This is a genomic window from Serratia sp. NA_13, from assembly GCF_052691735.1.
On sequence record NZ_JBQZFV010000018.1, the window covers coordinates 1 to 57504 of the forward strand.

The 57504-nt window shown below is 55.7% G+C and carries 52 protein-coding genes (1 of these 52 only partly in view); 26 read left to right on the forward strand and 26 right to left on the reverse strand.

All coding sequences use genetic code 11. The annotated features are described in order from the left end of the window. Positions 1 to 86 precede the first annotated feature (86 nt). Entirely contained in the window at positions 87 to 2534 is a 2448-nt protein-coding gene (gene glgP, locus ACUTSU_RS19860; RefSeq protein ID WP_445654633.1) for a glycogen phosphorylase, read from the forward strand. A gap of 43 nt (positions 2535 to 2577) precedes the next feature. On the opposite strand, the gene glpD is transcribed toward glgP, so the two are convergent. The 6 genes from glpD to ulaG form a co-directional block, all read right to left on the reverse strand. Next, the gene (gene glpD / locus ACUTSU_RS19865) at positions 2578 to 4086 is read right to left on the reverse strand and encodes a glycerol-3-phosphate dehydrogenase (RefSeq protein ID WP_445652806.1); all 1509 of its coding nucleotides are present in this window, start codon (positions 4084 to 4086) and stop codon (positions 2578 to 2580) included. A 266-nt stretch (positions 4087 to 4352) separates the two neighbouring features. Then, complete coding sequence (locus ACUTSU_RS19870; RefSeq protein ID WP_020837378.1) at positions 4353 to 5111, reverse strand: DeoR/GlpR family transcriptional regulator; 759 nt, start codon at positions 5109 to 5111, stop codon at positions 4353 to 4355. 161 nt (positions 5112 to 5272) lie between these two features. Beyond that, a complete protein-coding gene (gene glpG, locus ACUTSU_RS19875; protein ID WP_445652805.1) occupies positions 5273 to 6109 on the reverse strand; it encodes a rhomboid family intramembrane serine protease GlpG in 837 nt (278 codons plus the stop codon). A 168-nt stretch (positions 6110 to 6277) separates the two neighbouring features. Next, entirely contained in the window at positions 6278 to 6604 is a 327-nt protein-coding gene (glpE, locus tag ACUTSU_RS19880) for a thiosulfate sulfurtransferase GlpE (protein WP_445652804.1), read from the reverse strand. An 83-nt stretch (positions 6605 to 6687) separates the two neighbouring features. After that, positions 6688 to 7443, reverse strand: coding sequence for an HTH-type transcriptional regulator UlaR (gene ulaR, locus ACUTSU_RS19885; RefSeq protein ID WP_445652803.1), 756 nt, complete (start codon positions 7441 to 7443; stop codon positions 6688 to 6690). Positions 7444 to 7562: 119 nt separating this feature from the next. Next, on the reverse strand, positions 7563 to 8627 hold the full coding sequence (gene ulaG / locus ACUTSU_RS19890; RefSeq protein ID WP_217331882.1) for an L-ascorbate 6-phosphate lactonase: 1065 nt from the start codon (positions 8625 to 8627) through the stop codon (positions 7563 to 7565). Positions 8628 to 9031: 404 nt separating this feature from the next. Between ulaG and ulaA the strand changes: the two genes are divergently transcribed. From ulaA to ACUTSU_RS19920, 6 genes are read left to right on the forward strand one after another with little or no spacing between them, the layout of a single operon-like run. Beyond that, positions 9032 to 10429 carry a PTS ascorbate transporter subunit IIC gene (gene ulaA / locus ACUTSU_RS19895; RefSeq protein ID WP_445652802.1) on the forward strand — a complete coding sequence of 466 codons (1398 nt, stop codon included), beginning with the start codon at positions 9032 to 9034 and terminating at the stop codon, positions 10427 to 10429. A 12-nt stretch (positions 10430 to 10441) separates the two neighbouring features. Continuing rightward, positions 10442 to 10750, forward strand: coding sequence for a PTS ascorbate transporter subunit IIB (gene ulaB, locus ACUTSU_RS19900; RefSeq protein WP_445652801.1), 309 nt, complete (start codon positions 10442 to 10444; stop codon positions 10748 to 10750). A gap of 10 nt (positions 10751 to 10760) precedes the next feature. Continuing rightward, positions 10761 to 11234: a PTS ascorbate transporter subunit IIA gene (gene ulaC / locus ACUTSU_RS19905; RefSeq protein WP_445654634.1), complete on the forward strand. Its 474-nt coding sequence runs from the start codon at positions 10761 to 10763 to the stop codon at positions 11232 to 11234. A gap of 13 nt (positions 11235 to 11247) precedes the next feature. Then, on the forward strand, positions 11248 to 11904 hold the full coding sequence (locus ACUTSU_RS19910) for a 3-keto-L-gulonate-6-phosphate decarboxylase UlaD (RefSeq protein ID WP_445652812.1): 657 nt from the start codon (positions 11248 to 11250) through the stop codon (positions 11902 to 11904). A gap of 9 nt (positions 11905 to 11913) precedes the next feature. Beyond that, a complete protein-coding gene (locus ACUTSU_RS19915) occupies positions 11914 to 12768 on the forward strand; it encodes an L-ribulose-5-phosphate 3-epimerase (RefSeq protein ID WP_445652811.1) in 855 nt (284 codons plus the stop codon). Between the two features lie 4 nt (positions 12769 to 12772). Continuing rightward, the gene (locus ACUTSU_RS19920) at positions 12773 to 13459 is read left to right on the forward strand and encodes an L-ribulose-5-phosphate 4-epimerase (RefSeq protein WP_445652810.1); all 687 of its coding nucleotides are present in this window, start codon (positions 12773 to 12775) and stop codon (positions 13457 to 13459) included. Between the two features lie 18 nt (positions 13460 to 13477). Here the strand turns inward: ACUTSU_RS19920 and malT are convergent, their stop codons facing one another. Further along, on the reverse strand, positions 13478 to 16192 hold the full coding sequence (gene malT, locus ACUTSU_RS19925) for an HTH-type transcriptional regulator MalT (protein WP_445654635.1): 2715 nt from the start codon (positions 16190 to 16192) through the stop codon (positions 13478 to 13480). A gap of 543 nt (positions 16193 to 16735) precedes the next feature. Between malT and malP the strand changes: the two genes are divergently transcribed. Both malP and malQ read left to right on the forward strand, forming a co-directional pair. Continuing rightward, on the forward strand, positions 16736 to 19141 hold the full coding sequence (malP, locus tag ACUTSU_RS19930) for a maltodextrin phosphorylase (protein WP_445652798.1): 2406 nt from the start codon (positions 16736 to 16738) through the stop codon (positions 19139 to 19141). Positions 19142 to 19150: 9 nt separating this feature from the next. Next, entirely contained in the window at positions 19151 to 21241 is a 2091-nt protein-coding gene (malQ, locus tag ACUTSU_RS19935) for a 4-alpha-glucanotransferase (RefSeq protein WP_445652797.1), read from the forward strand. 82 nt (positions 21242 to 21323) lie between these two features. Here malQ and nfuA read toward each other — a convergent pair whose 3' ends face one another. Together nfuA and gntX are read right to left on the reverse strand one after the other, a co-directional pair. Next, the gene (gene nfuA, locus ACUTSU_RS19940; RefSeq protein WP_261432458.1) at positions 21324 to 21899 is read right to left on the reverse strand and encodes a Fe-S biogenesis protein NfuA; all 576 of its coding nucleotides are present in this window, start codon (positions 21897 to 21899) and stop codon (positions 21324 to 21326) included. Between the two features lie 333 nt (positions 21900 to 22232). Beyond that, a complete protein-coding gene (gene gntX, locus ACUTSU_RS19945) occupies positions 22233 to 22916 on the reverse strand; it encodes a DNA utilization protein GntX (RefSeq protein ID WP_445652796.1) in 684 nt (227 codons plus the stop codon). Positions 22917 to 22958: 42 nt separating this feature from the next. Between gntX and bioH the strand changes: the two genes are divergently transcribed. Further along, positions 22959 to 23753: a pimeloyl-ACP methyl ester esterase BioH gene (gene bioH, locus ACUTSU_RS19950; protein WP_445652795.1), complete on the forward strand. Its 795-nt coding sequence runs from the start codon at positions 22959 to 22961 to the stop codon at positions 23751 to 23753. 246 nt (positions 23754 to 23999) lie between these two features. Continuing rightward, complete coding sequence (locus ACUTSU_RS19955; protein WP_445652794.1) at positions 24000 to 24284, forward strand: YdgH/BhsA/McbA-like domain containing protein; 285 nt, start codon at positions 24000 to 24002, stop codon at positions 24282 to 24284. Positions 24285 to 24331: 47 nt separating this feature from the next. On the opposite strand, the gene ACUTSU_RS19960 is transcribed toward ACUTSU_RS19955, so the two are convergent. From ACUTSU_RS19960 to ACUTSU_RS19985, 6 genes are all read right to left on the reverse strand, one after another. Continuing rightward, positions 24332 to 24571 carry a FeoC-like transcriptional regulator gene (locus ACUTSU_RS19960; protein WP_445652809.1) on the reverse strand — a complete coding sequence of 80 codons (240 nt, stop codon included), beginning with the start codon at positions 24569 to 24571 and terminating at the stop codon, positions 24332 to 24334. After that, complete coding sequence (gene feoB, locus ACUTSU_RS19965) at positions 24571 to 26886, reverse strand: Fe(2+) transporter permease subunit FeoB (RefSeq protein ID WP_445652793.1); 2316 nt, start codon at positions 26884 to 26886, stop codon at positions 24571 to 24573. The genes ACUTSU_RS19960 and feoB overlap by 1 nt, the downstream gene beginning before the upstream one ends. Positions 26887 to 26957: 71 nt before the next feature. After that, positions 26958 to 27182, reverse strand: a complete 225-nt coding sequence (gene feoA, locus ACUTSU_RS19970; RefSeq protein ID WP_445652792.1) for a ferrous iron transporter A — start codon at positions 27180 to 27182, stop codon at positions 26958 to 26960. Positions 27183 to 27815: 633 nt separating this feature from the next. After that, entirely contained in the window at positions 27816 to 30149 is a 2334-nt protein-coding gene (locus ACUTSU_RS19975) for a Tex family protein (protein WP_445654636.1), read from the reverse strand. Positions 30150 to 30306: 157 nt separating this feature from the next. After that, complete coding sequence (greB, locus tag ACUTSU_RS19980; RefSeq protein ID WP_445652790.1) at positions 30307 to 30780, reverse strand: transcription elongation factor GreB; 474 nt, start codon at positions 30778 to 30780, stop codon at positions 30307 to 30309. Between the two features lie 211 nt (positions 30781 to 30991). Then, positions 30992 to 31183: a fumarylacetoacetate hydrolase family protein gene (locus ACUTSU_RS19985; RefSeq protein ID WP_445654658.1), complete on the reverse strand. Its 192-nt coding sequence runs from the start codon at positions 31181 to 31183 to the stop codon at positions 30992 to 30994. Positions 31184 to 31531: 348 nt separating this feature from the next. On the opposite strand from ACUTSU_RS19985, the gene ompR reads away from it, so the two are divergent. Together ompR and envZ are read left to right on the forward strand one after the other, a co-directional pair. After that, positions 31532 to 32251 carry an osmolarity response regulator transcription factor OmpR gene (gene ompR, locus ACUTSU_RS19990; protein WP_004709363.1) on the forward strand — a complete coding sequence of 240 codons (720 nt, stop codon included), beginning with the start codon at positions 31532 to 31534 and terminating at the stop codon, positions 32249 to 32251. Continuing rightward, positions 32248 to 33627, forward strand: coding sequence for a two-component system sensor histidine kinase EnvZ (gene envZ / locus ACUTSU_RS19995; protein ID WP_012147296.1), 1380 nt, complete (start codon positions 32248 to 32250; stop codon positions 33625 to 33627). The genes ompR and envZ overlap by 4 nt, the downstream gene beginning before the upstream one ends. 16 nt (positions 33628 to 33643) lie before the next feature. On the opposite strand, the gene ACUTSU_RS20000 is transcribed toward envZ, so the two are convergent. The 7 genes from ACUTSU_RS20000 to ACUTSU_RS20030 all read right to left on the reverse strand — a co-directional run bounded on the left by ACUTSU_RS20000 (position 33644) and on the right by ACUTSU_RS20030 (position 40540). Further along, positions 33644 to 34123, reverse strand: a complete 480-nt coding sequence (locus ACUTSU_RS20000; protein WP_445654637.1) for a type II toxin-antitoxin system VapC family toxin — start codon at positions 34121 to 34123, stop codon at positions 33644 to 33646. Beyond that, on the reverse strand, positions 34120 to 34383 hold the full coding sequence (locus ACUTSU_RS20005; RefSeq protein ID WP_445654638.1) for a FitA-like ribbon-helix-helix domain-containing protein: 264 nt from the start codon (positions 34381 to 34383) through the stop codon (positions 34120 to 34122). Before ACUTSU_RS20005 ends, ACUTSU_RS20000 begins: the two co-directional genes overlap by 4 nt. 123 nt (positions 34384 to 34506) lie before the next feature. Beyond that, positions 34507 to 36126 carry a phosphoenolpyruvate carboxykinase (ATP) gene (gene pckA / locus ACUTSU_RS20010; protein ID WP_445652787.1) on the reverse strand — a complete coding sequence of 540 codons (1620 nt, stop codon included), beginning with the start codon at positions 36124 to 36126 and terminating at the stop codon, positions 34507 to 34509. Between the two features lie 196 nt (positions 36127 to 36322). Then, positions 36323 to 37201, reverse strand: a complete 879-nt coding sequence (hslO, locus tag ACUTSU_RS20015; protein WP_174355134.1) for an Hsp33 family molecular chaperone HslO — start codon at positions 37199 to 37201, stop codon at positions 36323 to 36325. Between the two features lie 25 nt (positions 37202 to 37226). After that, entirely contained in the window at positions 37227 to 37634 is a 408-nt protein-coding gene (gene hslR / locus ACUTSU_RS20020; RefSeq protein ID WP_261093344.1) for a ribosome-associated heat shock protein Hsp15, read from the reverse strand. Continuing rightward, entirely contained in the window at positions 37634 to 38311 is a 678-nt protein-coding gene (gene yrfG, locus ACUTSU_RS20025) for a GMP/IMP nucleotidase (protein WP_261097114.1), read from the reverse strand. The genes hslR and yrfG overlap by 1 nt, the downstream gene beginning before the upstream one ends. Positions 38312 to 38407: 96 nt before the next feature. Then, entirely contained in the window at positions 38408 to 40540 is a 2133-nt protein-coding gene (locus ACUTSU_RS20030; RefSeq protein WP_445654639.1) for an intracellular growth attenuator family protein, read from the reverse strand. A 464-nt stretch (positions 40541 to 41004) separates the two neighbouring features. On the opposite strand from ACUTSU_RS20030, the gene nudE reads away from it, so the two are divergent. Continuing rightward, on the forward strand, positions 41005 to 41559 hold the full coding sequence (nudE, locus tag ACUTSU_RS20035; RefSeq protein WP_012147288.1) for an ADP compounds hydrolase NudE: 555 nt from the start codon (positions 41005 to 41007) through the stop codon (positions 41557 to 41559). Positions 41560 to 41612: 53 nt separating this feature from the next. On the opposite strand, the gene mrcA is transcribed toward nudE, so the two are convergent. Then, positions 41613 to 44171: a peptidoglycan glycosyltransferase/peptidoglycan DD-transpeptidase MrcA gene (gene mrcA / locus ACUTSU_RS20040; protein ID WP_445654640.1), complete on the reverse strand. Its 2559-nt coding sequence runs from the start codon at positions 44169 to 44171 to the stop codon at positions 41613 to 41615. Positions 44172 to 44293: 122 nt separating this feature from the next. Between mrcA and pilM the strand changes: the two genes are divergently transcribed. The 12 genes from pilM (at position 44294) to trpS (ending at position 54694) form a co-directional block, all read left to right on the forward strand. Then, positions 44294 to 45136, forward strand: coding sequence for a type IV pilus biogenesis protein PilM (gene pilM, locus ACUTSU_RS20045; RefSeq protein ID WP_445654641.1), 843 nt, complete (start codon positions 44294 to 44296; stop codon positions 45134 to 45136). Then, positions 45136 to 45672 carry a PilN domain-containing protein gene (locus ACUTSU_RS20050; RefSeq protein WP_445652783.1) on the forward strand — a complete coding sequence of 179 codons (537 nt, stop codon included), beginning with the start codon at positions 45136 to 45138 and terminating at the stop codon, positions 45670 to 45672. Before pilM ends, ACUTSU_RS20050 begins: the two co-directional genes overlap by 1 nt. Further along, positions 45665 to 46192: a hypothetical protein gene (locus ACUTSU_RS20055; RefSeq protein WP_445654642.1), complete on the forward strand. Its 528-nt coding sequence runs from the start codon at positions 45665 to 45667 to the stop codon at positions 46190 to 46192. Before ACUTSU_RS20050 ends, ACUTSU_RS20055 begins: the two co-directional genes overlap by 8 nt. Next, complete coding sequence (locus ACUTSU_RS20060) at positions 46185 to 46547, forward strand: hypothetical protein (RefSeq protein ID WP_445654643.1); 363 nt, start codon at positions 46185 to 46187, stop codon at positions 46545 to 46547. The genes ACUTSU_RS20055 and ACUTSU_RS20060 overlap by 8 nt, the downstream gene beginning before the upstream one ends. Beyond that, positions 46544 to 47785: a DNA uptake porin HofQ gene (gene hofQ / locus ACUTSU_RS20065; protein ID WP_445654644.1), complete on the forward strand. Its 1242-nt coding sequence runs from the start codon at positions 46544 to 46546 to the stop codon at positions 47783 to 47785. Before ACUTSU_RS20060 ends, hofQ begins: the two co-directional genes overlap by 4 nt. Before the next feature lie 350 nt (positions 47786 to 48135). After that, on the forward strand, positions 48136 to 48657 hold the full coding sequence (gene aroK, locus ACUTSU_RS20070) for a shikimate kinase AroK (protein ID WP_004391482.1): 522 nt from the start codon (positions 48136 to 48138) through the stop codon (positions 48655 to 48657). Between the two features lie 91 nt (positions 48658 to 48748). After that, positions 48749 to 49849 carry a 3-dehydroquinate synthase gene (gene aroB / locus ACUTSU_RS20075; protein WP_445654645.1) on the forward strand — a complete coding sequence of 367 codons (1101 nt, stop codon included), beginning with the start codon at positions 48749 to 48751 and terminating at the stop codon, positions 49847 to 49849. A gap of 155 nt (positions 49850 to 50004) precedes the next feature. After that, the gene (locus ACUTSU_RS20080) at positions 50005 to 51021 is read left to right on the forward strand and encodes an SPOR domain-containing protein (RefSeq protein ID WP_445654646.1); all 1017 of its coding nucleotides are present in this window, start codon (positions 50005 to 50007) and stop codon (positions 51019 to 51021) included. A gap of 254 nt (positions 51022 to 51275) precedes the next feature. Then, positions 51276 to 52088, forward strand: coding sequence for an adenine-specific DNA-methyltransferase (gene dam / locus ACUTSU_RS20085; RefSeq protein WP_445652777.1), 813 nt, complete (start codon positions 51276 to 51278; stop codon positions 52086 to 52088). Positions 52089 to 52318: 230 nt separating this feature from the next. Next, on the forward strand, positions 52319 to 52996 hold the full coding sequence (rpe, locus tag ACUTSU_RS20090; protein WP_012147278.1) for a ribulose-phosphate 3-epimerase: 678 nt from the start codon (positions 52319 to 52321) through the stop codon (positions 52994 to 52996). Then, positions 52989 to 53687, forward strand: coding sequence for a phosphoglycolate phosphatase (locus ACUTSU_RS20095; protein ID WP_445654647.1), 699 nt, complete (start codon positions 52989 to 52991; stop codon positions 53685 to 53687). The genes rpe and ACUTSU_RS20095 overlap by 8 nt, the downstream gene beginning before the upstream one ends. 2 nt (positions 53688 to 53689) lie before the next feature. Then, positions 53690 to 54694: a tryptophan--tRNA ligase gene (gene trpS, locus ACUTSU_RS20100; protein ID WP_445654648.1), complete on the forward strand. Its 1005-nt coding sequence runs from the start codon at positions 53690 to 53692 to the stop codon at positions 54692 to 54694. Positions 54695 to 54904: 210 nt separating this feature from the next. Here trpS and cysG read toward each other — a convergent pair whose 3' ends face one another. The 3 genes in view from cysG to nirD are tightly spaced (at most 49 nt apart) and all read right to left on the reverse strand, a layout consistent with a single transcriptional unit that may run on beyond the window. After that, positions 54905 to 56308, reverse strand: coding sequence for a siroheme synthase CysG (cysG, locus tag ACUTSU_RS20105; RefSeq protein WP_445654649.1), 1404 nt, complete (start codon positions 56306 to 56308; stop codon positions 54905 to 54907). A 49-nt stretch (positions 56309 to 56357) separates the two neighbouring features. After that, a complete protein-coding gene (nirC, locus tag ACUTSU_RS20110) occupies positions 56358 to 57158 on the reverse strand; it encodes a nitrite transporter NirC (RefSeq protein ID WP_445652848.1) in 801 nt (266 codons plus the stop codon). A 30-nt stretch (positions 57159 to 57188) separates the two neighbouring features. Then, positions 57189 to 57504, reverse strand: the 3' portion of a protein-coding gene (gene nirD / locus ACUTSU_RS20115) for a nitrite reductase small subunit NirD (protein WP_445652849.1). Its footprint extends 11 nt past the window's final position; 316 of the gene's 327 nt are visible here — the last part of the coding sequence; its start codon lies beyond the right edge, outside the window — the gene reads right to left on this strand; the stop codon is at positions 57189 to 57191.

Here is a 57504-nt window from a genome sequence, read left to right on the forward strand (position 1 = left end):
AAGGACCATGGATGGGCCTTGTAAGCAGGTAACAACGCTGCGGCTTGAAAGGCGACGGGCAGCCACGAACTTGGGATCGAAAAGCTATGACTTCACCGATTAGTTACACCTCACCCACGGTCAGTGTTGAAGCGCTGAAACACTCCATCGCCTATAAATTGATGTTTATTGTCGGCAAGGATCCGGCGATTGCCAACCAGCATGACTGGCTGAATGCCGTGTTGTTTGCGGTTCGCGACCGTATGGTGGAACGCTGGTTGCGTTCTAACCGTGCGCAACTTTCACAGGATGTGCGTCAGGTGTATTACCTGTCGATGGAGTTCCTGATCGGCCGCACGCTGTCCAACGCCCTGCTGTCGATGGGAATTTATCAGGATATTGACGACGCATTGAATGAGATGGGGATGAGTCTGGGTGAGCTGCTGGAGGAAGAGAACGATCCTGGCCTCGGCAACGGTGGCCTGGGGCGGCTGGCGGCCTGTTTCCTTGACTCGCTGGCGACGCTGGCGCTGCCGGGACGTGGCTACGGCATTCGTTATGAATATGGCATGTTCAAACAAAATATCGTCAACGGCCAGCAGATGGAATCCCCGGACTACTGGCTGGAATATGGCAACCCGTGGGAATTCCCACGTCACAATACTCGCTATAAGGTGCGTTTTGGCGGCCGCATTCAACAGGAAGGCGCCAAGGCACGTTGGGTAGAAACCGAAGAGATTATTGCCGCCGCTTACGATCAGGTGATCCCCGGTTTTGATACCGATGCGACTAACACGCTGCGGTTGTGGAGTGCCCAGGCCAGTAATGAAATCAACCTGGGTAAATTCAACCAGGGGGATTACTTCGCGGCCGTTGAGGATAAAAACCACTCGGAGAACGTCTCACGCGTGCTGTACCCGGATGATTCCACCTATTCCGGACGTGAACTTCGCCTGCGACAGGAGTATTTCCTGGTGTCGGCCACGGTGCAGGATATCCTCAACCGCCACTGGACGATGCATAAAAGCTTCGACAACCTGGCAGACAAGATTGCCATTCACCTGAATGACACCCACCCGGTACTGTCGATCCCGGAACTGATGCACCGGTTAATCGACGAGCATAAATTCAGTTGGCTGGATGCCTGGGCCGTGGTGGAAAAGGTGTTCTCCTATACCAACCACACGCTGATGAGCGAAGCGCTGGAAACCTGGCCGCTGGATATGATTGGCCGGATCCTACCGCGTCACCTGCAACTGATTTTCGAGATTAACGATCACTTCCTCAAACACGTACAGGAAGTCGCACCGGGTGACAATGACCTGCTGGCGCGAGTGTCGATCATTGATGAAACCAATGGCCGTCGGGTGCGTATGGCCTGGTTGGCGGTGGTGGCCAGCCACAAGGTTAACGGCGTTTCCGCACTGCATTCCGAGCTGATGGTGCAATCACTGTTTGCCGATTTCGCCCATATCTTCCCCGATCGTTTCTGCAACAAAACCAACGGTGTTACGCCACGCCGCTGGCTGGGGCTGGCTAACCGTCCGTTATCCGCCGTACTTGATGACAGTATCGGCCAGACCTGGCGCACCGATCTCAGCCAACTGAGCGAGATAAAGGCCAATGTCGACTACCCGAGCTTCCTGCAGGCAGTGCAGGCCGCCAAACGGCAGAACAAGGAGCGACTGGCTACCTACATCGCCAAAACGCTGAATGTGGTGGTCAACCCGGACGCGCTGTTCGACGTACAGATCAAGCGTATCCACGAATACAAACGGCAGTTGCTCAACGTACTGCACGTGATCACCTTGTATAACCGTCTGCTGCAGGATCCGGAAGCCGAGCGGGTGCCGCGGGTGGTGATCTTTGCCGGCAAGGCGGCTTCGGCCTATTACGCCGCCAAGCAGATCATCCGCTTGATCAACGATGTCGCCAAGGTGATCAACAACGATCCGCGCGTGCATACGCAGTTGAAAGTGGTGTTTATCCCGAACTATGGTGTCAGTCTGGCGCAGATGATCATTCCGGCGGCGGATCTTTCCGAGCAAATCTCACTGGCGGGCACCGAGGCGTCCGGCACCAGTAATATGAAGTTTGCTCTTAACGGCGCGCTGACTATCGGCACGCTGGACGGAGCTAACGTAGAGATGCTGGAACACGTGGGGGAGGAGAACATCTTTATCTTCGGCAATACCGCCGAGCAGGTAGAAGAACTGCGACGCAACGGTTACAACCCGCATCTTTACTATGAGCAGGATCCAGAGTTGCATCAGGCGCTGACTCAGATCGCTACAGGTGCTTTCAGCCCTGAGGAGCCAAAGCGCTACAGTAACCTGTTTGATTCACTGGTTAATCTGGGCGATCACTATCAACTGCTGGCCGATTACCGCAGCTATGTGGATACGCAGGACAAGGTGGATGAGGTGTATCGTAATCAGGATGACTGGACGCGGCGGGCAATATTGAATATCGCCAACATGGGCTACTTCTCTTCCGACCGTACCATTCAGGAGTATGCGGACGAAATCTGGCACATCAAACCTATCAAGCTGTAAATACAAAAGGGCCGGATTTCCGGCCCTTTTAACGTTTAGCGGTTTACGATGCCAGAGACAGCGTTTTCACTTTCGCGTGTTCTGCCAGCCAGGCTTTTACCCGTGCCTGCTGTGCTTCGTCCAGCCACATACCCAGCTTGGTACGGCGCCAGATAGCGTCATCAAGTTCCACCACCCATTCTTTGTCGATCAGGTAGCGCAACTCGGCTTCATGCAGGCCATGACCGAAATCTTCGCCCAGGTCGCTGAGGCTATTGGCATTGGCCAGGATCAGCTCGCTGTGGCTGCCGTAGGTGCGGGCAAAGCGGCGTGCCAGGGATTCCGGCAACCAGCTGTGCTCACGGCGCAGTTTTGCGGCGTAGCTGTCGCGATCGCCACCGATATCCCCCCCTGGAAGCGAACCGTTTTTGGTCCACGCCGGGCCACAGCCAGGGTAGTAGTGCGCCAGTTTTTCCATCGCATGCTCAGCCAGCTTGCGGTAGGTCGTCAGTTTGCCGCCGAATACGGACAGCAACGGTGCTTTACCCTGCTCGTCATGCACGTCCAGCGTGTAATCCCGGGTCACCGCCTGCGGCGAGTCTGACTCGTCGTCGCACAGCGGACGCACGCCAGAGTATGTCCAGACGATATCGTCACGGCCCAACTGCTTCTTGAAGTGGTCGTTATACACTTTAAGCAGATAGTTGATTTCGTTATCGTCGATCTTCACGTCTTTCGGATCGCCGTGATACTCCACGTCGGTGGTGCCGATGATTGAGAATTCGTCATTCCATGGGATCACGAAGACTATACGGTGGTCTTCGTTTTGCAGAATATAAGACTGTGGCTGCTCGTGTACGCGCGGCACCACGATGTGGCTGCCTTTGATCAGACGGATGCCATAAGGGGATTTCAGCTTCAGACCATCGTCGAAGAAGTGCTTCACCCATGGGCCGGTGGCGTTCACCAGGCCCTTGGCGCGCCAGGTAAAGGTTTTGCCACTGTCGACGTCGACAGCTTCCACAATCCACAGGCCGTTTTCACGCCATGCGCGGGTCACTTTGGTGCGGGTGCGCACTTCGCCACCGCGCTTTTCCACTTCCTGGGCGTTCAATACCACCAGGCGAGCATCGTCAACCCAGCAGTCAGAATATTCGAAACCGCGCTTCAATTCAGGCTTCAGCACCGATTCTGGTCCAAAGCGCAAACCCTTGCTGCCTGGCAGACTGGTGCGTTTACCCAAGTGATCGTACAGGAACAGGCCAATACGGATCATCCAGGCTGGGCGCAGGTGCGGCTGATGCGGCAGACGAAAACGCATTGGGAAGGCAATATGCGGTGCCAGTCGCAGCAGTACTTCACGTTCGGCCAGCGCTTCGCTCACCAAACGGAATTCGTAGTGTTCCAGGTAGCGCAGGCCGCCGTGGATCAGTTTGGAACTGGCGGAAGACGTAGCACAGGCCAAGTCTTGCGCTTCCAGTAGCAGAACGGACAGCCCGCGCCCGGCAGCATCGGCCGCGATGCCGGCACCGTTGATGCCGCCACCGATAACGATCAAGTCTTTGGTTTCCACGTCAACTTCCTCCAGATGTTCGAAATAGCTCTTTCATGTTCGTTTTCGCTCATGATTGTAATCAAAAACCAACAAACAAGCCAAGACTTAACCAAACAAAAACATTTAGGCGTGATAGAGGTAACAGTTTGGTGATAGTAGGTATACAAAAAGAAGGGTTATTTAGAGATGGAATGACCGGGGCCAGCAGGCTGAACCCCGGAGAAAACGGCAGGAATAACGGAGGTAAAAAGCGGTACCGCAGGGTTAAACGGGATGGAAAGGGCTTAGCACAGTTCGAGCTGTACGTCGTACTGCTCGATGATTTTCATCACGCTTGGCGGTGGCAGTTGGTCGGTAAACAGATAGTCGATCAGGTTCATGTTACCGAGGTTGACCATCGCGTTACGGCCGAACTTGGAATGGTCGGTCACCAGCATGACGCAGCGCGAGTTTTCGATAATTGCGCGTTTGGTGCGCACTTCGTGATAGTCGAATTCGAGCAGCGAGCCGTCCATATCGATGCCGCTGATACCGAGAATGCCGTAATCGAGACGGAACTGGGAGATAAAGTCCAGCGTGGCCTCGCCCATGATGCCGCCATCGCGGGTGCGGACTTCGCCACCGGCCAGGATCAGACGGAAATCTTCCTTGGCAGTCAGCAGGGTGGCGACGTTCAGGTTATTGGTCACCACGCGTAGGTTCTTGTGGTTCATCAGTGCATGAGCGACCGCTTCCGGCGTGGTGCCGATGTCGATAAACAGCGTGGCACCGTCCGGGATTTGGCTGGCGACGCGTTGGGCAATACGCGCTTTCTGTTCCGACCACATCACTTTACGATCGTTGTAGGCGGCATTGACCGAACTGGAAGGCAAGGCTGCCCCACCGTGGTGGCGTTGGATTTTGTTCTGATCGGCCAGGTCATTTAAATCACGGCGAATCGTTTGCGGGCTGACGTCAAAATGTTCGACCAGTTCTTCCGTGCTGACATACCCCTGCAGGCGCACCAGCTCGATAATTGCGTCATGACGCTGTGTTTGCTTCACGGTAATCCCCTATACCCTAAATAATTCGAGCCGTATCGCGGCGGTAAGTCCGTGAATCCCCAAGAGCATAGCGAACTATGTGACTGGGGTGAATGGACGCAACCAACAAAGATGCAGCTTGAAGTATGACGGTTATAAAACGCCTGGCTTGTACCTGGCTGTTATTGTTCGTTGTGCGCGCGATGACGCGTGTCCCAAAATGCCATCAATAACCCTAACACTAAACCGGCTACGTGTGCCGCGTTAGCGATCGACATTCCTAAAATATCGAAATATCCGGCCACCAGCCACAGAACCGAAAACACCATCAGGCCGCGTGGCAGCATCAGACCGCGTTCCGGTGCACGTTCGCCGCTAAGCCAACAGTAACCCATCAGCGCATAGACTACGCCGGACAGGCCACCGAACAAGGCACCGCTGAACAGCGATTGCGCCCAACCGCTGAAAAAGGCCGAGACCACCGCCAGCACGAACAGCTTGCCGGCACCGAGGCGTTTTTCCATCGGGCCGCCGAGATACCACCACCACATCAGGTTAAAGGTGATGTGCAGCAGCGAGAAATGCAGGAAAGCATGGCTGACCCAGCGCCACAGTTGCAGGTACTGGCTGCTGTTTTGCGGCCAGGAGAGCCAGTACATCACCGTGTCGTCACCCAGCGCCTGCATCAGGATATATACCGCAATGCACAACACCATCACGCCGAGCGTCAGCGGCCCGGCTTTGCTGCGCAGGATTTGCAGATAGGAGAAGCCCTGATAGTGCAGGTCGGCTGCGGTGTTGCCGGCCTGCCAACTGGCGGCGCGATAGCGACTGTTAAGCGGGTCGATCAGGAACTGCTGCAGTTCGTGCTGCACCTGCTCCAGATGGCTGTCGTCCGCCAGCCAGATTTCCGCCGCCTCGCCGGTATTGTGCACCCTAAGCTCAATGCCCTGTGTCGTCATGTAGTCGACAAAGGCCTGCGCCAGGCGGGGATTGGATACGGCGATTACTCTAACCATGGCTTTTCCGTCTAAGTGAATGATTTTAGCCGTCGGTTTACCCCGATGGCGTTGACGGCCGATTATACCGTCGAAATCCTGAGCGCAGGCAGCAGATCTGCGAAAAACCCGCAAAAACACTCACTAAAAGCGCGAAAAAGGAACCCGCCGCAGACGGCGGGGGAAGGATTATGAGGAGGTTTCAACGTCCTGAGGATATTGGCGTGCCCAGGCCTCGAAGCCGCCGTCAATGCTGTACACCGCGTCAAACCCCTGATGCAGCAGATATTGCGCCGCGCTGCGGCTGCTGTTGCCGTGGTAGCACATCACCATCACCGGCCGCTCAAAGTCATTCTGCTGCATAAAAGTCTGCAGGCTGGCGTTGGTAAGGTGAAAAGCGCCTGGCGTGTGCCCGGCTTCAAAACTCTGTGGATCGCGGATATCGACCAGGGCAGCACTGCCGTCTTTCCAACGGCTGTATGCCTGCTCAACGTTGATCGCTTCAAACTGTTCCATGACTGCCGACTGCCTCGTAATTAGTAATGTCGCTATTGTAACCAACTCCGAGGCAATTAAGACCAGAGCGACGTTGTGGGTTTTTAGACCAACTGGACTTCAACGCCCTGCAGGCGAAGCTGTTCTACGATAGCAGGGGCGGCTTCGCGGCCGGTAATCACCATGTCGATTTGCTCGGTACGGCTGAACAGCATGCCTGCACGTTGACCAATTTTACTGCTATCGACCAGCACCACCAGTTTACCGACATAGTTCAGCATCTTCTGCTCGGCCATGGCGGTTAACATATCTGTTTTGTACAGGCCGTCGGCGGTGAGGCCAATGCCGCTGGTGAACATCCAGTGGCCGGCATACAGCGAAGCGTCGCCGTCCTGCGGTGCCAGGGTGATTGATTGGGTTTTATTGTACTGCCCACCCATGATCACTACGCTGTCATGCTCTTGCTCGATCAAATAGTTGGCTAATGGCAGGTAGTTGGTGATGACTTGCACGTCTTTACCGCACATCTCGCGTCCCAGCAGGAAAGCGGTCGAGCCACAGTTAATCACTACGCTTTCGCCCGGCTGGCACAGCTGCGCTGCCGCTTTGGCAATACGCATTTTTTCGTCCAGATGCTGGGCCTGGTGGATATTGAGTGGCGTCCATGCTGCGCGAGGGGTACTGGTGGCTTCTGCGCCATTGCGAACCTTACGCAGTTTACCGATTTCATTCAGTTTGTTGATATCGCGGCGCGCGGTGGCGGGGGATATTTCAAATGCCGTAATCACGTCCGCTACGGAGATCTGCCCCTTATGCTGTAAGAGATCGAGAATGGCATTATGGCGTTGGGACTCAGTCATGCAGGCTCCATCAGGGAGTGGGGACACTTTTTTTGATTATATGCGCACCTTCTGACGATTTGAATCATTGCTGTTCAAAAGTGCGCATAGGTATGACATCAAAATGCCCCATAGCCTGGTTACAGGAAGGATTTGAAAGGCAAATCGGGTTCAAGGGTAAAGCAGTCGTCAAAACCGCGTGGGTAGTGGTACTCCAGATTATCCTTGTCCAGCGGCCAGGTAAATTTGCCGCCAACCTGCCAGATAAAAGGCTTGAATCCGTATTGGAGCCGATCCTTTTTCATTTCCCAAAGCATGCGGATTTCCTGCGGGTCCGCCTGGAAATTAGACCATATGTCGTGATGGAACGGGATCACCAGTTTGGCGTTCAATGATTCCGCCATGCGCAGAATGTCGGCGCTGGTCATTTTGTCGGTGACGCCACGCGGGTTCTCGCCGTAGGAACCCAGCGCCACGTCGATCTGATGATCATTACCGTGTTTGGCGTAGTAGTTGGAATAGTGCGAGTCACCGCTGTGGTACAAGTTGCCGCCCGGTGTTTTGAACAGATAATTTACCGCTCGCTCGTTCATGCCGTCCGGCAGCACGCCTGCGGCTTTTTGTTCCACCGGCAGCGTGATCAATGCTGTGCGGTCAAAAGCATCCAGCGCGTGGATTTCCACATCTTTGATTTTGATTACGTCCCCCGGTTTTACCGTGATGCAGCGTTCGCGTGGTACCCCCCAGCCGATCCAGATGTCCACGCAGCTTTGCGGCCCGATAAAAGGCACCGAAGCCGCGCAGTTCTGCATCACGGCGGCGGCGACGTTCACGTCGATGTGATCGTTGTGATCGTGGGTGGCCAGGACGGCATCAATGTCCTTGATCGCAAAAGGATCGAGCACAAAGGGGGTGGTGCGCAGGTTGGGTTGTAATTTTTTCACCCCGGCCATGCGTTGCATCTGGTGGCCGTTCTTCATCAGTGGGTTGCTGTGGCTTTGTTTGCCGGTACCGCACCAGAAATCAACGCACAGGTTTGCGCTTCCTTCCGATTTCAGCCAGATGCCGGTGCATCCCAGCCACCACATGGCGAAAGTGCCTGGCGCGACCTGCTCGCGTTCAATTTCTTCATTCAACCAGGTTCCCCATTCAGGGAAGGTGTTCAGTATCCAGGATTCGCGCGTAATCGTTGCGACTTTGCTCATGGTTAACCCCTCATCATTTGCGGTTCATTGTTTTAAATAATCACATATAATCATTTTAAGATTTAATGTGATCGATTTTGACTGAATCTAGCACCGTTTTTTTATGCTGGCAATGCAGTAAGGCGTTTGGCTTGTCACCGGGTTATCTGCGGGACATGGATTTAAAATGCGTAAAAGGTAATTTAATTCAATGGGTAATCAACGGAGTGAATCTTAGGGTGTTGAATCAACATAGAATTATTTTATATCTTGCGAGGTTGTTCACAAATAATCATTTATAATCTTTTTGTGATTCTTGGTGATTGGTATGGTGAGGATGTTCCTGCGTGACTGCGACGCCTGGCTTGGTGCTGGTGGCGTCCGCCAATGCGCAATAAGCATGCAAACGCTACCAGGAGAGCCAGATGGACACCCTCTACACCATTTTCACCGTTTTTTTTAATCAGGTGATGACTAACGCCCCCTTGTTGCTGGGGTTAGTCACGCTGCTTGGCTATGTGCTGTTGCGTAAAAGCGCAGCGGTGATCATCAAAGGCACCATCAAGACGATTATCGGCTTTATGTTGCTGCAAGCCGGTTCCGGTATTTTGACCAGCACCTTCAAACCGGTGGTGGCGAAGTTATCGGAGGTGTACGGCATCAACGGGGCGATTTCTGATACCTACGCCTCAATGATGGCCACCATTGAGCGTATGGGTGACGCCTACAGCTGGGTTGGCTATGCAGTGCTGCTGGCGCTGGCGCTCAATACCCTCTATGTACTGCTGCGGCGTATTACCGGTATCCGCACCATCATGCTCACCGGTCATATCATGTTTCAACAGGTTGGGCTGTTAGCCGTATTTTTCTACATCCTGGGCTATGGGATGTGGACCACCGTATTGTGCAGTGCACTGCTGGCCTCGCTGTATTGGGGGATAACCTCCAACATGATGTTCAAGCCGACTCAGGCAGTAACCGAAAACAGTGGCTTTTCTATTGGCCACCAACAGCAGTTCGCCTCATGGGTGGCCTATAAAATCGCCCCTTATCTGGGCAAAAAAGAAGACAGCGTGGAAGCATTGAAACTGCCGGGCTGGTTGAATATTTTCCACGACAATATCGTTTCCACCGCCATCGTCATGACGCTGTTCTTCGGCATCATTCTCTGCTCATTTGGCCTGGATACGCTGCAGGCCATGGCCGGGAAAACGCACTGGACGATTTACATTCTGCAAACCGGGCTGATGTTTGCGGTGGCGATTTTCATCATTGTTCAGGGCGTGCGCATGTTTGTGGCCGAGCTGACTGAAGCTTTCAATGGTATTTCTCAACGGCTGATCCCCGGCGCGGTGCTGGCGATTGACTGCGCCGCCATTTACAGCTTTGCACCAAATGCCGTGGTTTGGGGCTTTATGTGGGGCACCATTGGCCAGTTGATTGCGGTGGCGGTGCTGCTGGTGCTCGGTTCTTCCATCATGATCATTCCCGGTTTTATTCCGATGTTTTTCTCTAACGCCACTATCGGCGTGTTTGCCAATCATTTCGGCGGCTGGCGTGCCGCCATGAAAATCTGCCTGGTGATGGGCATGATTGAGATCTTCGGCTGCGTCTGGGCCGTCAAGCTGACCGGGCTGAGCGCCTGGATGGGGATGGCGGACTGGTCGATTCTGGCACCGCCATTGATGCAGGGCCTGAGCCTGGGCCTGTGGTTTATGGGGGTGGTGATTGTGATTGCACTGCTTTACATGTTCTTCGCCGGGCGCGCCCTGCGCGCGGAAGAAGATGCGGAAAAACAGCTGGCTGAAACGGCCTCACAGTAACGGGAGAGCACCATGACAGTACGAATTTTGGCGGTATGCGGCTGCGGACAAGGCAGCTCGATGATCATGAAAATGAAAGTCGGTCAATTCCTTACCCAGCAGGGCGTAAAGCATACGGTGAACAGCTGTGCGGTCGGGGAGTACAAATCCGAACTGGGCGGCGCTGACATCATTGTCGCGTCGACCCATGTGGCGGATGAGATTGTCGTCAGTGGCAACAAGTATGTGGTCGGCGTGCGCAATATGCTTTCTGCGACCGACTTTGGCCCCAAGTTGATGGAAGTGATTGGGGCGCATTTCCCCAAAGACCTGAGCCAGTGAGGGAACGACCATGAAACTGAGTGACTCACTGGCACAGAACAAATCAGTCCTGCTGCAGGCAGAAGCCACCGATTGGCGGCAGGCGGTGAAATTGGGCGTTGATCTGTTGGTCGCCGCCGAGGTGGTGGAACCCCGCTATTTCAACGCCATCTTGGCCGGCGTTGAACGACACGGCCCCTATTTTGTATTGGCTCCGGGGCTGGCGATGCCGCACGGTCGTCCGGAAGAAGGGGTACTGAAAACCGGTTTTGCTTTGGTCACGTTGAAAACGCCAGTGTGCTTTGGCGATGAGGATAACGACCCGATCGATATCTTGATCACCCTGGCTGCGGTGGACAGCCGTACGCATCAGGAAGTTGGCATTCTGCAGGTGGTAAACCTGTTTGAAGACGAAGCCAATTTTGATCGCTTGCGCGCCTGCCGCACGGTGGCTGAGGTACTGGATTTAATCAATCAAACGTCCGCGGCTGCGGCAACGCATTAATCAGGAGAGCATGATGACCCAACATTTACCTATGCTGCAGGTGGCGCTGGATAACCAGTCAATGGACGATGCCTATCGTACGACACGGTTGATCGCCGACGAAGTCGACATCATTGAAGTGGGCACCATTTTGTGCGTGGCTGAAGGGGTGCGTGCAGTGCGCGACCTGAAAGCCTTGTACCCGGATCGGATCGTATTGGCGGACGCTAAAATCGCCGATGCGGGTCAGATCCTGGCACGCATGTGTTTTGAGGCCAATGCTGACTGGATCACCGTGATTTGTTGCGCCGATATCAATACCACCAAAGGTGCGCTGGCCGTGGCGAAAGAGTTCGATGGCGACGTGCAGATCGAACTGACCGGCTTTTGGACCTGGGAACAAGCGTTGGAGTGGCGTCAGGCGGGCGTGCAGCAGGTGGTTTATCACCGTAGCCGCGATGCACAGGCTGCCGGTGTGGCCTGGAGCGATGAAGATATCGCCGCTATTCGGCGCCTTGCCGATATGGGGTTCAAGGTTACCGTCACCGGTGGGCTTGCGTTGAGCGATCTGCCGCTGTTCCAGGGCATTCCCATTCATGTGTTCATCGCCGGGCGCAGTATTCGCGATGCTGCGGATCCGGTGGCAGCGGCACGTGAGTTCAAGCGCGCTATTGCTCAACTGTGGGGGTAAATTATGGCTATGTTGCAAAAGGTCGTCCCGTTGGGCATCTACGAAAAGGCGCTGCCGCCGGGAGAGGACTGGCTGACGCGTCTGCAACTGGCGGGTGAACTGGGATTTGATTTCGTAGAGATGTCGATAGATGAGAGCGACAGCCGTCAGGCAAGGCTGGACTGGAGCAGCGAGCAGCGCCTGGCGCTGGTTCAAGCCGTTGCGACCAGCGGCGTACGCGTGCCTTCACTGTGCCTGAGCGCCCACCGTCGGTTTCCTTTAGGCAGCGAGGATGATGAGGTGCGCAACCAGGGGCTGCAGATTATGCAAAAGGCCATCCGGCTGGCGCAGGATCTCGGCATCCGGGTGATTCAATTGGCGGGTTATGACGTTTACTACCAGCAGGCCAATGACAACACGCGCGAGAGGTTTCGCGACGGTTTGAAACAGGCGGTGGAAATGGCCAGTCGTGCCCAGGTGACGCTGGCGATGGAAATTATGGATTACCCGTTGATGAACTCGATCAGCAAGGCGCTGGGCTATGCCCATTACCTGAATAACCCGTGGTTTCAGCTGTATCCGGATATTGGCAACCTGTCGGCCTGGGACAACGACGTGCAGATGGAACTGGTTGCCGGTCGCGGGCATATCGTGGCGGTCCATGTAAAGGATACCCGTCCGGGCGAGTTTAAAAACGTGGCCTTTGGCGAAGGGGTGGTCGATTTTGAAGGTTGTTTTAGTACCTTATTGCACAGTGGCTACCACGGACCCTATCTGATTGAGATGTGGAGCGAAACTGCGACCGACCCGTTACAGGAGGTGAGGGCGGCGAAAGCTTGGGTGACTGAACGTATGGCAAGGGCCGGGTTGGCTATAGGAGCTTAGTATGCTGGAACAACTGAAACAGCGGGTCTATGCCGCGAATATGGCCCTGCCTGCGTACGGGCTGGTGACTTACACCTGGGGCAACGTCAGCGGTATTGATCGTGAACGGGGGCTGGTGGTGATCAAGCCGAGCGGCGTACCTTATGAAAATATGCAGGCCACCGATATGGTGGTGGTGAATATGCAAGGAGAAGTGGTGGCGGGGCGTTTGCGGCCTTCTTCCGACACCCCCACACATTTGGCGCTGTATCGGGAATATGCACAAATTGGCGGCATTGTGCATACCCATTCCACTCACGCTACCGCCTGGGCGCAGGCCGGTAAGTCGATACCGGCGCTTGGCACTACCCATGCCGATTATTTTGCCGGGGATATTGCCTGCACGCGTGGACTGACCGCGGAAGAAGTCGCCGGAGAATACGAGTTGAATACCGGGAAGGTGATAATAGAAACCCTGGGGTGCCGTCAGGCGCTCGACACGCCAGGCATTATCGTGTTCCAGCACGGCCCATTCAACTGGGGCCTCACGCCGGATGAGGCGGTGCATAATGCGGTGGTGCTGGAGGAGGTGGCGAAAATGGCCTGGATCAGCTACGGCATAAATCCTGATATTAGCCGCATTGATGACCATCTGCTGGCAAAACATTATAGCCGCAAACACGGAGTGGCCGCCTATTACGGCCAAGGATAGCTCTGGGTTAAAACGTTATCAGGCACCATACCCCATCATCTTCAGCAGCTGTTGTGCCTGCTGTACCGCTTCCTGGCGGTGGGCCACGCCCAACTTCTGGTACAGGTTACGAATATGGGTTTTGATGGTGGTGGCGGCCACCGCCAGTTCGCCGGCGATCTGGTCGTTGCTGTAGCCGGAATAAATCAGCCCCAGCACCTGCCATTCACGCTGTGTCAGCGGACTGGTGCGGATCAGTTCTGGCACCTGTGGATGAGTTAGCAGCTTATCGACGAAGTTCTCGTCAAAATGCGCAAACTTATGCCGATGATGCTGGTTGATATCGCGCAGAATACGTTGGGCACGGTGGTTTTCCAGCTCCGGCAGCGTATTGAGCTGGATCAATTGGCGTAGCTGCTGTGCCATCGCTTCACCTTCAATAACGAAGTGACTGATAAATCCGGTGCGGCTGGCCAGTGACAACGCCTCCATCAGCACCTTTTGAGCGTCGCTTTTGCGTTCCATCTGCCAGTAAAGTTGATTGCTGAGCAGCAGGTTACGGTTCAGATCGCTGACCAGTCGCAGGCGTCGGGCGTTTTCGTTGAGTTCATCCAACACCACCTCGGCTTCTTCATACTGGCCCAGCATGATTTGTACCCGGGCAATGTTGCGCCACTGGCCCTGCATAAAGTGGTTGTCCGCCATGCCGGGCTTTTCAGTCTGGCGCAGCCATTGGGCCGCGGCGGCAGTATCGCCGGTCATCTGCCAGAGGATCACTCGCGGTTTGTCGGCGTTGGTCAGCCAGTCGCTATGGTAATGGGTACCGTGCAGCAGCACTTCGCAACGTTGCATGTGCGCATTGGCGTTATCCAGATCGCCACGAGCCAGAGAACACTTGGCCAGCATGGCGATGCATTGCAACTGTTGCTGGGGCTGGTAGTTGGCCAGGATTTTCAGACCTTCGCGAGCCGCATCTTCCGCTTCGTCCAGCCGTGACCATGACCACAGGATTTGTGAACGGATGCGCAGCAGGAACTCATGCATCGGCAATTGTTCCAGATGCTGTTCACGTACCAGTTCAAACGCCTTGTCCTGAGTCTCAAAGGCGGCCTGCAGGAAACCCTGAGCGATCAGAATCTCGCTCTGCTGCAACAGTGCCCACAGCGCATAGTGGTAAGCCTGATGGCGCCGCGCCATCTGCTCGGTTTGCTGCATCATCGGCAGTGCACGTGCCAGTTCGCCCTTGCAGTGATGGACTTCGCCGGTCACCGAGGTGGCAACGATACGGCTGTAATAACTGGAAAGTGGCAGGAACTTCAGCGCCTCGGTAGCCAGGCGTTCGGCTTCTTCCGGCTTACCGGCGTTGATCGCTACCTGGGCGCGTAGGGCGTCAAATTCGGCCTCTAAGGTGCGATCGACCTCAATTTTTTGCTCGCGCATTGCCTGTTCGGCGCGTTCCAGCAGGGTGTTCACTTCGCTGTAGCGGTGTTGGCTCTGCGCCAACCAGGCTTGCAGCAGCGCCAGCTTGGGATTTTGGATCAGCCGTTCATATGGCAGCGCATTCAAACACTCTTCCAGCAAGGCCAATTCGCTGTGATGAAACAGCGACCAGGCATGCTGCAGCAGAATGTCGCGCAGCATACTGACGTCGGTGGCGGCCAGCGCGTGGTGAATGGCCTCTGCCGGGTAACCCAGCGCCAGCCAGCCTTCGGCGGCGGCACGGTGCAAGCCGGGCAGCTCCAGTGCCAGTTCCCATTGGCAGCGTTGACGCAGGAAGGTGGCGAACAGCGGATGGAAGCAGAACCATTCACCGCTGTCGTCCATGCGGTGGATAAATAACCCCTGACGTTCGAGTTCTTCCAGCCGTTGCTGGCCGTTGTCTTCGCCGGTCAGACGCACGATCAGCGCATCATTCATGGAGCGCAGCACCGAACAGCGCAGCAGGAAGGCGCGCGCCTCAGCGTCGACGTGATCCAGCACTTCGTCCACCAAATAATCCGACAGGTGACTGGCGTTCAGCCCGGCCAGGCGTTTGGCGGACTGTTGGGCGGAGGAGGTGGACTGCCGGGCGGACAGCGCGATCAGCTGCAGCGCAGTGGCCCAACCTTCGACTTCATCGCACAGGCGGCTGCTGTCTTGCGATTCCATTGGTGCCACCAGGCGGCAGTCGAAGAACTGTTTGGCTTCCTGATGGGTAAAGGCCAGTTGTTGCGTGCCCATTTCCAGCAGTTGGTCGCGCACGCGCAAATTGGCAATACCCAGCGGTGGCAGGGTGCGGGACAGCAGGATCAGCGTCAGGTTTTCCGGCTGGTGGCGCAGGAAAAAGCGCATGGCTTCATGAATGACATCGTTGGTGATCAGGTGGTAGTCATCAATCACCAGATACAGCGGTTGGTGCCATTCGGAAAGTTCGATAAACAATTGGGCAAACAGTGCCGACAGGCTGGCGTACTGATGTTTTTGGCTCAGCGCCTCGCTCTTCACGCAGTGACCGCCGCTGGCGAGTTGCAGGGCGGCGATCAGATAGCTGGCGAAACGCTCTGGCTGGTTGTCGCTTTCATCCAGCGAGTACCAGCCCAAATCTGATTTTCCGGCCGCCCATTGGGCGACCAATGTCGTTTTTCCGTATCCCGCAGGGCAATTGACCAATGTCAGGCGATAGTTGGCCGTGCTGGCGAGTTTGGCCAACAGGCGATCGCGGATCACGGTATTTTGCAGCCGTACCGGACGGCTCAGTTTTGATGGGATCAGCATAGTATTCCAGAGTGAAAAGCGCGGTTCCCGCCGCCGTAGGCCTGCCCGATGGCGTTTTTTTCATCGCGACGCCTGCCGGGATCGGAGTGAGGTTAATTATTTTATGGCTCGTAATTAATCCCCCTCCTAAGTTCTGACAACGTTAAACGTATTGCAACAAGGTTCAGCATTGGCTTGGAGTTAAATTGCTATTGATCACACTTTTTTACGTTTGCAGGCAAATCCCTGTGGAGTCGCGGTGTGGTGGTGCGGTTTGGTGACACAGAGGCAGAAAAGCATTTCCGGCTGTGTGCAACACTATAGCCGCTGCAATATCTATGCTAACGTCCTTGAACAATTTTTCACCTTTTCTCGGTGCTCGCTGCCTTCGTCGGTGGGCTTTTTTGCATGATGCAAGGGAGTCAAAAAGTGCCTGAGATCACAATTTTAGCTACGCCCCAATCCTCCTCCCCAGCTAATCCCCAGGCGGGATGATGCCTTCACTGTTTCTCCCCGGCACGATAACGGTAATTTGACCCACTTACTGGATAGAGAGTTTTCCTTATGTCACAGCCTACGCTTAAAAAGGATGCTTTTCTGGCGGCACTGAACCGTCAGTGGCAACAGTTTGGCCTCAGTTCTGCACAACAGATGACCCAGCACCAATGGTGGGAAGCGGTCAGCCGCGCACTGGCCGAGCAGCTTGCTGCACAACCGGCTCCGCGTAAAAGCAATAAGTCGTTGCGCCATGTGAACTACATTTCGATGGAGTTTCTGATTGGCCGCCTGACGGCTAACAACTTGATTAACCTGGGCTGGTACGACACCGTCGAGCAGGCATTGGCGGAACAGGATATCAAGCTGGCGGATCTTCTGGAGCAGGAAACCGATCCGGCGTTGGGTAATGGCGGGCTGGGGCGCCTGGCGGCCTGTTTCCTGGACTCGATGGCAACGGTGGAGCAGCCAGCCACCGGCTACGGGCTGAATTATCAGTATGGGCTTTTCCGTCAGTCATTTAGCGGTGGCCAGCAGCAAGAAGCCCCGGACAACTGGCAGCGCGAAAGCTACCCGTGGTTCCGCCACAATGCGGCGCTGTCGGTGGATGTGGGCATCGGTGGGAAACTGGAGAGACTGGCCGATGGCCGCGAACTGTGGCGCCCTGAGTTTACCCTGCGCGGTGAAGCCTGGGATCTGCCGGTGTTGGGCTTCCGTAATGGTGTGACCCAGCCGCTGCGCCTGTGGCAGGCCACCCATCAGCATCCGTTTGATCTGAGCGATTTCAACGACGGCAAATTCCTGCAGGCGGAGAAACAGGGCGTGGAAGCGGCCAAGCTGACCAAGGTGCTGTACCCGAATGACAACCACCAGGCGGGTAAGCGCCTGCGCCTGATGCAGCAATACTTCCAGTGTGCCTGTTCGGTGGCCGATATTCTGCGTAAGCACCATTTGGCGGGCCGCAAGATTGAAGAGCTGCCGAAGTACGAAGTGATCCAGCTCAATGATACCCACCCGACCATCGCCATTCCGGAAATGCTGCGCCTTCTGCTCGATGAGCATCAGCTGGACTGGGATGCCGCCTGGGCGATTACCAGCAAAACTTTCGCCTACACCAACCATACCCTGATGCCGGAAGCGCTGGAGTGCTGGGATGAGAAGCTGGTACGCAGCCTGCTGCCGCGTCATTTCTCCATCATCAAGCAGATCAATGCCAACTTCAAAAAACTGGTGGGTAAACACTGGCCGGGCGACGATGCGGTGTGGGCCAAGCTGGCGGTGCACCATGATAAACAGGTGCGCATGGCTAACCTGTGCGTGGTCAGCGGTTTTGCAGTCAACGGCGTGGCCCAGTTGCACTCCGATCTGGTGGTGAAAGACCTTTTCCCGGAATATCACCAGCTGTGGCCAAACAAATTCCATAACGTCACCAACGGCATTACGCCACGCCGCTGGCTGAAGCAGTGTAACCCGGCGCTGTCAGGGCTGATTGATGAAACGCTGAAGATGGAGTGGGCGAACGACCTTGATGCCCTGAAAGGGCTGGAGAAATACGCCGATGATGCGGCGTTCCGCCAGCGTTATCAGCAAATCAAACGTGATAACAAAGTCGTATTGGCCAACTATGTACACGACGTGATGGGGTTGACGCTCAATCCGGACGCGATTTTCGACGTACAAATCAAACGCCTGCACGAATACAAACGCCAACATTTGAACCTGCTGCACATTCTGTCGCTGTATCGTCAACTGCGCGATAATCCGCAACTCGATATCGTGCCGCGGGTGTTCCTGTTCGGTGCCAAAGCGGCACCGGGCTACTACCTGGCGAAAAACATCATTTACGCGATCAATCAGGCGGCTGAAAAGATCAACAACGATCCACTGGTGAAGGATCGTCTGAAAGTGGCGTTTATTCCTGACTACCGCGTGTCTGTTGCTGAGCTGATGATCCCGGCGGCAGATATTTCCGAGCAGATTTCCACTGCAGGTAAAGAAGCCTCCGGCACCGGCAACATGAAGCTGGCATTGAACGGTGCGCTGACCGTCGGCACCCTGGATGGCGCTAACGTGGAAATCGCCGAGCAGGTGGGTGAAGACAATATCTTTATCTTTGGTAACACCGTGGATCAGGTGAAGGCGTTGCTGGCAAAAGGCTATGATCCGCTCAGCTATCGCAAGAAAGACAAGCACCTGAAGGCGATCCTGGACGAGCTGGCGAGCGGTGCATTTAGCCACGGCGACAAGCATGCTTTCGACATGATGCTGCACAGCCTGCTGGAAGGCGGCGACCCTTATTTGGTGCTGGCGGACTTTGCTTCTTATTGCAAAGCTCAACAGCAGGTAGATGAACTCTATCGTGACCGTGATGAGTGGACGCGTCGTACTATTCTTAACACCGCGCGTGTCGGTATGTTCAGTTCGGATCGTTCGATTCGTGACTACCAGCAGCGTATCTGGCAAGCCAAGCGTTAAGGAGAACGAATGGAGCACAAGGTCATCGATCAGGCGGCAGCTCAGGCGGGTATCGCTGCCGATTATATTAATGCCCACGGTCAACAGCAGGCGATCGCTGAGGACACCAAGCGCCGACTGCTGGACGCCATGGGGCGCAGTACGACCCCATTGGAGGCCGCAGTGCTGCCGCTACCGGCGGTGAAGGTGTTCTATCAGGGGGCACCGGTGGCATTGCCGCTGGCAGGTAGCGGCGAGTATCTGTGGACGCTGCAGCGCGAAGACGGTGGCCAGCGACAGGGACGTGCCAGCGCGCGTAAAACTTTTACCCTGCCGGGCGAGTTACCGCCGGGCTATCACCAACTGACGTTGAAGCAGGACGCGCAGCAGTGGCATTGCCGGCTGATCGTGGCACCGAGACGCTGCTTTGAACCGGATGCCTTACTGACCGGAAAGAAGCTGTGGGGCGCTTGCGTCCAGCTTTATACCCTGCGTTCAGACCGTAACTGGGGCATCGGTGACTTTGGCGATCTGCGCCAGATGGTAGAGCAGGTCGGTGAACGGGGCGGTGCTTTTGTTGGACTGAACCCGATCCACGCGCTGTATCCGGCCAATCCGGAAAGCGCCAGCCCGTACAGCCCGTCATCGCGCCGCTGGCTGAACGTGATTTATATCGATGTTAATGCGGTGGAAGATTTCCAGCTCAACGACGCCGCACAGCAATGGTGGTTGAAACCGACCACGCAAAAAAAACTGGCCGCAGCGCGTAGCACTGAACAGGTGGATTACAGCACGGTGACGCAGCTGAAGCTGGCGGCGCTGCAGCTGGCATTCCCGCAGTTCCAGGCGCGTAAAGCGGGTGACGAGCAGCGTCAGGCATTTGAGCAGTTTGTTCTCGAAGGCGGTGACAGCCTGTATCAACAGGCGGCTTTTGATGCGCTGCATGCCCATCTGGCAGCCATTGACAGCAGCCTGTGGGGCTGGCCGGCCTGGCCGGAACAATATCAACAGGGCGACAGTGCTGCGGTGCAGCAATTTTGTCAGCAACAGCAGGATCAGGTGCAGTTTTACCTGTGGCTGCAGTGGCTGGCCGCCAGCCAGTTCGCTGATTGTTTCCGCCTGAGCCAGCAACAGCAGATGCCAATTGGCCTGTATCGCGATTTGGCAGTCGGCGTGGCGGAAGGGGGCTCGGAAACCTGGTGCGAGCCGGATCTTTATTGTCTGAAAGCCTCGGTGGGCGCACCGCCGGACATTCTGGGGCCGCTCGGGCAAAACTGGGGTCTGCCACCGATGGACCCGCATGTGATGGCGGCGCGCGGCTATCAGCCGTTTATCGATCTGCTGCGCGCCAATATGACCAGCTGCGGCGCGCTGCGCATTGATCATGTAATGGCGTTGCTGCGTCTGTGGTGGATCCCCTACGGTGAAACCGCGGTTCACGGTGCCTATGTGAAATACCCGGTGGACGATCTGCTGGCGGTGCTGGCACTGGAAAGCCAACGTCACCGCTGCATGGTGATTGGCGAAGACCTCGGGACCGTGCCGGTTGAGATTGTCGGTAAACTGCGCGACAGCGGGGTTTATTCCTATAAGGTGCTGTACTTCGAACGTGACGGTGAGAACCACTTCCGCGCACCGCAGGCCTATCCGGTGCAGGCTATGGCGACCATCACCACGCACGATCTGCCGACGCTGCGCGGTTATTGGCAAAGTGGTGACCTGCAGTTGGGTAACCAACTGGGGCTGTATCCGGACGCCGAGATCCTCAAAGGGCTGTTCGCCGATCGCGAACGTGCCAAACAGGGGTTGCTGGATGGGCTGCACCACTATGGTTGTGTACCGCAGAAGGTAGGAAAAAAGGCGGCGTTGTTACAGATGAGCCCGTTGCTTAACCGGGGCTTACAGCGTTATGTCGCCGACAGTGCCAGCGCCTTGCTGGGTCTGCAGCCGGAAGACTGGCTGGACATGGCGGCTCCGGTCAATATTCCCGGTACCAGCAGTCAGTACCCTAACTGGCGGCGCAAACTGACCCAAACGCTGGAGGAGATGTTTGCCGATCAACAGGTTGACCGGTTACTGAAGGATTTGGACAAGCGGCGGCGTAAGGTATCGGTAGGATAATTGAGGTGAAAATACCGGATTGGGTAAACCGAATCCGGTATTTTTTTATCCGCTGTGGGACATCTGGCCCTGGAACAGGGGATTAATAATAGGAGTGCTCGCCGCGCTGGTGCTCGGTCAAATCGCGTACGCCTTTCAGTTCAGGGAACTTCTGCAGCAGCTCTTTCTCGATGCCTTCCTTCAGGGTTACATCGACCATGGAACAACCGTTACAGCCGCCACCAAACTGCAGGATCGCCAAGCTGTCATCAGTGATTTCCATCAGCGTCACACGGCCGCCGTGGCCTGCCAGCTGTGGGTTGATCTGTGACTGCAATACGTATTCAACGCGCTCCATCAGGGGGGCATTGTCGTCCACTTTGCGCATTTTGGCGTTTGGCGCTTTCAGCGTCAGCTGCGAGCCCAGTTGGTCGGTGACGAAGTCGATTTCGGCATCAATCAGATAAGGCTTGCTCAGTTCGTCGATATAGGCGGACAGCTTTTCGAACTTCAGCTCGGTGTCTGTCGCTTCAACCGCGTCCGGCGGGCAATAAGAGACACCGCATTCGGCTGTAGGCGTACCCGGGTTGATCACGAATACGCGGATTTGGGTGCCTTCCTCTTGATTTGCCAGCAGTTTGGCAAAGTGTTCCTGTGCAGTATCTGTTATACGAATCATGGCATTAGCTCGTTAGTTCAAATAGTTGACTTCTATACCAGGCTGCGCCCCGCCATTGAACGTGAGCACCGCTGGCGGTCATTTGGACGCGCAGCAAGGCGCGAGTCGTGAGGTTTGGTGGGCCAAATAAGCGGCTCGTAACACAGGTGCGCGTTCAAATGGCCCCAGCCCTTCGGGTCGCGCCCCAAAAGCCCGTACTCTGTGTTGTCGGGCTTGAACGTAGGCCCACTATGCCCTGCCCCCTCCGCCTTGATTACGGACTTTTGGGTCTGCGACGGTGCCACGGTCAATGGCGGGACACAGCCTTATTATAATACGCCCATTGCTGTGGCACTACAACGTGCGGCAAACGCACCAGATCTGTATTGATGCCACCCCCTGCTGCTGCAACAACCTGGCAATTTCCGCCACCGTACTGCCCGTCGTTACCACATCGTCCAACAGAGCGACGTGTCGGCCCTCGAGGGACTCATGGCAACGAAATGCTCCGCGCAGATTACGCCGACGCATGCGGGCCGGCAACCCTTGTTGCGGAGCGGTTTTGCGTACCCGGCTCAGGGCTGCGGGGCGGTAGTTGCAGCCCAGCCAGTAAGCCAGTGGCCGTGCCAGCAGGCTGCTCTGGTTATAACCGCGTCGCCAGCAACGTTTTGCCTGCAAGGGTACCGCTAAAATCACATCGGGTCTGTTCAAATGCTGCTCTCGATGCGCCTGCTGCCAGTTTAGCAAAATTAGCCGTGCCAGCAGCGGCGCCAGCTCCGGAGTGTGCTGAAATTTGAATTTTTTGATTAGCTGACGTAATGGGGCCTGATAATCGCTGACGAACACCAGTGCCTGCCAAGGGGGCGGTTGCTGCAGACAGCGGCCACAGGGCAAAACGGTATCGCCGGCGGGCAGGCCGCAGCGGGGGCAGCATAAGGGTTTGGCCGGCAGGTGGCGCAGGCAATAGCTGCAGATGCCATGATGGCTGAGGCGTAATGGCTGTCGGCATAGCCAACAGCGGCTGTAGATTGATAGCATAGCCGTCCTCCCTGACGGATGAGAATGAAAGGACAATAACCGATGACAGCGTTGTACTGGCAAACAATAGGTGAAGGCGATCGCGATCTTGTGCTGCTGCACGGCTGGGGGCTGAACGCGGAAGTGTGGAGTTGCATGCTTGAGCGGTTGACGCCGCATTTTCGCCTGCATCTGGTCGATCTGCCGGGCTATGGCCGCAGCCAGGGGTTTGCTGCCATGTCGCTCGAGCAAATGGCGGAAATTGTGTTGGACGCCGCGCCGGCGCAGGCCTGGTGGTTGGGTTGGTCACTTGGTGGGCTGGTGGCCAGCCAGATTGCGTTGATGCAGCCGCAACGGGTGCATGGGTTGATCACCGTGGCTTCTTCGCCATGCTTTGCGGCACAGGATGACTGGCCAGGGATCCGCCCGGAAGTGCTGAGCGGTTTTCAGCATCAGCTGAGTCAGGATTTTCAGCGTACCGTAGAGCGTTTTTTGGCATTACAGACGCTGGGCACGGAAAGCGCACGACAGGACGCCCGTCTGCTGAAATCGGTGGTGCTTAACCAGCCGACGCCGAGTGTTGAAGTCCTGAACGGCGGTCTTGAAATATTGCGGACTGCCGACCTCCGCCAGCCGTTGGCGCAGCTGTCGCTACCCTTGTTGCGGGTTTACGGTTATCTGGACGGATTAGTGCCGCGCAAGGTCGCTGAATTGCTCGACGTCATTTGGCCACACTCACCATCAATCATCATTGCGAAAGCAGCCCACGCGCCATTTATTTCTCAGCCTGTTGAATTCGCTGAAATTATCTGCACCTTTGTGGCCGAAAGTGGGATCCGCCGCGAAAACGCACAATAAAGCGTTAAAAAATAGCCGCTTAGTGGATAAAAAATAAACCTGTCCGATACTTAGGGAGGTAACTGCGTTGGCTGGGAAATGAAAAAACCGTTCATGGTTTTTTTACTTTGGCGTTTCGTCTCTGGGAAAACGGCTCTCGTCAGGGAAAGCAGCGAGGTCAGAAAATGTCACGGCAGCTGGTGTTATGACGCATTTACCCTGGACAGTTATTCATAATAAATAAACTATCCATTGAGAGGTATTGTAATGAAATCTTTGAAAATGATTATTGCCGCGTTAGTTGTAGGTTCAGTGTCTTTCAGCACCATGGCAGCTACCCTGCTGACCAAGGAAGATCTGGACAAGAATCCGGGTAAATACGAGAAAGTAGGGACAGTAACCACCACCGCACAGACCACGTCGCCAATGGACGCAAAAGAAGAGCTGTCCAAACTGGCCGATGAAAAAGGCGGCCAATACTACGTTATTCTGGCAGGCCGTGAACACGGCAAGTTCAGTGCTATTGCTGACGTGTATAAAGACAAAAAATAACTATTGATTCAAAAAGGGGCGCGCCTGTGCTGTGCCCCGATCCTTGCTTACGACTTCAAACGATAGGCCACCGTACTGCACTTCTTGCCCTCAGGGCAGCTTTTGCAACTGCCGCTCAGGCAGGCGTCGTTATCCTGCTCAATTCGCTCCACTTTCCCCATCGCGATTAAACGTTCCAGCATTGCCTGCACTAACGGCAGCGGAGCCGCCAACTGACGGCTGAGTTGAAGCGCCTGCACGCTGCCGTGCAGTGCCATTGCATCGCGGACCTGCAACAGGCCGGCCATCAGTGACACTTGCCCTTGGCACCCTGACAGCAGGCCGCAGGTGTGGCGTTGCCCAGACGCACCGTTACCCGACTGCGCGCCCGACGCAGGCCGAACAGGATCAACAGATTGAACAGCACCACGATGGTTATCGCCGTCAGGCTGTACTGTGGGTGCTGGCTGAAGGTGGCGACCTGATAAAACAACGTGGCCAACGAGTAAGCGACATTCAGCCCCCAGAGAATGGAGAAGGTCATCCAGCCACGGCTGGATTCACGGGCGATAGCCCCCATGACCGAGACGCAGGGGACGTACAGCAACACGAAAATCAGGTAGCTGTAGGCGGAAACCCCGGAACCGAATTTACTACTCATTACGCCCATCGAACCGACGTCCATTTCCCCGTCGCCCTTGCTGGCCTCAATCGGGTTGGACAGGACGCTCAGGCTGAAGGTGTCTTTCAAGCCCTGCCAGGTAGTGTCCAGGGCACCGCCCAGTTCGTCCAGCAGGTTAAAGTTGGCGGCGTCAAACTCGGTGTTATTGATGTGTTCGGCGGTGTACAGCGTGTTCAGCGTGCCGACCACCACTTCTTTCGCCATGGCCCCGGTGACCAGGCCGACGGTGGCCTGCCAGTTATCATTGTGTACGCCCATCGGCTGCAGCAGCGGTGTCAGCACCTTGGATACCGATGCCAGCGCGGAGTCATTGATGTTATCCACCGGCTTGCCGCTGAACGAAAAACTGTTCAGGCCGCCAATGAAGATGCTGGCAATCACGATCACTTTACCGGCACGCAGGACGAAGCCTTTCAGTCGCTGCCAGGTTTGCAGCAGCAGGCTTTTCAGGTGCGGCACGTGGTAGACCGGCAACTCCATAACGAAGGGGGAGGCTTCGCCGCGCATGATGGTGTACTTCAACACCAGCCCGGTGAGGATCGCCACGACAATGCCGAGCATATACAGGGAAAACACCACGCCAGCTCCATCCTGGCCGAAGAAGGCGGCGGCAAAGACGGCAAAGATTGCCAGCCGTGCACCGCAGGACATGAATGGCGCCATCATGATGGTAATCAGGCGTTCGCGCTGAGCATCCAGCGTGCGTGCACCCATGATCGAAGGCACGTTACAGCCGAAGCCGACAATCAGCGGCACAAAAGATTTACCCGGCAGTCCGAGTGCCTGCATCAGGCGATCCATCACGAAGGCCGCTCGCGCCATATAGCCGGAGTCTTCAAGAAATGACAGGAATAGATACATCATGCCGATTTGTGGCACCAGCGGCAGCACGGTGTTGATACCGCCACCTACCCCTTGAGCCAGGAAAATGGTCAGCCATTCCGGGAAGTGCAGGTTAAAGCCCAGCCATTGAATGCCCTGGATAAAAATGGCCGCAGAGCCAATATCGAAAATCGGCTGCAGTGCGCCGCCTATGTTGATCGCCAGCAGGAACATCAGATACATCACCACCAGGAAGATTGGTACTCCCAGCCAACGATTGAGGATCACTTTATCCAATGCTTCGGTCAGGCGGTTTGGCATCGCCTGCTGAGAATTACTGACGGCGTCACACAGGGTGGCAATCGACTGATAGCGCGCATCGGCGATCACCAGTGCCGGGTCTTCCTGATGCTGCTGTTGCAGTGTCTCTTTGGCTGCCGGTAGCAGAGCCGCTGCCGGGCCAGCCAAAGTATGGCTGTAGATATCGCCCTCCAGCATCTGCAGTGCCAGCCAGCGACGCTGTTCGCTCGGCAGGTTTTGCGGCATCGCATCGCTCAACGTGGTCATTTCTTTCAGCAGCACCGGCGGGTAGAGCACCAGCGCTTTCAATTCGTTGAACTGATGATTGTCGATCATCTGCTTTAGTACGCCAATACCGTCGGCCTTGGTGGAGACCAGCGGTACCACCGGGCAGCCGAGGCGTGCGGACAGTGCAGCAGTATCAATATCGATTTTCTGGCTTCTGGCGATATCCAGCATGTTCAGCGCAACGATGCAGGGAATGCCCAGTTCCAATAGTTGCAGCGTCAGGTACAGATTGCGCTCCAGATTGGAAGCGTCAACCACGTTGATCAACAGGTCTGCATCGCCGCTCAGGATGTAGTGGCAGGCGATCTGTTCGTCGAGTGAGGTTTGCTCCGAGATGGTGGTCAGGGAGTAGGTGCCGGGCAGATCGACCAGTTTGACCTGGGATTGTGGCGTGGTGAACAGGCCTTCTTTACGTTCTACCGTCACCCCCGCCCAGTTACCAACCCGCTGGCGCGCGCCGGTAAGCTGATTAAACAGCGTCGTCTTGCCGGAGTTAGGATTTCCTATTAAGCCAATAGTGAGTTTTTTCATAATTTTGCGTGATATCAGTCAAGGGAAATTGGGCCAGGCAATGTGCGTGGTCAAAGCAAGGCGGCTCAGCGTCAGGATTGGCCGTCGAGCAGGATCAGGGCCAGATCTTTCCTGCGCAGCACCAGGCTGACGCGGCGAGTTTTAATTTCTATGGGATCGCCCAGCGGCGCTACGCGCACTACTTCAAACGATGAACCCGGCAGTATGCCGAGTGATAAAAGTTTCTGGCGGTAGGCTGGGCCAATGTCATTGGCGAAGCCGGCGATCTTATACGATCGTTTAGGCAGAAGATGCATGTAACCTTCCCTGAGCCCAGCTTATTGGGCTGATGGTGATAAAGAACGTTCCAAAGGAAGCGTCGTGGTAAACATGACGCGCCGGCGACGTTTTCAATCCATGAAGTAATGTAGTGAACACGCAAAATAATAATAGTGAGAATCATTATCGCATTCAATACAAAAAATAGGGGTATTGGCAACCAAAGGTTGTGGCGATCACATTTAACGATCGAGATTGCCTGATGGGGCTACTTTTATCACCCAGCCTGGCCAAGTGTAAATGAGAATGATTGGTTAAATCAGTTACATTATTGTAGTATTTTTTTCCAGATTGAAAAAATTAGCGAAAAACTCAATAGTCATGATCCGGAAGTGTCACTATTGGTATTTATTTGGCAACATCTCAGTGGCTAAATACGAGCGGTAACTATTTGTGTTTCTCTGAGAAATACCAAAATGAGAACATGATGTTAATAACGGTGTTAATCGATGGCTATTTTCAGGCCTGAAACATCGGGCCATTATGGCTGTTGGCAAGATTGGAGAAATATGCAGGTTTATTGAGGCGGGTCAAATAATCGCGGGGATAGTTCGGCAAGAAAGGGCGGAGTTTACTCCGCCCTGCATCCCATTGGCCTGGCCAGGGCCTGATTAAGATTTTTTGCCGAATGCCGCTGCCAGCGCATCGCCCATGGCGCTGTTACCCGCCGAGGTGTTGTTGTTGCCGCGTGGTTTGGCCTTATTGGCCGGTGCCCGGTTTGCGTTGTCTCTTGCCGGGGCGGCGTTACCGCCGCGGCGTGGTGAACCTTCCCCCGGTTGCTCGTCCAGACGCATGCTCAGCGCGATGCGTTTGCGCTGCAGGTCAACTTCCATCACCTTCACTTTGACGATGTCGCCGGCTTTCACTACGGTGTGCGGATCTTCGACAAACTTGTCCGCCAGCGAGGAGATATGCACCAGACCGTCCTGATGCACGCCGATATCGACAAAGGCCCCGAAGTTGGTGACGTTGGTCACTGAACCTTCCAGGATCATCCCCGGCTGCAGGTCGCTCAGGGTTTCGACGCCTTCGGCAAAGGTAGCTGTTTTGAATTCCGGACGCGGATCGCGGCCTGGTTTCTCCAGCTCTTTCAGGATGTCGGTCACCGTCGGTACGCCGAACTTGTCGTCGGTAAAATCGCCGGCCTTCAGGCTGCGTACGGCTGATGGGTTACCCATCAGATCCTGCAATGCCTGGCGGGTGGCGGCCAGAATACGTTCGACTACCGGGTAGGTTTCCGGGTGAACGGTCGAAGCGTCCAGCGGATTGTCACCGTGGTTGATACGCAGGAAGCCAGCACACTGCTCAAAGGCTTTTGGCCCCAGGCGACTGACTTTCAACAGCTGCTCACGGTTGCTGAAACGGCCGTTCTCATCACGCCAGGTGACGATGTTCTGCGCCATCATGCGCGTCAGGCCGGCTACGCGGGTCAGCAGCGGCACCGAGGCGGTGTTCAGATCGACCCCAACGGCGTTTACGCAGTCTTCAACCACCGAATCGAGCTTTTTCGCCAGTTGGCTTTGGCTGACATCGTGCTGGTACTGGCCAACACCGATGGATTTTGGATCGATTTTTACCAGCTCGGCCAGCGGGTCCTGCAGGCGGCGGGCGATGGAGACGGCACCACGCAGCGAGACGTCGAGATTCGGGAACTCCAGCGCCGCCAGTTCGGAGGCGGAATATACCGAGGCACCGGCTTCGCTGACGATCACTTTCTGTGCTTTGACTTCGCTGAACTGCTGTTGCAAATCAAGGTAAAAACGCTCGGTTTCACGCGACGCGGTACCGTTGCCGATGGCAACCAGTTCCACCTTATGTTTGATGCACAGTGCCGCGACGATGGCCGCGGCTTTGGCGGCCTGACCGGTGTGCGGATAGACGGTGTCGGTGGCGACCAGCTTGCCGGTGGCATCCACCACCGCCACTTTCACCCCGGTACGCAAGCCCGGATCCAGCCCCATGGTTGCACGCATGCCGGCCGGTGCGGCCATCAGCAGATCGTGCATGTTACGGGCGAAGACGTTGATCGCTTCGTCTTCTGCACGTTCGCGCAGGGTACTCATCAGTTCGGTTTCCAGATGCAGCAGCACCTTGATACGCCAGGTCCAGTTGACCACCGCTTTGCGCCAGGTATCTGCTGGGGCGTTATTCAGACGCAGGTTGAGATGGCTGATGATGATCTGTTCCGCCTGGCTTTCGCGCGGGGCTTCTTCAAACTGTGGGTCGGCGTTGAGCGCCAGTTGCAGCACGCCTTCGTTGCGGCCACGGAACATCGCCAGAGCACGGTGTGAAGGTACATGAGCAATAGGCTCATGGTGATCGAAATAGTCACGGAATTTGGCACCTTCTTCTTCTTTGCCTTCCACCACTTTGGATACCAGATGGGCGTTTTTCCACAGGTAGTCACGTACCTTGGCCAGCAAGGCAGCGTCTTCGGCGAAGCGCTCCATCAGGATGTAACGCGCACCGTCGAGGGCGGCTTTAACGTCCGCCACGCCTTTGTCGGCGTCAACGTAGCCTTCGGCCAACTGTTCAGGTTGCTGCTGAGGATCCTGCCACAGGGTGTCCGCCAAAGGCTCCAGACCGGCTTCAATCGCGATCTGCCCACGGGTGCGGCGCTTGGGTTTGTACGGCAGGTAGAGGTCTTCGAGTTCGGTTTTGCTTTGCGTGGCGGTGATCGCCTCCGCCAGCTGTTCGGTCAGTTTGCCCTGCTCGTCGATCGATTTTAGGATGGTCTGACGGCGGTCTTCCAGTTCACGCAGATAACCCAGGCGGGTTTCCAGCTGGCGCAGTTGGGTATCGTCCAAACCCCCGGTGACTTCCTTACGATAGCGTGCAATAAAGGGCACGGTATTACCTTCATCCAGCAGACGGATGGCGGAGTCAACTTGCTCCGGCCGGGCCTGAAGTTCTGTTGCAATAATGCGGCTCAGTGGGTCATTCATAGGTCTGGTATCTGTTGAGAATGGTTAGTAAACAGGGGAACAGTTATACGGATTGCTCGTGGAAAATGCCAGTGAAGCGGGCCGCCTCTCGGCAGCAATGACGCGTAAAGCGGCCTGTACCGCGGCGGTGGGCGGCCGCTCGGAAAAAACTGAAATCTTATTTAACGTACTCGATCTCATTCACATACCACAGCGCCTCGCCTGCCGGGGTGTTGACGGTGGCGGCATCTCCCACTTCTTTTTTCAGCAGCGCGCGGGCCATCGGTGAATCGATGGAGATGTAGTCCCGGCGGCCAAAAATCTCGTCATAGCCGACGATGCGAAAGCGTTTGATCTCGCCATCTTCGTTTTCCACCACTACCCAGGCACCAAAGAAGACTTTACCTTCCTGCTGCGGCGAGTGGTCGACGACCTTCAACTGTTCGAGGCACTTGGTCAGGTAACGCACCCGGCGATCGATTTCCCGCAACCGTTTTTTGTTGTACTGATAGTCGGCATTTTCGCTTCTGTCACCCAGGCTGGCCGCCCAGGTCACTTTTTTGGTGACCTCTGGCCGATCTTCACGCCAGAGGTAGTCCAGCTCTTTTTTCAGTTTTTCGTACCCTTCACGGGTGATAAGCGGAGTTCTCATGCAACCTTGTTACCGTGGCAATAGTGGAACCTATAGCGCGAAGTGTACGACAGATACGGGGCCAGAGGCATCGAAAATAGAACCAGTCAGGGGACGCTGTCGACGATCGTGACCGACATCTCACCGATGCGCTCGATACTGACGTCGATGCGAGCGCCTGCCTGTATCGCGGAGACCCCTGCGGTGTACCGGTATAAATCATGTCCCCCGGCTACAGGGTAAACATCGCCGAGGCATAGGCGATCAGGCGCTGTACGTTATAAATCAGGTGACGAGTGTTGGAGTGCTGCCGGAGCTGACCGTTGACCCGAATGCTGAGATCCAGCGCGTTCGGGTCGCCGATTTTATCGGGGGGAAATACGTGGGTTATTCCAATGCGATGACGACAAAAGTACCGATGAATGTCCGGGAGAACATTAGGTGCATTGTTACTGGCGGCTTAGAGTGAGGGTAGACTCGCCGGCACCAGGGCTAATCAGGTTATAAAGACGTTATTAATTTGAGGGCCAGTCCCCTGCAGTTCACGATGATGATGTCATTCTTGCGGGAGGGCTGAGTGGGCTTTTTACGGCGAAACGAGACAATAATGTGTGGATTAATTAGTCTGCTGTATGAAAGATATTGATAATTCGGTAAAAGAATAAGCTTTGTAACAATTTAGTCTAGAATATATACCAATAATTGCTGTCCGAATTGGCATGGTTTTTTAACAATATTCACGTCAGGCAATACAGCCTTTGGGAGTAATACAATGCAAGAGAATCATAAGATTCTGGTCGTCGATGATGACATGCGCTTGCGCGCGCTTTTAGAGCGTTATTTAACCGAACAGGGTTTTCAGGTTCGCAGCGTTGCCAACGCTGAGCAAATGGATCGCTTGCTGACACGTGAATCCTTCCACCTGATGGTGCTGGACCTGATGTTGCCGGGCGAGGACGGGCTTTCTATCTGCCGCCGTCTGCGCAGCCAAAGTAACCCTATGCCGATCATTATGGTGACCGCCAAAGGTGAAGAAGTCGACCGTATCGTTGGCCTGGAAATCGGTGCTGACGATTACATCCCAAAACCCTTCAACCCGCGTGAACTGCTGGCCCGTATCCGTGCGGTATTGCGCCGTCAGGCCAATGAACTGCCGGGCGCCCCTTCGCAAGAAGAAGCGGTGATTGCCTTTGGCAAATTCAAACTGAACCTGGGTACCCGCGAAATGTTCCGTGAAGACGAGCCTATGCCATTGACCAGCGGCGAGTTCGCGGTACTGAAGGCGTTAGTGAGCCATCCGCGTGAACCGCTGTCGCGTGACAAGTTGATGAACCTGGCCCGCGGCCGTGAATACAGCGCCATGGAACGCTCCATCGACGTGCAGATTTCTCGTCTGCGCCGTATGGTTGAGGAAGATCCTGCGCATCCACGTTATATCCAGACCGTTTGGGGTCTTGGCTACGTCTTCGTTCCGGACGGCAGCAAGGCATGAGACGATTACGCTTTTCACCGCGTAGCTCGTTTGCCCGAACCCTGCTATTGATCGTCACCTTGCTGTTCGTCAGCCTGGTGACGACCTATCTGGTGGTGCTGAACTTCGCCATCCTGCCCAGTTTGCAGCAGTTCAACAAGGTATTGGCCTACGAAGTTCGTATGCTGATGACCGATAAGCTGCAGCTGGAGGATGGGACTTTGCTGGAGGTGCCTCCGGCGTTCCGTCGTGAAATCTATCGCGAACTGGGGATTTCTCTCTACACCAATTCGGCGGCGGAGGAGAGCGGTCTGCGCTGGGCGCAGCACTATCAATTCCTCAGCCAGCAAATGGCTCAGCAGCTCGGCGGGCCAACCGACGTCCGGGTAGAGGTGAACAAAAATTCACCGGTGGTGTGGCTGAAAACCTGGCTGCAGCCGGATATCTGGGTGCGCGTTCCGCTGACCGAAATTCACCAGGGCGATTTCTCGCCGCTGTTCCGTTATACCCTGGCAATTATGCTGCTGGCGATAGGCGGTGCCTGGCTGTTTATTCGTATTCAAAACCGTCCGCTGGTGGAGCTGGAGCATGCCGCTCTGCAGGTGGGCAAAGGTATTATTCCGCCGCCGTTGCGTGAGTACGGCGCATCTGAGGTGCGTTCGGTAACTCGGGCCTTTAATCAGATGGCGTCGGGCGTTAAACAACTGGCGGATGACCGCACACTGCTGATGGCTGGGGTCAGCCATGACCTGCGCACACCGCTGACGCGCATCCGTCTGGCAACCGAGATGATGAGTGCCGAAGACGGCTACCTGGCGGAGTCGATCAATAAAGATATTGAAGAGTGCAACGCCATCATTGAGCAGTTTATTGATTATCTGCGCACCGGCCAGGAGATGCAGACCGAGTTAAGCGATCTGAATGGCATTCTGGGTGAAGTGGTCGCGGCCGAGAGCGGCTATGAGCGGGTTATCGAAACCGCCATGGCGCCAGGTGAGCTGATGATGAATGTGCATCCTCTATCGATCAAGCGTGCGGCGGCGAATATGGTGGTCAATGCGGCGCGTTACGGCAACGGCTGGATCAAGGTCAGTAGTGGTCGTGAACTGCAGCGCGGCTGGTTCCAGGTGGAGGACGATGGCCCGGGCATTAAACCGGAAGAGTTGAAACATCTGCTGCAGCCGTTCGTCCGTGGTGACAGCGCACGTAGCACCAGTGGGACCGGACTTGGCCTGGCTATTGTACAACGTATTATCGATGGCCATCACGGCGCTCTGGATATCGGCACCAGCGAACGCGGCGGGTTGTTGATCAGGGCTTATATTCCGTTACCGATGGAAAAGAAAGAGTCGGCCAACGGCCATCAGGCAGTGAAAGACAGCGCCAAACTCCCCTGACAGTGAAGCTGCCCTGTCAGGGTTTTCTGCTCATCACGTAATATTCCGCCGCTTCTTCATGCAGACGCCGACCGGTGCTGGCTTGCCAGGGGTCGATTAATTCAATTCCGCAATGGATAAAGTCTTTGGTATTACGCGTGGCCAGGGCGGCACCGTAATGCAGGCAGGTAGCGGCGATCTGGGTGTCTGGGAAACTGACGCCGATGCCTTGGCGGCGGTTGGCACCCATTAACTCCGCATGTTTCAGAGCGCAGCCAGTGTCAAAGGGTAAAATCCTGTCCAGAAACTCTTCCTGCAGCATTACGCCGAGATTCGACTGTAACTCAAACTGATTTTTGCCATAGGGCATGCAGGTTATGCCAGTATATAGCTCAGCTACCACGACAGCGCTCAGATAGAATTGATACGTATCTTGTTGATCCAGCCACCTTAAAACATGGTAATGAGGTGCCGGGCGCAGTAACTCTGAAACTACATTGGTATCGAGAATGATCATACCTGGTCATCATCGTCATCAAAGGTGACAATGCGCACGGGTGTTTTATCACGCGGTGGGATTTCCAGTTCAACTCCGCCCAACTCGGCAAAGTGTTGATGTATGCGAGTGCCTAAACCATAGCGCGGCGGTTTTTTCACCAACGCCTGTTTCAAAATCATACGAGCTTCCTCCTCCATGGAATGGCCATTTTTCGCTGCCGAAACGCGCAGCAACTCTTTTACTTCGTCGTCCAGATTTCTGACGGTTATGCTAGCCATTGAAACCTCCTTTGCTATCAATGATTGCAGTGCTTATTATCCCTTTGCGTTGGTTAAATAACAACCGATAAAAATAAAAAAAGGCGTGGGATCCACGCCTTAGCTGAAGCTGAAAAGAAGGTATTACAGTTTTGGTCCGGCGCTGACCAGCGCGGCACCTGCCGGAGTATCCGTGTATTTGTCAAAGTTGGTGACAAAACGCTCGGCCAGGTCCTGTGCCTTCTCTTGCCATTGTTCAAGGCTGGCGTAAGTGGCGCGTGGATCCAGGATATCCGGGTTAACGCCCGGCAGTGAGGTTGGCATCGCCAAGTCGAAGATAGGCAGAGTAATGGTTTCTGCCTTATCGATTTCACCACTGAGGATCGCGTCGATAATGCCGCGGGTATCCTTGATCGAGATACGTTTGCCGGTGCCGTTCCAGCCAGTGTTCACCAGATAAGCCTGCGCGCCGGCAGCCTGCATGCGTTTCACCAGCACTTCAGCGTACTGCGTTGGGTGCAGCGACAGGAAGGCTGCGCCGAAGCAGGCGGAGAAGGTTGGGGTAGGTTCGGTCACGCCGCGCTCGGTACCGGCCAGTTTGGCGGTAAAGCCAGACAGGAAGTGGTACTGGGTCTGGTTAGCGGTCAGGCGAGATACCGGCGGCAGTACGCCGAAGGCGTCTGCGGTCAGGAAGATCACCTTGGTGGCGTGACCCGCTTTGGAAACCGGCTTCACGATATTCTGGATGTGATAGATCGGGTAGGAAACGCGGGTGTTCTCGGTTTTCGAACCATCATTGAAATCTATGGTGCCATCAGCCAGAACGACGACGTTTTCTAGCAGCGCATCGCGTTTGATGGCGTGATAGATATCCGGCTCCGCTTCTTCAGATAGCTTGATGGTTTTGGCGTAGCAACCGCCTTCGAAGTTAAATACGCCATCGTCATCCCAGCCGTGCTCGTCATCGCCAATCAGCTGGCGTTTCGGATCGGTGGACAGGGTGGTTTTGCCGGTACCGGACAGGCCGAAGAAGACCGCCACGTCGCCTTTCTCGCCTACGTTGGCCGAGCAGTGCATTGAGGCGATGCCTTTCAGCGGCAACAGGTAGTTCATGATGGAGAACATACCCTTTTTCATTTCGCCACCGTACCAGGTGCCGCCAATCAGTTGCATGCGCTCGGTCAGATTGAAGGCGACAAAGTTTTCCGAATTCAGGCCCTGTTGCTGCCAGTTCGGGTTAGTGCATTTGGCACCGTTCATCACCACGAAGTCTGGCTCGAAATCCTGCAGCTCTTCATCGGTCGGGCGGATGAACATGTTTTTAACGAAGTGCGCCTGCCAGGCTACCTCGGTAATAAAGCGAACTTTCAGACGGGAGTCGGCGTTGGCGCCGCAGAAGGTATCCATCACAAACAGGCGTTTGCCGGAGAGTTGCGTGGTGACCAGTTGTTTCAGGTCTGTCCAGGCTTCCGGGCTAAGGGGTTTGTTGTCGTTTTTACCTTTACCCTGATCGGCCCACCACACGGTGTCGCGGGTGATGTCGTCACGGACAATGTACTTATCTTTCGGGGAACGGCCGGTAAAAATACCGGTGTCGACGGATACAGCACCTAGCTTGGTTACTACCCCACGCTCAAAACCTTCCAGAGATGGGTCTGTTTCTTCCTTGAACAGCAAGTCATAACTCGGGTTGTGAACGATTTCGCCGACGTTATGAATCCCATAAGCGGCCAGATCCTGAGGGGTTATACCTTTAACACGCATGTCACTACTCCTTGGTCACAGAATTTCTGGCGCCAATTGTAGGGGTTCAGCAGCGAGTAACCGCGATAGGTATCAAATATTTAACGTTTTAGTCGGTTTTTCGTTACGTTATGAGAGATAGCACACGGAAAAAAGCAAACGTGCAAACGAAGAAAACCGACAGGCGCAGGGGGCGCCTGTCGATATGGGGTGCTACTTAGTGCAACTGCTCGCTTTCGTCGGTGTTACCGGTGTACAAAGCGGCAACGTCCACGGCATCAAACACATAGTGATTGCCGCAATAATCGCAGTGCATATCAATATTGCCATCTTGCTCCAGCATTTGAGCCACTTCTTCCGCCGGCAGCGTGATCAGCGCATCGGCGCAACGCTGGCGTGAACAGGTGCAACGGAAGACAACGTCCTGCGGTTCATACAGGGTGACTTCTTCCTGATGGTACAGGCGATACAGCACTTCGTTGGCCGGCAGGCCGAACAGCTCTTCGCTTTTCACCGTGTTGGTCAGTTGCACCAGATGATCGAAGTCATCGGCATTACCGTCCTGCGCCGGCAGCACCTGCAGCAGCATGCCGCCCGCGGCCGGTTGGCCTTCAGACTCACCGGTACGGATGAACAGGCGGGTCGGTAACTGCTCTGACTGACGGAAGTAAGCCTCGAGGCACTCGGCCAGCGTTTCCCCTTCCAGTGCCACTACGCCCTGATAGCGTTCGCCCTCGGTGGGGGCGATGGTGATCACCATGACGCCATTACCGATCATCTGGTGGAGCGTGCTGTCATCAGCAATTTCGCTTTGTACGCGTGCTACACCACGCATTTCCTGGCGGTTGTTACCGTTAATCACCGCCAGCTTCAGCGGGCCATCGCCTTGTAACTGCACGGTGATGTCGCCGTCGAACTTCAACGTTGCGGTCAGCAGGCTGGTGGCAACCAGCAATTCACCCAGCAGTTTCTTGACTGGTGCCGGATAGTCGTGGTTGTTCAGAACCTGCTGATAGGTTTCGCTGACGGTAACCAGCTCACCGCGCACCGCGTAGTTTTCAAACAGGTAACGGTGCAATTGGTCATGGTTAGACATAGTTTTCTCTCATTGCGGTGAGGGGTTATTCCTGCTCACCAAATTTAAATTTAATCAGGTCGCGCCGCTCTTTCTTGTCCGGACGGCGGTCCGGATGCGGCATGGTCAGCGCATTCATTTTGCGCGCGAGCGCCACTTTCTCTCGGTTGACGATGCTGGCCTCGGTTTCCTGATACATTTGCTGCGCCTCTTCGGCGCCGCGCCGTTGGCTGGTCACTGCCAATACGATCACCGTGCGTTCTTCGTTTCCCTGACGCAGTTTGATCTCGGCGTTAAGCTCGACAATCTTGCTCGGCTTGCCGCGCTGTCCGTTGTAGTGCACCTTGCCGCCGTCGATCATCTCCCGTGCCAGTGCGCGGGTCTTATAGAAACGTGCAGCCCATAGCCACTTGTCCAGCCGGACGGCTTCGTCGCCTGCTGCTTTTCCTTTCATCAATTCCCCCTGGCCAGCGCCGGTATCAACAGGCGGTAATCGCGCATCGATGGGTGATGCTGGAAGGTTTTCTCCGCCATGCTGGAATCCGGGTTTTGCACGCCCAGGCAGTAGCGAATACCGAAGGTACGGGCGGCATCCAGAATCGGTTCACCGTCGTCGACAAACAGCGTACGCTGCGGATCAAAACCGGTGTGTTGCTGCACTGCCTGCCACAAACGCTGATCTTCTTTCGGATAACCAAATGTGTGGGTGGAAAGTAATAAATCAAGGTGCCTGTCCAAACCGGTATGCTCAATTTTTACCGCCAGGCTGTGCGGATGGGCGTTGGTCAACAAAATAGTCTGGTGGCCTGCCGCACGTAATGCCTGTAAAAACGGCTCGGTATCTTCACGCAGACGAGCACGGTTGCCTACCTCGCTGGTCATGCGGTAAATATCCATATCCAGCCGTTCGCTCCAGTAATCGAAGCAGTACCAATTCATGGTGTGCTGCACGGCCAGATATTCCTGATGAATAATTTTACGCGCTTCATCGAAGGGAATAGCCCGCTGCTCGCTCAGGGCCTGTGGCACCAGGCTGAGCCAAAAGTGGCTGTCGAACTCCAGATCGAGCAGGGTACCGTCCATATCCAGCAGCACGGTATCGATCTCACTCCAGTCAAACTCGGGAACCATGAAAACTCCATAGGCGAACCGTCGGCGGTCCGCAGGATAAGGGTAATAGCGTTAGCCTAACATAAGCTGATGGCAGGACGCAGGCCGGCTAGTGACTCAGGGCATCGGCCGCAATGACATCGGGACGAACTGCGGGTTAAAGCAATTTTCGTAGTAGCGCTGGATATCGGCGATGCGGTGCTGATTGATGCGACGGCGCTGCACCAGTTTCCAGCTGTTGTAGCCCAGAACGACGGCGACGCTCAGCAGCAGCAGGCTGGTGCCGAGATAGCGCCACAGGGTGATGATATCCGGCTCGCTGTGCAGTGCAATATGACGGGTACCGTTGGCATCGACGCTGATATTGGTGATCACGCCCTGCGCCTCGAACGGCGTATGCAACAGCATACCGGCAAGCCGTTGCAGTTCGTTCCACTGGTCAAGCGCGTTGTATTCGTTTAGCGGCATCGTCGGTTGCGGGTGGTTCACCAGCTGTTTGCCTTCATCACTGGTGATCAGGAACCCTCCCGGTGGTGGGCTGTTGAGCGCTGCGGCGGCCTGCCTGGTTTCGCTGTAGACGAAGGAGGATGCGGCCACTTTGGTCAGGCTTTCCAGCGATTCGGCACTCACCGGGCGCAGCAATACGTTCACCCCTTGCAGCGAGCCTGATTTGGCACGTTTCACCAGGGTGCCCCAGTTTTTGACATTGCCCAGATTGACCAGTGCGTTCTTCAGCCGGACGCAGTCATTATCCGCTTGGCACAGGTCCTGCGTTTTCAGAACGATATCGGAAAAATCATCCAGCAGGATCATGCCGGATTTTTCGATTGCGCTGGCCAACTGTGGATTGAGCTTTTGGTCTGTGCCGTTAGGGTGCAACTGGGCGTTGACCGTCGCCAGCAGGGCAGAGGCCATGTCGATCACTTCCGATTCTGGCTGCGGCAGCGGCGCCGCGTTGTTCCAGTAAATTCCGGAACAGTCGAAGGGCATAAAGCTGGCGGAGCGCGTGCCACTGGTTAACGGTGGTACGTAGCACATGCCTGTACCCTGAGCCTTCAGGGTATCTCCGATGCGTAACGTCGCGCCTTCCAGCGCCTGTACGTTGGTCACTTCAATTTTTTGTGCGCCCTGCAGCCAGGCCATGCTCAGCTTGAGCGGCAGGCTTAGCGGGATATAGGTCAGCAACAGCACCAGCACCAAAAGTGAACTGGCCATGAGTACCGCGTTCCTGCCCCATTGTTGTAGCGGGAAGTTCTTCACCTCGTCATGCAGTGAAAGGTAGCGACCCTGGCGCAGCACCTGACGGTTAAGATAGATATCCATGTCGGTGGTTTTACCCAGATCCTGGGCGATGTACGGCTGCCAGTGCGGCGGATAAATCAGGTCAATGATACCGAGTGAAATATTGCTGATTTGCCCCTGATTGGATTCGCCAAACAGCCCCCAGCGCTTGGGGGTACCCCGCAGGCAGTGCACTTCTTTTAGCTCGCGGGTGGCAGGGCGGCGGAACAGGTTCCAGCAGCCCCAGGCGATCATCAACACGGCGACGGCAATCATCCACGGGATCACTACGACCGGGCTTATCAGGCTGAAGAACAGCAGCAGCAGGGCCGCCGAGATAATAGCGGCTTCCTTGATACCGTTCGGGCGAGTGAGTGCGTGCTCTTCCGGGGTTTCCTTGCGGATGTTCAGCAGTTCGACATGCTCGCTTTCTTCCTTGCGGATTGAGGCGTTTTGGCTCGGGGTCGCTTTCACCACCGGCGGCAGAGGCCGATCGTGAATATGGTCTTTCAGCGAATGCCCGTTTAGTGAGATCACCAGCGGCAGGGTCTGGGTTCTAATCACTTCCACATGGTTATCGGCGCTGATGTACTGCTCCCAGAACGGCGGCAGATGCACCTCTTCGGCGTCCAGATAATAGCGCCATTTATTGGGTTCATCGCTGGCCAGCCCGTAGCGGGTAATGGCGTGGGTGACCGGGTAGACGTTGTCGCTTTGTGGAGTCAGAGCCAGTTTGGCAGAGGGCAATGAGTTGCTGTCGGGCAACAGTTTGTTGCTTAGCTTGTTTTGTTGGCCGAGATAGTGCTCAACGGCGGCGCGTTCTTCGCCGGTCAGCTTGCGGTGTGTGGGTTTGATAAAGGGCAGAGTACGCGTCAGCAGCGGCTGATTGCGGGCTTTGAACCAAAGATACAGGCCAGCGGCGATCAGGCAGGCAAGCACTAAGGCCAATATCAACACTATTGTGCTCATGCTATCCCCATCCTGTACCCGTGAACCTCATCAACCTGATGAATCCTAGACTATTATACGCAGCCAAATCACCAAGAGACACCCTGATCCGTAACGAGAGAGCAGATTCTCCGTCGGGATCTCACTTATTGATAAAAAACCCGTCTTATTGCCCTGTCTTACCTGCGTGATGATAGCAACCAGGTTGCACTGTCGATATCGGCATTATCTTATTTTAATGCGCTCTTTTTGCTGGATGAGAACAGAAAAGCGGCGGGTACTGGCTACGCTTGTTAAAAAAAAGTAAATTACTGCTTGTGCTCGTTGCGGCAAAGGTTCTCATTAACGCACAATGTGATCAAGATCGGATTTGGTCAGCGTTTGAACGCATGCGGACCGCGCGTCACACCAATCATTATTCTGGTTACCCGCGTTATCACGCCCGATGCTGTGGCCTGCTAGCGGATAACTCATTTGAGGCAATCATGGATAAACACCTGCAAAAACCTAAAATTCTGAAAGTGGAAACGGTCGCGCGTTCGCGTTTATTTAACGTTGAGTCGGTCGATTTGGAGTTCAGTAACGGTGTACGGCGGGTGTATGAGCGGATGCGGCCCTCAGATCGCGAGGCCGTGATGATTGTGCCGGTGATTGGCGACGATTTGTTGTTGATCCGTGAATATGCCGTGGGCACCGAATCTTATGAGCTTGGCTTTCCCAAAGGTTTGATTGATCCGGGTGAAGGCGTGCTGGAAGCGGCCAATCGCGAACTGATGGAAGAGGTGGGTTTTGGCGCCAGACGCTTTGATTTTCTCAGCAAGTTGACGATGGCCCCGTCGTACTTTTCCAGCAAAATGAATATTGTACTAGCGCACGATCTCTACCCGCAGAGTCTGGAAGGGGATGAGCCGGAGCCATTGCCGCAGGTACGTTGGCCAATAGCCGACATGATGGCGTTGCTGGCAGAGCCTGATTTTCGCGAGGCGCGCAACGTTAGTGCGTTGTTCCTCACCGAGGCGTTTTTACGCGGTTCCCGCTAAGCGCTACGGTTCAATGAAAAAAGGGCCCAGATTCATCTGGGCCCTTTTTTTTATTAGAACAACTCGTGGCTTTCGCCGCCGGGATCCGTTAGCGTTGTGCCGGTATCCCGCGATGGGTAGTCCGTCGGCTGAGTCCCTTCGATAAAGTACTCGGAACGGCTGCCGCCACCACCACCGGAAAGCTTACCGCTGCTCTTGTCGATGGTAACGCTGATAATGCCCGGTGGTGGGGTCACCTTCTGCTCTGGAATGCCTTCCAGTGCAGTTTTCATAAAGTCATCCCATGCCGGTTGCGCACTCTTGGCGCCGCCTTCACCGCCGGAAGCCTGATCCGGGATCGCACCGGATACCGTCGTACGGCCAAGGTCACGGCGGTGGTCATCGAAACCAATCCATACCGACGTCACGGTATCCGGGCCATAGCCGGAGAACCAGGCGTCTTTTGAACTGTTGGTAGTACCGGTTTTGCCACCGATATCACGACGTTTCAGGTCACGGCCTGCACGCCAGGCGGTACCCATCCAACCCGGTTCGCCATAGATATTGCTGTTCAGCGCATCGTGCATCAGGAACGCCAGCGGGGTGCTGATAACGTGTGGCGCATACTGCTGATCGCCATCCTGCTGAACCTGAGCGGGGGTCACTTGCTCCAGTTGCGGCATCGGCACGTTGCCATTCTTGCCTTCCTGTGACGTCGCGACATTTTCAATGTTGTCTTCGGAAAGCACGGCCGAACGGTGAGTGTCACCATAAATCACCGGCAGATTACAGCTGTCGCAGACAATCTTTGGCTTGGTTTCGAACACGATGTTGCCGTTATCGTCTTCAATCTTGGTGATGAAGTACGGATCCACCAGATAACCGCCGTTGGCCAGCACCGCGTAACCACGTACCAGCTGCATTGGGGTGAACGAAGCCGAGCCCAGTGCCAGTGATTCGGTATGCACGATGTTTTGTGCCGGGAAACCGAAACGCTGCAGGTATTCCGCTGCGTAATCAACCCCCATGGCACGCATCGCACGCACCATCACCACGTTCTTCGACTGTCCCAGCCCCTGACGCAGGCGAATCGGACCATCGTAGGTTGGCGGTGAGTTCTTCGGCCGCCAGTCGGTACCGGCGCCTGGATCCCAACGGGTAATTGGCAGGTCATTCAGGATAGTGGCCAAGGTCAGTCCCTTGTCCATCGCTGCGGTATACAGGAAAGGTTTGATGTTGGAACCTACCTGACGCAGCGCCTGAGTCACGCGGTTGAACTTGCTTTGGTTGAAGTCAAACCCGCCGACCAGCGCTTTCACCGCGCCGTCATTCGGGTTGATCGAAACCAGGGCTGAGTTGACGTCCGGCACCTGTGACAGCCACCAGTTTTCGCCCACCTTGCGAACCCACACTTGTTGACCGGCCTGCACCACATCGGTGACGCGTTTCGGCGTTGGGCCTTGCTGAGTGTCGGACCTGTAAGGTCGCGCCCAGCGCATGGTGGACATCGGCAGCGCCACATGGCTGCCGTCTGCCATCATGGCCGTTGCCTCTTCGGCGCTGGTTGAGACAATCACCGCCGGCGACAATGGGCCGTAGTTCGGCAGATTCTTCAAGGAATCGACGATCTGCTTTTGGTCCCAGGCCGCTTCACCCACTTTCCACAGCACGTTGGACGGGCCACGGTAGCCGTGGCGCATATCGTACGCCAGCACGTTGTTACGCACCGACTCCTGCGCCGCCAACTGCAGTTTCTTGGTGACGGTGGTGTAGACCTTGTAACCGTCGGTATAAGCATTGTCACCGTAACGCTTGATCATCTCCTGGCGCACCATCTCGGAGAGATAGGGGGCGGAGAAGCTTATTTGTGGCGCATGGTAATTGGCCACCAGCTCTTCATTGCGCGCCTGATCGAACTGCGCCTGAGTGATGTAATGCTCATCCAGCATGCGCGACAGCACCACGTTGCGGCGAGCTACGGCGCGATCGTGGGAGTAGAGCGGATTGAAAGTTGACGGGGCTTTCGGCAGTCCGGCGATGGTCGCCATTTCGCTTAAGCTGAGCTGACTGACGTCTTTACCGAAGTAAACCTGCGCCGCAGCACCCACGCCATAGGCGCGATACCCCAGATAGATTTTGTTCATATACAGTTCGAGGATTTCGTCTTTGGTCAGCATCTGTTCGATGCGTATTGCCAGGAAAGCTTCCTTGATCTTGCGCATCAGGGTGCGTTCCGGGCTTAAGAAGAAGTTTCTCGCCAACTGCTGGGTAATGGTACTTGCCCCCTGTGACGCATGGCCAGACACCAGCGCAATAGAGGCAGCACGGAAGATACCGATTGGGTCGACGCCATGATGCTCATAGAAGCGGCTGTCTTCGGTGGCGATAAACGCATGCACCATAACCGGTGGAATTTGGTTCAGTTTTAGCGGAATACGGCGTTTTTCACCGTATTGGGCGATCAGCTCGCCATCGGCGCTGTAAACCTGCATCGGTATTTGCAGCCGCACATCTTTCAGCGTTGCGACGTCAGGCAGCTGTGGCTCGACATATTTGTACAAGCCAAAGATCGAGGCTGCCCCCAACACGATGCAACACACTGCAAGGATTAGTAAATACTTTACGAACTTCACCTGAGATTTCCCATTTTCATGTCATTTGGGCAGTTTATAAACAACCGCGCGGTAGTATAAAGGCAAGCCTGCAACATGGATATGTTCTTTTGTTATCTGACGATATGGAGGTCTGGCAAAATATGATCACTCAAGCATGGCAGGTGGGGCTGGATATACAAAGTCACTGCGTTCGTGCCCTGGCGGCACAGCGCCGCCGCAATGGCTGGCAACTGCGTCACTGGTGGCAACAAAGGTTGCCGCAACCGGTGCTGCGTGAGGGTTGCCTGGAGCAGAGCGACGCGTTGATCCAGGCGTTGCGCCAATGGCGGGTTCAGTTACCAAGACATATTTCCTTACGCATTGCTCTGCCCGCACAGCGGGTTTTACAGCATCGATTGCCACTGCCGGACGCCCGGCTGAAAGAGCCGGCGCGCGGTGATTACATCATCAGTCAGGGACTGAAAAAGTTTCCCCTGGATAGCCAAACATTGGCGCTGGACTACCGTCAATCACTGTCCGAACACGCGACTCTGCTGTTGACCGCTGCCCGTCAGCAAGAGTTGCAACAGTGGCTGAACTGTCTGCGTCAGGCCAATTTACAGCCGCAGGTGGTTGATATTGCCCCATGCGCACTGCGCGTGATGGCCGCCGCCGCAGGCGTGTCAGGCGAAGCCGGGTTGCTGCACCGCCTCGATGAAGAATGGTTATGGGTGACCGCACACCGATCGGAGTTTGCCTATGGCATCGTACCTCTTCGGGAAGCGGACGGGGCAGATCAGGCGTTGACCGCAATGCGTGCCGCCAGCCCATCACTCAGCGAACATCAGATTTACTACAGCAGCGTGATGGATGAGCAACCCCCGTCAGGAAGCTTGTCGTGGTCCCCTCTCAGTGCTTTTAGCCAGCTGCGTCCCCCGTTACCTGCATTGCCTGCGGCATTTGTCTTGGCCGGCGGTCTGGCGCTGCGCGCTGAGGACAGCTGATGTATCAGGTTAATCTTTTGCCCTGGCGCATACAGGGCCAGCGTCGCCGCTATGCCTTTTGGTTACGCATATTCATTTTGCAGCTGGTGCTGGTGTTGGCGGTACTGATGGTGGTGTTCGGCCTGTTGAACCAGCAACAGGCACAGCGGCATGAGGCGCTATTGACGCTGATCGGTAAGCAGGCTGAACTCACCGGGCGTTATCAACTCTTGCAACAGGCGGTGGCACGCCTGGCGCGTTTAACTGCGTTGACACAGCAGTATGACAACAACCTGGCACATAACCGACGTTATCTGCAGCTGCTGCAGCAGCTCTCCACTTCGCTACCTGATCCGCTGTGGCTTATCACGCTGGAAAGCCACTCGCAAAATATCACTTTACGGGGGCTTGGCCGGCGTTATGAGGCGGTGCTTCAGTTTGAGCAGAAACTGACGGCGTTACCCCTGTTACAGAACTACCGTCTGGCAGAGGTGGTACAGCGTCAGGATGGTTTGTTCACGTTTACCTTGATGGCGCAATGGGGGCCGGGTGGATAAGCCATTGCCGCTGTGGTTGGCGAGAGGGTTGGGCTTGCCGGTGTGGAAGCTGTTGGTCATCCAGTGGCTGGTGTTGGGCAGCCTGATCCTGCTGTTCGGCCTGCTGCCGTTGCAAGGAAAATGGCAGCAACTGGCGCAGACTGAGGCGCAGCAGCAGCGTCTGGTGCAACAGATGACTCCCTTGTGGGAACAACTGGCCCGTATGCCGACGTTGGATCAGGTGAATCAAAGCCTGCAGCAGGTCACCCACCCGCCTGCCGTCGATAGTGATTTGGCGAGCACGTTGCAAAGCGCGGGGGCGGGGCTGCAGCGCTGGCAGCAGCAGGGAGATTCGTCGCGGCAAACCCTGATGCTGCATCTCGATTACGGCAGTTTATTAAGGCTGCTGGAGCGTTTTCCAGCCCAGTTGCGGATTGATCAGATGACCGTTGAGGCGCAAGTGGGGGAGCTGACGGCGCATTTCATTCTCCAGGCGGCTTTGGCAGAGACAGAGGCAGAGGCGGTAAACCCCAATGAATAAATGCGGTGGGTTCTGGTTACTGTGGCTGCCTCTGGCGCTGATGGCCCAGCCTCAGCCACGCGATCCTTTTAAGCCATTACCCTTGCCCGATTGCCCGAGCGCGGCGGAGTCGCCGGTGAACTGGCAGTTGAAGGGCACCATTGGGCAGGCGGCGCTACACCATGCCTGGGTGGTGACGGCCGCCGGGCTGTGGCTGCGATTAAAACCCCAACAAACCCTGTTAGACGGGCGTTGGCGGGTGGAGCAGGTCGTTAAGGGGCAAGTCACGCTGAAAGCGAACCAGGACGATCCGCTCTGCCCGGCCGCTGAGAATGCAGTGATGTTGGCCCTGGGAAACCATAAGGAAGAAAAATGAAAGGATGCCGTTGGTTGACGGTGTTGCTCTGGGGGGTGGCTATCGCCGGTGCAGCACAGGAGCAAGAGCCCGTTTCGCTGGAGTTTCAGGAGGCTCCCATTACGCTGGTGTTGCAGGCGTTGGCGGATTATCAGCAACTGAATATGGTCACCGCTGCAGGTGTGGGGGGTAACCTGACGCTAAGGTTGGATAATGTGCCCTGGCACCAGGCACTGGCGGTGATTTTGCGTATGGGGAAACTATCAATGACGCTGGAGGGGAATGTCATGATGGTTTCCCCTGAACCCAATGAGCAAGAAAAGCAGCGCCAACAGCAGGCGCTGGTACAAAAACAGTCGCTAAAAAGCGTGACCCTGCCGTTGAGCCATGCCGATGCGGAAGAGGTTGCTGAAAACCTGAACGCGCAGGGCGGAATATTGCTGAGTGAGCGTGGCAGCGTGGTGGCAGATAAACGCACCAATGCGGTATTGATCCGCGATACAGCGTCGATCGTGGCGTTATTAACGCAAAGGATCGCCGAAATGGATGTGCCCTTGGCACAGGTGCAATTAGCGGCGCATATCGTCACTATCAACAGTGAGAGCTTACGTGAGCTTGGTGTGCGCTGGGGGTTGGCTCCGGACGATCGGCCTGCCAGGTCATGGCAGATGGACGGCTTTAACGTCGGGTTACCGCTGGAGCGCAGTGCTGTCAGCGCGGGTTTCCATCTGGCACGAATTGGCGGGCGATTATTGGATCTGGAGTTGATGGCTTTGGAGCAGGAGAACCGGGTGGAAATCATCGCCAGCCCGCGCTTACTGACCGCGAACCTGCAAACCGCCAGCATAAAGCAGGGGACTGAAATACCCTATGAGGTGAACAGCGGCTCCAGCGGGGCGACGTCAATGGAGTTCAAGGACGCGGTGCTGGGTATGGAGGTGACACCGAAAATATTGCCCAATGGCCGCATCACCCTGACGTTGCAAATCAGCCAGAACATGCCCGGGCGCTCAATCAGCCGTGCGGCCGGCGAGACGTTGGCGATAGATAAACAGGAAATCAAAACTCAGGTGACGGTAAGAGATGGCGAAACCGTTGTTTTGGGGGGCGTATTTCAGCGCCATAGCGCCGAAGGGGCAGACAAGGTACCCGGGATTAGCGACGTACCTTTGCTGGGTTCTCTGTTCAAACAGAGCAGCAAACAGCATAAACGGCGCGAACTGGTGATATTCATTACTCCGACATTGATTAAGGCCTGAGCAACCGAGTGTGCGGTTCGTGGGAAATCGCCTAAAGTTGATGAGCAGATGCACTTTTTTATCACCTTCGGGGCATCTGCGTTTGACGCTGCGGCCGATTTAGCTTACAAGGGTTACCGAATTGAGCACCGAGGTTTTTTTGTTAGCGCCAAGACGCCGTTAAAAACGTATGGTTTCCCTCCTGCGGCGTGGATTGCGATTTATTCGGTTGCCAAACTACCAAGAGTGTTGAGATAATTTTCCGTCTGATCTCGCACTATCGTTTATGAGGTTTCAGTTTAGGTCCCGCCGCTGATTTGATTGGCGGGGCGGGTTAACATTAACGAATTGTCTTAGTAATACCGAAAAACATGGCAGAGAAACGCAATATCTTTCTGGTTGGGCCTATGGGTGCCGGCAAAAGCACTATTGGCCGTCAGTTAGCTCAGCAACTCAATATGGAGTTTTTCGACTCCGATCAAGAAATTGAGCGACGTACCGGAGCTGACGTGGGCTGGGTATTCGACGTGGAAGGTGAAGAAGGTTTCCGCGATCGTGAAGAAAAAGTCATTAATGAACTGACGGAAAAGCAAGGCATCGTGCTGGCTACCGGCGGTGGCTCGGTTAAATCGCGTGAAACGCGTAACCGTCTGTCGGCGCGTGGCGTAGTGGTGTACCTGGAAACCACTATCGAGAAGCAATTGGCCCGTACCCAGCGCGACAAAAAGCGTCCGCTGCTGCAGGTTGATTCTCCTCCGCGTGAAGTGCTTGAAGCGCTGGCGAAAGAGCGCAATCCGTTATACGAAGAAATCGCAGATGTCACCATCCGCACCGACGATCAAAGCGCCAAAGTGGTTGCCAACCAGATAATCAACATGCTGGAAAGCAACTGATAGCGGTTTCCGTGTTCGCCACGGCAAATGCGGAAGACTGATTGTGTTCCCCGCGTTGCGGGGAGAAACCACATTGAGAACTGAGCGCGAGATGGAGAGAATTACCGTAACGCTTGGGGAGCGCAGCTACCCGATAACCATAGCCGCCGGATTGTTTAACGATCCGGCTTCTTTTATGCCGCTGAAGGCGGGTGAACAGGTCATGCTGGTCACCAACCAAACCCTGGCGCCACTCTATCTGGGTCACGTTCGGAAGGTGTTGGAGCAGGCAGGCGTCAAGGTGGATCAGGTGATTTTACCTGATGGCGAACAGTATAAATCTCTGGCCGTACTCGAGCAGGTGTTCTCGGCACTGTTGGAAAAGCCGCACGGTCGTGATACCACGCTGATTGCCCTTGGGGGCGGCGTGATTGGCGATCTTACCGGCTTTGCCGCCGCTTGTTATCAGCGCGGTGTCCGCTTTATTCAGGTCCCTACCACGCTGCTGTCGCAGGTGGACTCTTCCGTTGGTGGTAAAACCGCCGTCAATCATCCGCTCGGCAAGAACATGATCGGCGCCTTCTATCAACCCGTTTCTGTGGTGGTTGATCTCGATTGCCTGAAAACCTTACCGGCGCGTGAGCTCTCCTCTGGTTTGGCTGAAGTGATCAAGTACGGGATTATTCTCGACTACGATTTCTTCGTCTGGCTGGAAAACAATATCGATGCCCTGGTGGCGCTGGATATGCAGGCTCTGGCCTACTGTATCCGCCGCTGCTGCGAGCTGAAAGCTGAAGTGGTTGCCGCTGATGAACGCGAAAGCGGACTGCGCGCGCTGCTGAATCTGGGCCATACTTACGGCCATGCGATCGAAGCCGAAATGGGCTATGGTATATGGTTGCATGGTGAAGCCATTGCCGCTGGTATGGTGATGGCGGCAGAAACCGCGCACCGCCTCGACCAGTTCTCCCGCGAAGATATTGAACGTATTAAAGCACTGTTGTTGCGCGCCGGTTTACCGGTGTGTGGCCCGCAGGAAATGGCTCCGGGAACTTATCTGCCGCATATGATGCGCGATAAGAAAGTCCTGGCCGGTGAATTGCGTCTGGTACTGCCGACGGCCATTGGCCAGGCGGAAGTCCGTGGCGGAGTGGGGCATGATATGGTGCTGGCTTCGATCGCAGCTTGCCTTCCTGACGGAATGTCTAAGTAAATCGGACGAAGTAACAGTGGCTTAGCCGCCGTTTACATCTATATTAATTAATGTGCAAAGCCTGACTGGCGTCGCTTTGCCATCATCGGGTTAATCTGCCCGTGCCACGGTAGGTAGACAGTGGTGGGCTTTTGCCTCTAGTTGGAGGGTTTCAGATGGATGAGTTTAAACCGGAAGACGATCTCAGACCTGATAGCAGCGATCGTCGTCCTACACGTTCGCGTAAACCGGCTCCGGGACCGCGTTTTGCCGTTTCACGTCAGCATTTAATGATTGGTATCGGTATTTTGGTGCTGTTGTTGCTGATTGTCGGCATTGGTTCGGCGTTGAAGGCGCCAACCAAGCATGAGGCGGCACAGGAAAGCGCACAGAATGGTGCCGCCAAGGACATTAATCTGTCAGGTTCTTCGTCACTGACTGCCGGTAATACCGGTGTTCCGGGCGGAACCACGGATACCAATGACAATAACGGCGTGAGCAGCAGCTCGCAGCCGCAAACCGTCAGCGTCCCTCCGATCTCCAGCACCCCAACGGAAGCGCAACCGCAGCCAACGCAGGGCGGCGCGCAGCAGCGTGTCGATCTGCCGGGCAATATGTCGGATGCACTGTCAGCGCAGCAAGGTCAGGTTGATGCCGCTACGCAAGGCATGACAGGCCCAGCTTCGACGTTGCCAACGGCCCCGGCAACCCTGATGAACGGCGCTGCGGCGAAAGAAACCGTCCGTCCGGTTCAGGGCACTGCGCCACAGCAACATAAAACACCGGCGAAAACCGTCAGTAAACCGACGGCTACACAGCATAAATCGCCAACCACGGTGTATACGCCGGCGCCAGCCTCTTCCACTAAAGCGGGAGCAGCAAGTGCCAAAGTGGGAGCGGTTAGCGGCAGCGGCGGTTCGCTGCAGTCTGCCCCGGCAAGCCATTACACTCTGCAACTGAGCAGCGCTTCGCGTTCCGATACGCTGAACGCCTACGCCAAGCAGCAGAAATTACAGCATTATCTGGTGTACTCGACTAAACGTGACGGCAAACCCTGGTACGTGCTGGTGAGTGGCAACTATGCCTCTTCTGCGGAAGCCAAGCGTGCCATCGCGACGCTGCCGGCGGATGTTCAGGCGAAAAAACCCTGGGTCCGTCCTGTTGGCCAGGTTCAGCAGGATCTGAAAAAGTAACCCGATAGAATTCAAGCTGCATTCAGGCATTGAGGGGCGCACAAGCTGCGCCCCTGTTACTCAGGGCAGACAGAGTCGCCCATGACCGATGGCTGGAGTTGCCTGCGGACAGGCCGGATAACTGTGCGTGGCCAAAGGTGCTGCGGCTTGAAGGATGTTGGGTATCAATCACTTAAATTTGTGCGCTGATGTGCTGTCTTAAACAGAGTACAATCCGCCGCTCTGAATTGTATAATAAGTAGCTAATTGACGGCATGAAGAAAAACCGCGCTTTTTTAAAATGGGCTGGTGGAAAATACCCGCTGGTGGACGAGATCCGTCGTCACCTACCAGCAGGCGACTGCTTAATCGAGCCCTTCGTGGGTGCGGGTTCAGTCTTCCTGAACACGGAATACGACGCCTATATTCTCGCCGACATCAACAGCGATCTTATTAATCTGTATAACATCGTTAAACTGCGTACGGATGACTTCGTACGTGATGCCCGCTTCCTTTTCACCGATGAATTCAATAAGTCAGAACAGTTTTACCTGCTGCGCGAAGAGTTCAATACTAGTGCCGATCCCTATCGTCGCGCGTTGCTGTTTCTTTACCTGAACCGCCACTGCTATAACGGCCTGTGCCGCTATAACCTGCGTGGGGAGTTCAACGTGCCGTTTGGACGTTACAAAAAACCGTACTTCCCGGAGGACGAGCTATACTGGTTCGCTGAAAAATCCCGCAACGCTACTTTTGTCTGTGAGCATTACCGCGATACCATGGCAAAAGCCGGGCGTGGTACCGTGGTGTATTGCGATCCGCCGTATGCGCCATTATCGGCGACGGCGAATTTTACCGCCTACCACACCAACAGCTTTAGCATGGCCGACCAGCAAAGCCTGGCGCTGATGGCGCACCAGCTTTCGGTAGAAAGCCAGGTGCCGGTATTGATTTCCAACCATGATACCGAGCTGACGCGTGACTGGTACCAGCACGCCTCGCTGTTTGTTGTGAAAGCGCGCCGTACTATCAGCCGCAATATTCTTGGCCGTAGCAAAGTGAATGAGCTTTTAGCGCTGTATCGATAGGCTGTGACCCACCATTGTGTGTGAGCACCGCTGGCGGTCATTTGGACGCGCAGCAAGGCGCGAGTCGTGAGGTTTGGTGGGCCAAATAAGCGGCTCGTAACACAGGTGCGCGTCCAAATGGCCCCTGCCCTTTGGGTCTGCGACGGTGCCACGACCAATGGTGGGTTATAGCCTGCACCGGGTTACGCCCCGGTGTATAACAATTCGAACCCTACGTTTGGAGATAGCGGATGAAAAAATTTTTGATTGCCCCGTCCATTTTGTCAGCAGACTTTGCCCGCTTGGGTGAAGACACTGCCAACGTGTTGGCTGCAGGCGGCGACGTAGTGCATTTTGACGTAATGGATAACCACTACGTTCCCAATCTGACCATCGGGCCGATGGTTTGTCAGGCGCTGCGTAATTACGGCATCACCGCACCGATTGACGTTCACCTGATGGTGAAGCCGGTCGACCGCATTGTGCCGGATTTCGCTGCAGCGGGCGCTAGTTACATCTCTTTCCATCCGGAAGCCTCCGAACACGTCGATCGCACCATTCAGCTGATTAAAGAACACGGCTGTAAAGCCGGCCTGGTGTTCAATCCGGCAACGCCGTTGAGCTACCTCGATTACGTGATGGATAAAATCGACGTGATCCTGCTGATGTCGGTCAACCCTGGTTTTGGCGGTCAGTCGTTTATCCATGGCACTTTGGATAAGCTGCGTCAGGTACGCAAAATGATCGACGAAAGCGGTCGTGATATCCGACTGGAAGTAGATGGTGGCGTGAAGGTCGACAATATCGCCGAGATTGCTGCCGCGGGCGCAGACATGTTTGTCGCGGGTTCCGCCATCTTCAGCAAGCCGGATTATCGTCGGGTGATCGACGAAATGCGCAGCGAGTTGGCGAAGGTGACGCATGGCTGATTTCGGGGCGATCCGCGCTCTGGCCTTTGATCTCGATGGTACGCTGGTCGACAGCGCGCCGGGGTTGTCAGCCGCTATCGATTTGGCATTGGCGGAGATGCGCCTGCCACAGGCCGGTGAGGACCGGGTAGGCACCTGGATTGGCAACGGTGCCGACGTGCTGGTGCAGCGTGCGCTGCGCTGGGCCGAAGTGGAAGCCACGCCGGAACACTGCCAGCAGCTTCGTGAGCGCTTCGATCATTTCTATGTGCAAACCGTCGACAGCGGTAGCCGCCTGTTCCCACAGGTGAAAGGAACCCTGGCTCAACTGGCTGCGCAAAATTACCCGATGGCGCTGGTGACCAACAAGCCAACGCCGTTTGTCGCGCCGTTGCTGACCGCATTGGGGATTATTGATTACTTCTCGCTGATTATCGGCGGTGACGACGTGGTGGAAAAGAAACCGCACCCGGCGCCACTGTATCTGGTCCTCGGCAAGCTTGGCCTGCGAGCCAACGAGTTGCTGTTTGTCGGCGACTCCCGCAACGATATTCAGGCAGCGCAGGGGGCAGGTTGTCCAAGCGCCGCGCTGACCTACGGTTATAACTACGGCGAGGCGATTGCCCTGAGCCATCCCGACCGCGTGTTGGAACGCTTTGCCGATTTGTTGCCCGCTCTTGGGCTGTCATCTTTAGAGAATCAGGAAATTTAAACATGAGTAAGCCCATCGTATTTAGCGGCGCGCAGCCGTCCGGTGAACTGACCATTGGCAACTACATGGGTGCATTGCGTCAGTGGCTGCAGATGCAGGATGATTACGACTGTATCTTCTGCATCGTTGACCTGCATGCGATCACTGTACGTCAGGACGCAGAGAAATTGCGCAAAGCCACGCTGGATACGCTGGCGCTGTACCTGGCCTGTGGTATCGACCCGCAAAAAAGCACCATCTTCGTGCAGTCGCACGTACCGGAACACACCCAGCTGAGCTGGGTACTGAACTGCTACACCTATTTCGGTGAACTGAGCCGCATGACTCAGTTCAAAGACAAATCCACCCGTTATGCGGAGAACATCAACGCCGGCCTGTTCAGCTACCCGGTATTGATGGCGGCGGATATCTTGCTGTATCAAACCAACCAGGTGCCGGTCGGCGAAGACCAGAAACAACATCTGGAGTTGAGCCGTGACATCGGTCAGCGTTTCAACGCGCTGTACGGTGACGTGTTCAAAGTGCCCGAGCCGTTTATTCCCAAATCCGGCGCCCGTGTGATGTCGCTGCAAGAGCCGACCAAGAAGATGTCCAAGTCGGACGATAACCGTAATAACGTGATCGGCCTGCTGGAAGATCCGAAAGCGGTGGCTAAAAAGATCAAACGCGCGATGACTGACTCGGAAGAGCCACCAGTGGTGCGTTACGACGTGGCAAACAAGGCGGGGGTGTCCAACCTGTTGGATATTCTCTCAGGCGTGACCGGCAAGAGCATCCCACAGTTGGAAGCCGAGTTTGAGGGGCAGATGTACGGCCACCTGAAAGGCGCCGTCGCTGAAGCGGTATCCGGCATGCTGAGTGAGCTACAGGAGCGCTATCATCGTTTCCGCAATGACGAGGCCCTGCTGCAGCAAGTAATGCGTGATGGCGCTGCCAAGGCCCGTGCACGCGCTCAGGAAACGCTGGCGAAGGTTTACCAGGCAGTGGGCTTTGTTTCACCGCAGTGAGTCTCTGAGCAAAAAGAAAAGCGGCCACTGGCCGCTTCAGACTGATGACAAACCTCATTCCTGCCCAGAGCGAGTAGAGGCCGATAAACAAAAATCAGGAAAATCAATTTATTGATTTTCGGCTGCTCACCACAAAGCAGGAAAAACCACGCTTTTTCCTGCTTTGTCAGCAACCTAAAGCGGCCACTGGCCGCTTTTTTTACGTTGGTCTCAGGCCATTTGAGCCAGTGGTTGCGGAGGCTGCTGGCTGGAGAACCAGTTCAGCTTACTGCGCAGGCTGACTACGCTACCGACGATGATTAAACTTGGGCTGGCAGCCTGTAAGGCCAGCGTCCCCAGTTGGCTCAATTCACCTTCGATGACCCGCTGGCGGCAGGAAGTCCCATTTTCTACCAGCGCCGCCGGCGTAGCGGCAGCCATGCCGTGCGCGATCAGTTGGCGTTGGATCTCTGCCGCCTGCGTCAGGCCCATGTAAAACACTAGCGTTTGTTGCCCGGCGGCCAGCGTCGCCCAGTCCAACCCGCCGTCGCTCTTGGCGTGGCCGGTCACCAGTCGCACGCTCTGCGCATGGTCGCGATGGGTGAGGGGAATGCCGCTGTAGGCCGAACAGCCGGAGGCGGCGGTAATACCCGGTACTACCGAGAACGGGATGTTGGCATCGGTCAGGGTTTCCAGCTCTTCGCCACCACGGCCGAAAATAAACGGGTCACCGCCTTTCAGCCGGACTACGCGTTTGCCCCGTTGCGCTTGCTCCAGCAGGATGCGGTTGATCTGCTCCTGCGGTACGCAATGATGGCCGGCGCGCTTGCCGACGAAGATGCGTTCGGCATCACGGCGTACCAGTGTCATGACTTCATCAGACACCAGCCGGTCATAAACCACCACGTCAGCCTGCTGGATTTGCTGCAGGCCTTTCAGAGTCAGCAAACCGGCATCGCCCGGACCGGCACCCACCAGCACCACTTCGCCACATTCTTGCGGTTGATGGCTAAACAGTTGCTCAATTTGCCGCTCCGCCAGCGCTACGTCATTATTGGCCAGCGATTGTGCCAGCCGATCGTGGGCAAACAGCTTTTCCCAAAAACGGCGGCGTGAGCCGATGTCGCTGAAGTGCTTTTTCACCCGCTGACGCAACGAACCCCCCAGCTGTGCCAACTTGCCAAGATGTTGGGGCAGCACGGCCTCCAGCTTTTCACGCAGCAGTCGTGCCAGCACCGGGGCTTTGCCGCCGGAGGACACCGCGACCATGATCGGCGAGCGATCGATAATCGACGGCATGATAAAACTGGCGCGTTTCGGATCGTCGACCACGTTGCAAAATACCCGCTGCTGGTTGGCACACTGGTACACCAGCGCATTGACCTCGACCCGGTCGGTGGCGGCGATCACCAACCACTTTTCTGCCAGTAACTCTGTACTGAATTCACCTTCCGCCAGAGTGACCCGGCCAAGATCCGCCCATTCGTGGAACTGCGGGGTGAAGGCACAAGCGTTGACGGTCAGTGCCGCACCGGCGTCCAGCAGCAGGCGAGCCTTGCGCTCGGCAATCTCACCGCCACCGACCAGCAGGCAGGCTTTGTGTTGCAGTTGGCAGAAAATCGGCAGGTAATCCATCGGCACTCCTCGGGACAATCAGCAGTGGGGCGCAAGGCGCCCCGGAATATTATGCAGTCTGGCGCGCTGCGGCTTTCTCTGCCTGTGGCCGTTCGGCGCGCGGCGTGGCGTACCAATAACCCAGGCCCATCAGGACCGAACCGGACAGGATATTGCCCAGCGTCACCCACAGCAGATTATGGCCGATCCCACTCAGGGTATAGGCCTCACTGTGATTACCGAACCAGGACAGGGCGAACAGCGTCATGTTGGCGACGGAGTGTTCATAGCCGGAAGCGATAAAGGCCAGCAGGCACCACCAGATGGCGATGAATTTGGCGGCGCCCTCGACGCGAATGGCCATCCAAATTGCCAGGCAAACCAGCCAGTTACACAGCACGCCCTTGAAGAACAGCACTTCGGCCGGAGCAGTGGTTTTCGCCAGTGCCGCAGTATGTATCAGACTGGTGTCTACCGGCAGCAGGCTGCCGCCGCCGTAATAGTACATCAGTGCGACCAGCACCGATCCCAGCAGGTTACCCAACCAGGTTTGCGGCAGTACCGCCCACATCTGGCTGTGGCGAATGGTACCGGCTTTGACGCCCAGCGTCAGGAACATGGTGTGGCCGGTAAACAGTTCGGAACCGGCGATGATCACCAGCGTCAGCGCGATGCCGAAGGTGGCACCCATCACTAATGGCCGAAGGGAAGGATCGACCAGATTGCCAAGGGTGAAGATCAAAATGATGCCGAGGCCGACGTAGGCCCCGGCCATCGCCGAGCTGATCCAGAAGCCCAGCGGGCTGTCTTTCGACAGCCTGACGATGCGTGCCGCGTTGGCGGCGCATTTGTTGATGGTATCGGTGAACATGCTACTTCCCCTGAGGTTAAATAGAAAATATCAGGCCGCGACCTGCACCATGCCGTCCACAACCCGGCTGGTGAAATGCGCGACGCTGCGGCTGCCATCTTCCAGGCAGTAACCGTCGTGCAGGCGGAAATGCTGTTTTTTCAGCGGGCTGGCGACCCACAGTTCCCCCTGATGTTCGGCGATCAGGCCACGTGACAGCACGCTGGCCTGGGCGAAGGGATCGATATTGCTGATAGCAAACACCCGCTCGTCGGCATGGGGGCGGAATATCGCCACCTGCTGTGCGCCGATCAGAGCGCACACGCCGGTGCCTGGCAAGATATCAGTAACGGGGCAAAGGGTGATC

Coding starts and splice junctions, on each gene's coding strand:
- ACUTSU_RS20005 (WP_445654638.1), bottom strand. CDS start 34,383: ATGGCTAGCATAACCGTCAGAAATCTGGACGACGAAGTAAAAGAGTTG.
- glpE (WP_445652804.1), bottom strand. CDS start 6,604: ATGGAACAGTTTGAAGCGATCAACGTTGAGCAGGCATACAGCCGTTGG.
- aroK (WP_004391482.1), top strand. CDS start 48,136: ATGGCAGAGAAACGCAATATCTTTCTGGTTGGGCCTATGGGTGCCGGC.
- bioH (WP_445652795.1), top strand. CDS start 22,959: ATGACAGCGTTGTACTGGCAAACAATAGGTGAAGGCGATCGCGATCTT.
- nirC (WP_445652848.1), bottom strand. CDS start 57,158: ATGTTCACCGATACCATCAACAAATGCGCCGCCAACGCGGCACGCATC.
- hslR (WP_261093344.1), bottom strand. CDS start 37,634: ATGAAAGGAAAAGCAGCAGGCGACGAAGCCGTCCGGCTGGACAAGTGG.
- malQ (WP_445652797.1), top strand. CDS start 19,151: ATGGAGCACAAGGTCATCGATCAGGCGGCAGCTCAGGCGGGTATCGCT.
- gntX (WP_445652796.1), bottom strand. CDS start 22,916: ATGCTATCAATCTACAGCCGCTGTTGGCTATGCCGACAGCCATTACGC.
- greB (WP_445652790.1), bottom strand. CDS start 30,780: ATGAGAACTCCGCTTATCACCCGTGAAGGGTACGAAAAACTGAAAAAA.
- malP (WP_445652798.1), top strand. CDS start 16,736: ATGTCACAGCCTACGCTTAAAAAGGATGCTTTTCTGGCGGCACTGAAC.
- ulaC (WP_445654634.1), top strand. CDS start 10,761: ATGAAACTGAGTGACTCACTGGCACAGAACAAATCAGTCCTGCTGCAG.
- dam (WP_445652777.1), top strand. CDS start 51,276: ATGAAGAAAAACCGCGCTTTTTTAAAATGGGCTGGTGGAAAATACCCG.
- ACUTSU_RS20000 (WP_445654637.1), bottom strand. CDS start 34,123: ATGATCATTCTCGATACCAATGTAGTTTCAGAGTTACTGCGCCCGGCA.
- aroB (WP_445654645.1), top strand. CDS start 48,749: ATGGAGAGAATTACCGTAACGCTTGGGGAGCGCAGCTACCCGATAACC.
- malT (WP_445654635.1), bottom strand. CDS start 16,192: ATGCTGATCCCATCAAAACTGAGCCGTCCGGTACGGCTGCAAAATACC.
- feoB (WP_445652793.1), bottom strand. CDS start 26,886: ATGAAAAAACTCACTATTGGCTTAATAGGAAATCCTAACTCCGGCAAG.
- ACUTSU_RS20080 (WP_445654646.1), top strand. CDS start 50,005: ATGGATGAGTTTAAACCGGAAGACGATCTCAGACCTGATAGCAGCGAT.
- pckA (WP_445652787.1), bottom strand. CDS start 36,126: ATGCGTGTTAAAGGTATAACCCCTCAGGATCTGGCCGCTTATGGGATT.
- trpS (WP_445654648.1), top strand. CDS start 53,690: ATGAGTAAGCCCATCGTATTTAGCGGCGCGCAGCCGTCCGGTGAACTG.
- ACUTSU_RS19915 (WP_445652811.1), top strand. CDS start 11,914: ATGTTGCAAAAGGTCGTCCCGTTGGGCATCTACGAAAAGGCGCTGCCG.
- hofQ (WP_445654644.1), top strand. CDS start 46,544: ATGAAAGGATGCCGTTGGTTGACGGTGTTGCTCTGGGGGGTGGCTATC.
- feoA (WP_445652792.1), bottom strand. CDS start 27,182: ATGCATCTTCTGCCTAAACGATCGTATAAGATCGCCGGCTTCGCCAAT.
- ACUTSU_RS19910 (WP_445652812.1), top strand. CDS start 11,248: ATGACCCAACATTTACCTATGCTGCAGGTGGCGCTGGATAACCAGTCA.
- ACUTSU_RS20050 (WP_445652783.1), top strand. CDS start 45,136: ATGTATCAGGTTAATCTTTTGCCCTGGCGCATACAGGGCCAGCGTCGC.
- ompR (WP_004709363.1), top strand. CDS start 31,532: ATGCAAGAGAATCATAAGATTCTGGTCGTCGATGATGACATGCGCTTG.
- cysG (WP_445654649.1), bottom strand. CDS start 56,308: ATGGATTACCTGCCGATTTTCTGCCAACTGCAACACAAAGCCTGCCTG.
- hslO (WP_174355134.1), bottom strand. CDS start 37,201: ATGTCTAACCATGACCAATTGCACCGTTACCTGTTTGAAAACTACGCG.
- yrfG (WP_261097114.1), bottom strand. CDS start 38,311: ATGGTTCCCGAGTTTGACTGGAGTGAGATCGATACCGTGCTGCTGGAT.
- pilM (WP_445654641.1), top strand. CDS start 44,294: ATGATCACTCAAGCATGGCAGGTGGGGCTGGATATACAAAGTCACTGC.
- ACUTSU_RS20095 (WP_445654647.1), top strand. CDS start 52,989: ATGGCTGATTTCGGGGCGATCCGCGCTCTGGCCTTTGATCTCGATGGT.
- ACUTSU_RS20060 (WP_445654643.1), top strand. CDS start 46,185: ATGAATAAATGCGGTGGGTTCTGGTTACTGTGGCTGCCTCTGGCGCTG.
- nfuA (WP_261432458.1), bottom strand. CDS start 21,899: ATGATTCGTATAACAGATACTGCACAGGAACACTTTGCCAAACTGCTG.
- nudE (WP_012147288.1), top strand. CDS start 41,005: ATGGATAAACACCTGCAAAAACCTAAAATTCTGAAAGTGGAAACGGTC.
- ulaB (WP_445652801.1), top strand. CDS start 10,442: ATGACAGTACGAATTTTGGCGGTATGCGGCTGCGGACAAGGCAGCTCG.
- envZ (WP_012147296.1), top strand. CDS start 32,248: ATGAGACGATTACGCTTTTCACCGCGTAGCTCGTTTGCCCGAACCCTG.
- ulaA (WP_445652802.1), top strand. CDS start 9,032: ATGGACACCCTCTACACCATTTTCACCGTTTTTTTTAATCAGGTGATG.
- ACUTSU_RS20030 (WP_445654639.1), bottom strand. CDS start 40,540: ATGAGCACAATAGTGTTGATATTGGCCTTAGTGCTTGCCTGCCTGATC.
- ACUTSU_RS19960 (WP_445652809.1), bottom strand. CDS start 24,571: ATGGCCGGCCTGTTGCAGGTCCGCGATGCAATGGCACTGCACGGCAGC.
- ACUTSU_RS19975 (WP_445654636.1), bottom strand. CDS start 30,149: ATGAATGACCCACTGAGCCGCATTATTGCAACAGAACTTCAGGCCCGG.
- glgP (WP_445654633.1), top strand. CDS start 87: ATGACTTCACCGATTAGTTACACCTCACCCACGGTCAGTGTTGAAGCG.
- glpG (WP_445652805.1), bottom strand. CDS start 6,109: ATGGTTAGAGTAATCGCCGTATCCAATCCCCGCCTGGCGCAGGCCTTT.
- ulaG (WP_217331882.1), bottom strand. CDS start 8,627: ATGAGCAAAGTCGCAACGATTACGCGCGAATCCTGGATACTGAACACC.
- rpe (WP_012147278.1), top strand. CDS start 52,319: ATGAAAAAATTTTTGATTGCCCCGTCCATTTTGTCAGCAGACTTTGCC.
- ulaR (WP_445652803.1), bottom strand. CDS start 7,443: ATGACTGAGTCCCAACGCCATAATGCCATTCTCGATCTCTTACAGCAT.
- ACUTSU_RS19955 (WP_445652794.1), top strand. CDS start 24,000: ATGAAATCTTTGAAAATGATTATTGCCGCGTTAGTTGTAGGTTCAGTG.